General features: G+C 46.0%; 53 protein-coding genes, 1 pseudogene and 2 riboswitches (2 of these 56 cut by a window edge). Of the genes and pseudogenes, 12 read left to right on the top strand and 42 right to left on the bottom strand.

Annotated elements, in window-relative coordinates:
• A protein-coding gene (locus G475_RS0110915) for a hemolysin family protein (RefSeq protein WP_026701332.1) crosses the window boundary here: on the top strand, nucleotides 1-691 show its 3' portion. It extends 620 nt beyond the left edge of the window; only the last 691 of its 1311 coding nucleotides appear in the window; the start codon falls outside the window, past its left edge; it ends in the stop codon at nucleotides 689-691.
• 281 nt (nucleotides 692-972) lie between these two features.
• Here G475_RS0110915 and G475_RS0110910 read toward each other — a convergent pair whose 3' ends face one another.
• The 5 genes from G475_RS0110910 to G475_RS0110890 form a co-directional block, all read right to left on the bottom strand.
• Nucleotides 973-1506, bottom strand: coding sequence for a GNAT family N-acetyltransferase (locus G475_RS0110910; protein ID WP_324603214.1), 534 nt, complete (start codon nucleotides 1504-1506; stop codon nucleotides 973-975).
• A 60-nt stretch (nucleotides 1507-1566) separates the two neighbouring features.
• Nucleotides 1567-2520 carry an ArsA family ATPase gene (locus G475_RS24795; RefSeq protein ID WP_035710898.1) on the bottom strand — a complete coding sequence of 318 codons (954 nt, stop codon included), beginning with the start codon at nucleotides 2518-2520 and terminating at the stop codon, nucleotides 1567-1569.
• A 12-nt stretch (nucleotides 2521-2532) separates the two neighbouring features.
• On the bottom strand, nucleotides 2533-2799 hold the full coding sequence (locus G475_RS0110900) for a cory-CC-star protein (RefSeq protein ID WP_407636200.1): 267 nt from the start codon (nucleotides 2797-2799) through the stop codon (nucleotides 2533-2535).
• Nucleotides 2800-2855: 56 nt separating this feature from the next.
• A complete protein-coding gene (locus G475_RS0110895; RefSeq protein ID WP_026701329.1) occupies nucleotides 2856-4598 on the bottom strand; it encodes a carbon starvation CstA family protein in 1743 nt (580 codons plus the stop codon).
• Nucleotides 4599-4761: 163 nt separating this feature from the next.
• Nucleotides 4762-5481 (bottom strand): hypothetical protein, encoded by a 720-nt coding sequence (locus G475_RS0110890; RefSeq protein ID WP_026701328.1) that lies wholly within the window; start codon nucleotides 5479-5481, stop codon nucleotides 4762-4764.
• 287 nt (nucleotides 5482-5768) lie between these two features.
• Between G475_RS0110890 and cobA the strand changes: the two genes are divergently transcribed.
• From cobA to nirD, 3 genes are read left to right on the top strand one after another with little or no spacing between them, the layout of a single operon-like run.
• Nucleotides 5769-6935 carry a uroporphyrinogen-III C-methyltransferase gene (gene cobA / locus G475_RS26790; protein WP_084414083.1) on the top strand — a complete coding sequence of 389 codons (1167 nt, stop codon included), beginning with the start codon at nucleotides 5769-5771 and terminating at the stop codon, nucleotides 6933-6935.
• A 35-nt stretch (nucleotides 6936-6970) separates the two neighbouring features.
• On the top strand, nucleotides 6971-9403 hold the full coding sequence (nirB, locus tag G475_RS0110880) for a nitrite reductase large subunit NirB (RefSeq protein WP_026701327.1): 2433 nt from the start codon (nucleotides 6971-6973) through the stop codon (nucleotides 9401-9403).
• Nucleotides 9404-9418: 15 nt separating this feature from the next.
• On the top strand, nucleotides 9419-9739 hold the full coding sequence (nirD, locus tag G475_RS0110875) for a nitrite reductase small subunit NirD (RefSeq protein ID WP_026701326.1): 321 nt from the start codon (nucleotides 9419-9421) through the stop codon (nucleotides 9737-9739).
• Between the two features lie 183 nt (nucleotides 9740-9922).
• On the opposite strand, the gene thiE is transcribed toward nirD, so the two are convergent.
• The 6 genes from thiE to coaW all read right to left on the bottom strand — a co-directional run bounded on the left by thiE (nucleotide 9923) and on the right by coaW (nucleotide 17592).
• A complete protein-coding gene (gene thiE / locus G475_RS0110870; RefSeq protein ID WP_026701325.1) occupies nucleotides 9923-10558 on the bottom strand; it encodes a thiamine phosphate synthase in 636 nt (211 codons plus the stop codon).
• Nucleotides 10551-11372 (bottom strand): hydroxyethylthiazole kinase, encoded by an 822-nt coding sequence (gene thiM, locus G475_RS24785; RefSeq protein ID WP_035710892.1) that lies wholly within the window; start codon nucleotides 11370-11372, stop codon nucleotides 10551-10553. The genes thiE and thiM overlap by 8 nt, the downstream gene beginning before the upstream one ends.
• A gap of 12 nt (nucleotides 11373-11384) precedes the next feature.
• Entirely contained in the window at nucleotides 11385-12200 is an 816-nt protein-coding gene (gene thiD / locus G475_RS0110860) for a bifunctional hydroxymethylpyrimidine kinase/phosphomethylpyrimidine kinase (RefSeq protein ID WP_026701324.1), read from the bottom strand.
• 73 nt (nucleotides 12201-12273) lie between these two features.
• Nucleotides 12274-12382, bottom strand: a riboswitch (TPP riboswitch).
• Between the two features lie 75 nt (nucleotides 12383-12457).
• Nucleotides 12458-15790 carry an efflux RND transporter permease subunit gene (locus G475_RS0110855; protein ID WP_026701323.1) on the bottom strand — a complete coding sequence of 1111 codons (3333 nt, stop codon included), beginning with the start codon at nucleotides 15788-15790 and terminating at the stop codon, nucleotides 12458-12460.
• Between the two features lie 472 nt (nucleotides 15791-16262).
• On the bottom strand, nucleotides 16263-16721 hold the full coding sequence (locus G475_RS0110845) for a MarR family transcriptional regulator (protein ID WP_026701322.1): 459 nt from the start codon (nucleotides 16719-16721) through the stop codon (nucleotides 16263-16265).
• Between the two features lie 28 nt (nucleotides 16722-16749).
• Nucleotides 16750-17592, bottom strand: coding sequence for a type II pantothenate kinase (gene coaW / locus G475_RS0110840; protein WP_026701321.1), 843 nt, complete (start codon nucleotides 17590-17592; stop codon nucleotides 16750-16752).
• Between the two features lie 224 nt (nucleotides 17593-17816).
• Here coaW and cls point away from each other — a divergent pair, with 224 nt between their 5' ends.
• Nucleotides 17817-19265 carry a cardiolipin synthase gene (gene cls, locus G475_RS0110835; protein WP_026701320.1) on the top strand — a complete coding sequence of 483 codons (1449 nt, stop codon included), beginning with the start codon at nucleotides 17817-17819 and terminating at the stop codon, nucleotides 19263-19265.
• A 103-nt stretch (nucleotides 19266-19368) separates the two neighbouring features.
• Here the strand turns inward: cls and G475_RS0110830 are convergent, their stop codons facing one another.
• From G475_RS0110830 to G475_RS0110770, 13 genes are all read right to left on the bottom strand, one after another.
• The gene (locus G475_RS0110830; RefSeq protein WP_026701319.1) at nucleotides 19369-20511 is read right to left on the bottom strand and encodes a glycerate kinase; all 1143 of its coding nucleotides are present in this window, start codon (nucleotides 20509-20511) and stop codon (nucleotides 19369-19371) included.
• A 31-nt stretch (nucleotides 20512-20542) separates the two neighbouring features.
• Nucleotides 20543-21010, bottom strand: coding sequence for a hypothetical protein (locus tag G475_RS0110825; protein WP_026701318.1), 468 nt, complete (start codon nucleotides 21008-21010; stop codon nucleotides 20543-20545).
• Nucleotides 21011-21341: 331 nt separating this feature from the next.
• Complete coding sequence (locus G475_RS0110820) at nucleotides 21342-21797, bottom strand: GtrA family protein (protein ID WP_026701317.1); 456 nt, start codon at nucleotides 21795-21797, stop codon at nucleotides 21342-21344.
• Nucleotides 21798-21837: 40 nt separating this feature from the next.
• The gene (locus tag G475_RS0110815) at nucleotides 21838-22980 is read right to left on the bottom strand and encodes a glycosyltransferase family 4 protein (protein WP_026701316.1); all 1143 of its coding nucleotides are present in this window, start codon (nucleotides 22978-22980) and stop codon (nucleotides 21838-21840) included.
• A 21-nt stretch (nucleotides 22981-23001) separates the two neighbouring features.
• Nucleotides 23002-24150 carry an NAD-dependent epimerase/dehydratase family protein gene (locus G475_RS0110810; protein ID WP_026701315.1) on the bottom strand — a complete coding sequence of 383 codons (1149 nt, stop codon included), beginning with the start codon at nucleotides 24148-24150 and terminating at the stop codon, nucleotides 23002-23004.
• A 396-nt stretch (nucleotides 24151-24546) separates the two neighbouring features.
• Nucleotides 24547-25560, bottom strand: coding sequence for a ThiF family adenylyltransferase (locus G475_RS0110805; RefSeq protein ID WP_026701314.1), 1014 nt, complete (start codon nucleotides 25558-25560; stop codon nucleotides 24547-24549).
• Nucleotides 25560-26327, bottom strand: coding sequence for a thiazole synthase (locus G475_RS0110800; protein WP_026701313.1), 768 nt, complete (start codon nucleotides 26325-26327; stop codon nucleotides 25560-25562). Before G475_RS0110800 ends, G475_RS0110805 begins: the two co-directional genes overlap by 1 nt.
• A gap of 5 nt (nucleotides 26328-26332) precedes the next feature.
• Entirely contained in the window at nucleotides 26333-26536 is a 204-nt protein-coding gene (gene thiS / locus G475_RS0110795) for a sulfur carrier protein ThiS (protein ID WP_026701312.1), read from the bottom strand.
• Nucleotides 26520-27668: a glycine oxidase ThiO gene (gene thiO / locus G475_RS0110790; protein ID WP_026701311.1), complete on the bottom strand. Its 1149-nt coding sequence runs from the start codon at nucleotides 27666-27668 to the stop codon at nucleotides 26520-26522. Before thiO ends, thiS begins: the two co-directional genes overlap by 17 nt.
• Nucleotides 27665-28261 carry a thiamine phosphate synthase gene (locus G475_RS0110785; protein ID WP_026701310.1) on the bottom strand — a complete coding sequence of 199 codons (597 nt, stop codon included), beginning with the start codon at nucleotides 28259-28261 and terminating at the stop codon, nucleotides 27665-27667. Before G475_RS0110785 ends, thiO begins: the two co-directional genes overlap by 4 nt.
• A 97-nt stretch (nucleotides 28262-28358) precedes the next feature.
• A riboswitch (TPP riboswitch) is annotated at nucleotides 28359-28467 on the bottom strand.
• A gap of 96 nt (nucleotides 28468-28563) precedes the next feature.
• Entirely contained in the window at nucleotides 28564-29319 is a 756-nt protein-coding gene (locus tag G475_RS0110780) for a FixH family protein (RefSeq protein WP_026701309.1), read from the bottom strand.
• Nucleotides 29320-29400: 81 nt separating this feature from the next.
• A complete protein-coding gene (locus G475_RS0110775; protein WP_026701308.1) occupies nucleotides 29401-30300 on the bottom strand; it encodes an AEC family transporter in 900 nt (299 codons plus the stop codon).
• Between the two features lie 43 nt (nucleotides 30301-30343).
• The gene (locus G475_RS0110770; protein ID WP_026701307.1) at nucleotides 30344-31810 is read right to left on the bottom strand and encodes a potassium/proton antiporter; all 1467 of its coding nucleotides are present in this window, start codon (nucleotides 31808-31810) and stop codon (nucleotides 30344-30346) included.
• Between the two features lie 89 nt (nucleotides 31811-31899).
• Between G475_RS0110770 and moaC the strand changes: the two genes are divergently transcribed.
• A complete protein-coding gene (gene moaC, locus G475_RS0110765) occupies nucleotides 31900-32388 on the top strand; it encodes a cyclic pyranopterin monophosphate synthase MoaC (RefSeq protein ID WP_026701306.1) in 489 nt (162 codons plus the stop codon).
• A gap of 37 nt (nucleotides 32389-32425) precedes the next feature.
• On the opposite strand, the gene G475_RS0110760 is transcribed toward moaC, so the two are convergent.
• From G475_RS0110760 to G475_RS0110750, 3 genes are all read right to left on the bottom strand, one after another.
• Complete coding sequence (locus G475_RS0110760) at nucleotides 32426-32758, bottom strand: DUF1516 family protein (RefSeq protein WP_026701305.1); 333 nt, start codon at nucleotides 32756-32758, stop codon at nucleotides 32426-32428.
• A 114-nt stretch (nucleotides 32759-32872) separates the two neighbouring features.
• Nucleotides 32873-33190 (bottom strand): DMT family transporter, encoded by a 318-nt coding sequence (locus G475_RS0110755; protein ID WP_026701304.1) that lies wholly within the window; start codon nucleotides 33188-33190, stop codon nucleotides 32873-32875.
• A complete protein-coding gene (locus G475_RS0110750; protein ID WP_026701303.1) occupies nucleotides 33190-33519 on the bottom strand; it encodes a DMT family transporter in 330 nt (109 codons plus the stop codon). The genes G475_RS0110755 and G475_RS0110750 overlap by 1 nt, the downstream gene beginning before the upstream one ends.
• A gap of 255 nt (nucleotides 33520-33774) precedes the next feature.
• On the opposite strand from G475_RS0110750, the gene G475_RS0110745 reads away from it, so the two are divergent.
• Nucleotides 33775-34287 carry a DUF3231 family protein gene (locus G475_RS0110745; RefSeq protein ID WP_026701302.1) on the top strand — a complete coding sequence of 171 codons (513 nt, stop codon included), beginning with the start codon at nucleotides 33775-33777 and terminating at the stop codon, nucleotides 34285-34287.
• A gap of 250 nt (nucleotides 34288-34537) precedes the next feature.
• On the opposite strand, the gene G475_RS0110735 is transcribed toward G475_RS0110745, so the two are convergent.
• Both G475_RS0110735 and G475_RS24780 read right to left on the bottom strand, forming a co-directional pair.
• A complete protein-coding gene (locus G475_RS0110735; protein ID WP_026701300.1) occupies nucleotides 34538-35218 on the bottom strand; it encodes an anti-sigma factor family protein in 681 nt (226 codons plus the stop codon).
• Nucleotides 35208-35777: an RNA polymerase sigma factor gene (locus tag G475_RS24780; protein WP_051302413.1), complete on the bottom strand. Its 570-nt coding sequence runs from the start codon at nucleotides 35775-35777 to the stop codon at nucleotides 35208-35210. The genes G475_RS0110735 and G475_RS24780 overlap by 11 nt, the downstream gene beginning before the upstream one ends.
• A gap of 148 nt (nucleotides 35778-35925) precedes the next feature.
• Between G475_RS24780 and G475_RS0110725 the strand changes: the two genes are divergently transcribed.
• Genes G475_RS0110725 through G475_RS0110715 form a run of 3 tightly spaced genes read left to right on the top strand, consistent with a single transcriptional unit; the run spans nucleotide 35926 to nucleotide 38980 of the window.
• Complete coding sequence (locus G475_RS0110725; protein ID WP_026701299.1) at nucleotides 35926-37083, top strand: COG1470 family protein; 1158 nt, start codon at nucleotides 35926-35928, stop codon at nucleotides 37081-37083.
• A 2-nt stretch (nucleotides 37084-37085) separates the two neighbouring features.
• A complete protein-coding gene (locus G475_RS0110720; RefSeq protein WP_026701298.1) occupies nucleotides 37086-38030 on the top strand; it encodes an ABC transporter ATP-binding protein in 945 nt (314 codons plus the stop codon).
• On the top strand, nucleotides 38027-38980 hold the full coding sequence (locus tag G475_RS0110715; protein WP_035710885.1) for an ABC transporter permease: 954 nt from the start codon (nucleotides 38027-38029) through the stop codon (nucleotides 38978-38980). The genes G475_RS0110720 and G475_RS0110715 overlap by 4 nt, the downstream gene beginning before the upstream one ends.
• A gap of 35 nt (nucleotides 38981-39015) precedes the next feature.
• Here the strand turns inward: G475_RS0110715 and G475_RS0110710 are convergent, their stop codons facing one another.
• Nucleotides 39016-41178: a type IA DNA topoisomerase gene (locus tag G475_RS0110710; RefSeq protein ID WP_026701296.1), complete on the bottom strand. Its 2163-nt coding sequence runs from the start codon at nucleotides 41176-41178 to the stop codon at nucleotides 39016-39018.
• Nucleotides 41179-41321: 143 nt separating this feature from the next.
• On the opposite strand from G475_RS0110710, the gene G475_RS24775 reads away from it, so the two are divergent.
• The gene (locus G475_RS24775; protein WP_051302411.1) at nucleotides 41322-42128 is read left to right on the top strand and encodes a 2OG-Fe dioxygenase family protein; all 807 of its coding nucleotides are present in this window, start codon (nucleotides 41322-41324) and stop codon (nucleotides 42126-42128) included.
• A gap of 125 nt (nucleotides 42129-42253) precedes the next feature.
• On the opposite strand, the gene G475_RS0110700 is transcribed toward G475_RS24775, so the two are convergent.
• From G475_RS0110700 to G475_RS0110680, 4 genes are all read right to left on the bottom strand, one after another.
• Nucleotides 42254-42496 carry a DUF2584 family protein gene (locus tag G475_RS0110700; RefSeq protein ID WP_026701295.1) on the bottom strand — a complete coding sequence of 81 codons (243 nt, stop codon included), beginning with the start codon at nucleotides 42494-42496 and terminating at the stop codon, nucleotides 42254-42256.
• A 62-nt stretch (nucleotides 42497-42558) separates the two neighbouring features.
• On the bottom strand, nucleotides 42559-43911 hold the full coding sequence (locus tag G475_RS0110695) for a hypothetical protein (protein ID WP_026701294.1): 1353 nt from the start codon (nucleotides 43909-43911) through the stop codon (nucleotides 42559-42561).
• A 248-nt stretch (nucleotides 43912-44159) separates the two neighbouring features.
• The gene (locus G475_RS0110685) at nucleotides 44160-44798 is read right to left on the bottom strand and encodes an SDR family oxidoreductase (RefSeq protein ID WP_026701293.1); all 639 of its coding nucleotides are present in this window, start codon (nucleotides 44796-44798) and stop codon (nucleotides 44160-44162) included.
• 60 nt (nucleotides 44799-44858) lie between these two features.
• Nucleotides 44859-45794, bottom strand: a complete 936-nt coding sequence (locus G475_RS0110680) for a DMT family transporter (RefSeq protein ID WP_026701292.1) — start codon at nucleotides 45792-45794, stop codon at nucleotides 44859-44861.
• Nucleotides 45795-46063: 269 nt separating this feature from the next.
• On the opposite strand from G475_RS0110680, the gene G475_RS0110675 reads away from it, so the two are divergent.
• A complete protein-coding gene (locus tag G475_RS0110675) occupies nucleotides 46064-47440 on the top strand; it encodes an MATE family efflux transporter (protein ID WP_026701291.1) in 1377 nt (458 codons plus the stop codon).
• Here the strand turns inward: G475_RS0110675 and G475_RS0110670 are convergent.
• The 8 genes and pseudogenes from G475_RS0110670 to G475_RS24770 all read right to left on the bottom strand — a co-directional run.
• Nucleotides 47373-49028, bottom strand: a complete 1656-nt coding sequence (locus G475_RS0110670; protein ID WP_026701290.1) for a YndJ family protein — start codon at nucleotides 49026-49028, stop codon at nucleotides 47373-47375. The genes G475_RS0110675 and G475_RS0110670 overlap by 68 nt on opposite strands.
• Nucleotides 49025-49513: a GNAT family N-acetyltransferase gene (locus tag G475_RS0110665; RefSeq protein ID WP_026701289.1), complete on the bottom strand. Its 489-nt coding sequence runs from the start codon at nucleotides 49511-49513 to the stop codon at nucleotides 49025-49027. The genes G475_RS0110670 and G475_RS0110665 overlap by 4 nt, the downstream gene beginning before the upstream one ends.
• A gap of 211 nt (nucleotides 49514-49724) precedes the next feature.
• A pseudogene (locus tag G475_RS28010) lies at nucleotides 49725-49910 on the bottom strand (Beta-galactosidase C-terminal domain); the annotation flags it as partial.
• Between the two features lie 135 nt (nucleotides 49911-50045).
• Nucleotides 50046-53150, bottom strand: coding sequence for a glycoside hydrolase family 2 TIM barrel-domain containing protein (locus tag G475_RS0110660; protein WP_026701288.1), 3105 nt, complete (start codon nucleotides 53148-53150; stop codon nucleotides 50046-50048).
• An 18-nt stretch (nucleotides 53151-53168) separates the two neighbouring features.
• On the bottom strand, nucleotides 53169-53996 hold the full coding sequence (locus G475_RS0110655; RefSeq protein ID WP_026701287.1) for a carbohydrate ABC transporter permease: 828 nt from the start codon (nucleotides 53994-53996) through the stop codon (nucleotides 53169-53171).
• Complete coding sequence (locus tag G475_RS0110650) at nucleotides 53993-54838, bottom strand: carbohydrate ABC transporter permease (protein WP_233275765.1); 846 nt, start codon at nucleotides 54836-54838, stop codon at nucleotides 53993-53995. The genes G475_RS0110655 and G475_RS0110650 overlap by 4 nt, the downstream gene beginning before the upstream one ends.
• Nucleotides 54839-55061: 223 nt before the next feature.
• Nucleotides 55062-56366 (bottom strand): ABC transporter substrate-binding protein, encoded by a 1305-nt coding sequence (locus G475_RS0110645; RefSeq protein WP_026701285.1) that lies wholly within the window; start codon nucleotides 56364-56366, stop codon nucleotides 55062-55064.
• A 106-nt stretch (nucleotides 56367-56472) separates the two neighbouring features.
• Nucleotides 56473-57671, bottom strand: the 3' portion of a protein-coding gene (locus G475_RS24770) for a sensor histidine kinase (protein WP_035710881.1). The gene runs 622 nt beyond the window's last position; the window shows 1199 of its 1821 coding nt (coding positions 623-1821); its start codon lies beyond the right edge, outside the window; it ends in the stop codon at nucleotides 56473-56475.

Here is a 57671-nt window from a genome sequence, read left to right as displayed (position 1 = left end):
TATTTTTGCATTTGACAACCGATCTGCCGGGGAAATCATGATTCCCCGCACAGAAATGGTCACTGTATCCCTGCAGGATTCTATGGAAGACATTATGCAGACGGTGTCCAATCAACGCTACACAAGGTATCCGGTCGTAATGGAAGATAAAGATCATATCGCCGGCATGATTCATGCCAAAGAAGTGCTTGGGGCACTGGCCTCGCATCCGGATAAAAACATTGACCTCTCCTCCTATCTCCGGCCGATGATTCAAGTCATTGAATCCACACCGCTGACAGAGCTGCTTGTCAAAATGCGCGCCGACCAAACGCATATGGCTGTGCTGCTCGATGAATACGGCGGAACAGCCGGTATCGTAACTGTCGAAGACATACTAGAGGAAATCGTGGGAGAAATGAGAGATGAGCTGGATAAAAACGAAAACCCATTTATCCAGCCGTTGAACGACGAGGACTCTCAATTTCTGCTGGACGGAAAGGTGCTTCTGGAAGATGTGAATGACAGGCTTTCGCTTGATATAGAAGAAGAACCCGTGGATACACTCGGCGGCTGGCTTCTCTCTGTAAAGCACAATATTAAGGAAGGCGACGCGGTCACCCATAATGGCTGGCAGTTTATACCCAGAGAATTGATTGGCAGGCAGATTAAATCGGTCGAAGCGATTCAAAAAGAAAGCCCCTCCTCCTAACGAAGCCACTCAAAAAATCCATATTTCAAAAAGTAGTATGCCTATAAATACAGGGACTATGATATCAACACGCAAGGTGTGACCGCAGAAGGCGACACTCCTGCGGGAACAGCAGACTGCAAGGCACTTGCAGGGAGGCGGAGGCCATGCCAACCGCAAAGAAGACACGGCGATCCGAAGGGCGCCAATGCCGTCCTTGTACCCTGGAGGTGAAAGGGAGCCAGCGACCTATATACATTGAAAATGATAAATAAACGATATATGGTTTTTCAGCGTCTTCCTCATAATGGGGCTTTCTTTTGTTTCTTCCATTCTTCTTCGAGCATACTCATCTCATACATAGACCAAAACTCTTCTTCAAATTTGCGAATATCCCGTTTTCGTCCTTCATGGATGAAACCTGCTTTTTCATAGCAGCGCACCGCCGCCTGATTAAAATCCCACACTCCTAGACTGACTCGATGCAGACCCATCTCATCAAAGGCAATCCCGCACATCTTCTCTATCATTTGGGAACCGGTGCCCCGGCCTCTAGCCCCGCTGTCACCTACGAGCACCTTTCCGATTCTGGCAGAGCGGTTCTCCCGATCGATCATTCCCAGGGAAATATGACCGATGACCGTGTCGTCTTCGACTACTTTATATACAAGCCGCTCCAAGTTGGGCTGATCTTCTCCCCCCACGTAACGATCGAGCTGTTCATCATCCAGTGGATAGGAAAACTGGGGTCCGGCCCACTGCAATAAAAAGGAGGCATCCGGAATCCAGGACTTTAATTGCTCATAATCTTCTTTTTGAAACGGAACAAATTTCATTATCGTTGCCACCATTTCTATTTGTTATAGAAATAGAATATAAGAAGGACGTCCGCAAGATCAAGTGTTTGATTTCAGTGCCTGAATAAGATTTTCTTTCATCGTTTCAAGGGTGGTTCTGGAAGAGATGTCCTCTTCCTGCAAAGGCAGGTATAGTTTACGCCGATCTGGAAACCGTTCCTCTATTTTTTTTCTGTAGACTTCTTCCTGCTTTCTTCTCTGAACAAAAAAATGACTGATTCCCGCCTCCTCGGGCATGCATTTATTAACGATAAGCGTAGTCACTTTCAGCTCCGTATGGTCAAGCAGCTGCAGGGCCCGCCCGGTTTCAACAATGGGAAGCTTTTCCGGAGTTAATACATACACATAACCGGTCTTCTTTTTATCCATTAAGGTATGCCGGGCTTTTGAAAACCGGTCTTTACGTTCCATCAGCGTTTGATAAATGGGGTCTGCCACCGGTTCTCCATCGTGAAGCCATTGGGAATAATTTTCGTTAACCGCCTGCCGCCTCTGCAGCATTCCCTCTATCCACGCTTCCATCAGTTCCGGCAGCGAGAGAAGACGGACAGTATGTCCCGTGGGCGCTGTATCAAAAACAATCAGATCATACTCCTTTTTTTCTTCCAGTACGATTTTCACCACCCGGTCAAACAAGGCCGCTTCTTCGGCCCCTGGGGAAACAGCAGCCATATCAATCTGCCGGTTTACTTCTTCAGCCATGTGAGATTTTACCAGACCTTTTAGATTGTCTTTTACGCCGTTGATATAACGTCTCGTTTCTTCTTCCGAACTTATTTCCACTCCCCATAAATTAGCAGAAAGCGATGTAGCATTATCGCCGATGGTCTTATCAAAAAGATCGCCTAAATTATGGGCTGGATCGGTGGAGACGAGCAGAGTCTTTTGTCCTTCATCTGCGGCAGCAAGAGCAAAAGCAGACGCAGAAGTGGATTTTCCAACGCCGCCCTTGCCGCCAAAAAATACAATCTCATGCTGAAACAGCTTGTCCATCCTTTCAACTCCTTAACAGCAGCGGATTCCAGTTAATGGGGATTTCTCCATCCCCATCCGTAAATGCCAGTCATGAAAACGCTCGATCATTTCTGGATACAATTCCAGCGTGTAATAGGAAACCGGGTTGGGAATGCCCAGCAGTTCGGAAAAGCAGAGTAGCAGAAAAAGGTCGTCTTCATCCCTGATTTCCCGTTTTATTTCCGCACGGTGGGGGAGGCTCAAGACTTCGTCATAAAGCTCTATCAGTTTTTTTAAGTTCCTCTCTTTATCTGCCAATGTCATTTCCTCCTTCCGAAAAGGCAGGGCCTGCCGCTCGCAGGCCCTGATAGCTGTTACTTTTGATCAGGCTTTGAATTTGGCGGTTCCTTCCGGAAAATCATCAGCGCTTCAAGCAGGATCCATACGGCAAACCCTAGAATAACCGCCCCAAAGATAAACAACACCATTTGTATACCTTCTTCTCCAAGCCAGGACCATTGGAAGACGACTTGGCTGACCATGGCCCACAGCGTCATAAATAACAAAAAGACCATTGGAATAAAGGTAAATATGAAATTTCGGCCTTTCCTGCGCAGCCAGATCGAAATCAGCAGCAGACTGATTGCCGCAAGCAGCTGGTTGGTCGTCCCAAACAAAGGCCATAACAAATAGCCGCCGGAACCAAAACCACGGTCGCCGGGGAGCAGCACAAGCAGCGCACTTGCTCCAACTGCAAGTCCTGTGGCCACGTGTTTCTTCGTTAAGGCCTGTGCTTTATATTCCTGCCCGAGTTCTGAAATAATATAGCGCATTAAGCGGACCGATGTATCCAGTGTCGTTGCCGCAAAGCTTACTACAATCACCGCCACAATTGTTTCCGCTATTCCTTCTGTTAGACCGATTGCTGTCGCCAGCTGGCCGGCCCCGCTGACAAAATAGGTGAGACCGTTCGCATTGGCCATATCAAAGTTTTCATAACTGGAGAGAAAATCTCCCTGCGTGGCAAAAAAAGTCGTCACGGCCAGAATCGTAATCAGCGCAAGCGACCCTTCTCCTACCGCTCCTAAATAACCGACCAGCCTGGCATCCGTTTCTTTATTTAACTGTTTCGAAGAGGTCCCGGAAGCCACCAGCCCATGAAAGCCGGAAATCGCTCCGCAGGCTATCGTGATAAACAGCAGCGGAAACCAGGATACATCCGCCACGTCCCGCGTTGCCGGAGCAGTAACTTCTGCAGCCGGCCATGTAAACAAAAGTCCCAGATACAAGATAGCCAGTCCTACTACCAACTGATGGGAATTAATATAATCACGGGGCTGCAGTAATTTCCAGACCGGTAGAATGGAAGCAATGTAGACATAAACCATCAGGATAACGATCCAAATCAGAAATGCAAGAGCGACCGCGTCAAGTCCAAACGCTCCATCAGCACCTTCCCCGCCGAAATAGGAAACCAGATCGATCTGTAAAGCAGGAATAGCGTTCGCCAGCACCGCGGTCATATACATGACGGCGAGCGCAATCAGCGACGGCACCAGCATTCTTTTTCCCTTTTTATTAATGGTATACCCTATCCAGACCGCAAGCGGGATCTGAATAAAGACAGCCAATACACTCGCCGGAAACGAAATAAATAAGTTGGAAATAACCCAGGCAAACACAGCGTTAACCATCAATACTAAGATTAAGATGATGAATAAAAACAGCAGCTTGGCCCGTCGGCCGATAATATTTTCTGCAAGTGTCCCAATGGATTGCCCTTTGTTCCGGACGGACAAAACAAGGGTCCCAAAATCATGAACTCCGGCCGCAAATACGGTTCCAAGGACCACCCACAAAAACGCAGGAAGCCATCCCCAGTATACTGCGATGGCAGGGCCTACAATAGGCGCAGCACCAGCTACCGACGTAAAATGGTGCCCCCAGACCACCCATTTATTCGTTGGTACAAAATCCACTCCATCCCTGAACTGATGAGCCGGGGTTTGAAAATCCGGGTCCAGGCGGTAAATACGTTCTGCGATAAATGTAGAATAATAGCGGTATCCCATCGCAAATATAAACAGACCTAATAATGCTAAAATAATAGCAGGCATGCCGTGCCAATCCCCTTTCGATTATTTTTGTTACCGCTTCCAAAAACCTCCTTTGAAATCATATATATGAGTCCGTGCACCTTCATTATATAAAAAACCACGGCGTCATACGAATAAAAATTCAAAAATCATACACATGTCCCAGAATCAAACACCTGTGCTTTTACCAGTTGAAAAAAAGTTTTAGGGCAATCGTCAAAATCGTATAACCAAGTGCTCCCCCTAAAAAGGTTCGGAAATGAGCATTTTCTTCAGAGGGCAGCTCTTTTTTTAGCACGTTCATCATCATGGCGCCGGAGATGAACGCAAACACCACAGCGAGCATATAAGACGGCATCGGAGCAAAGGCACCAATAAACCAGCCTGCGAAAATACCGGCTGCCAGGAGATAGCGCCCAAGCTTTTCATACCTGGCAGTGTCTTCGCGCCACATATCATGAGAGACAGCCATAAAGTGCAAACCAACAGCTATACCGTAAAATACCGCCTCTATTCCCTCCACATCGGAAGCAATGATGTTATAAGCAATCAGCATATTATAAACAGCAAAAAAAGAAATTTGTATCCAGAAAAAGCTTCCTTCCCCTTTTTCATGCTTCCTCGCTGCTCTTTCCGCTGCTTTGTGTACTCCGTAGAATATTAATAGGCCGATAAGCCCGAGAATATATAATTCCGAATCCATTGTCAGGCCGCCGGACTGGGAAAAAGAATCCTGTTCTTCATGAAGGGATGGCAGCACATACACGAATACATACGAAACAGCCACCCCACCGGAAAAGGAAAGCCATTTAAAACGACCGATGGTACTGGAAGAAATTATTTTATTTGCGAATAATTGCACACTTAAATATAGAATTCCTAAAATTATCGTATCTACCGTCACCTGTATGTCTCCTTTTATGTTTATAACACGCAGCAAAAATGAGTTTCCCTCATCCGTTCTCCCGCAAACCTCCGTTTTAGATGGGCAACATGTGCAAATAATATGCACCCCTCATACACAATAACCGCTCTCATCACCCATTTCACAAGAAACTTCGAAGAACAAAACAACTAAAAAGTATGTTAGATTTCCTTTCGTCATTTAACAAAAAGCAGCGCAGATACTATACACTCAAAATACATATTAAAGAAATAAAACCTACGCACGGAAAGGGGAACTCCATCCCTATGAAAAACTCGTACGGCACAGTCTATATTGTAGGAGCGGGACCGGGTTCTCCGGAATTGATTACTCTCCGCGGTGCGGAGTGCCTGCGCCGGGCAGATGTTGTCCTGTACGACCGGCTCGCCCATCCGGCGCTATTATTACACGCTTCTGAGCATGCTAAACTTATTTACTGCGGCAAAAAGCCGTGTGCTCATACACTGCGGCAGGAAGATATCCAGCATGAGATGATCGTGCAGGCCAAACACGGAAAAAAGGTGGTCCGATTAAAAGGGGGAGATCCAAGCATATTCGGCAGAATGGCCGAAGAAATGGAGGAACTGTCCGCACGCCGTATACCATATGAGATTGTGCCGGGCATCACAGCCGGCAGTGCTGCTGCTTCTTACGCCGGCGTCTCCCTCACTCACCGTCATCATGCACATGGGTACCGTGTATTAACTGGACATGGACAGGGAGCCTCACTAGAAACTGTTTCTGATTGGGAAAATCTTGCCGCCACTACTGACACCATCATTTGGTATATGGGCATGAAACGTCTCCCCATTATTGCCAATCAATTAATAAAGCACGGAAAACCGCCGGAAACCAATGTCCTGGTGGTAGAATGGGCCTCCCATCGACAGCAGCGTACAGCGGACGGCACGTTGGATACGATTGTTTCGCTGATAGACGAAAAGAAGATGAACAACCCATCTATTATTATTATTGGAGAAGTTACTAAGCAGCACGAAGAGCTCCAGTGGTTCGCTCCTTTCAGTATAGGAGGCATCCTCGCCTTTCCACAAAACGAAGTCGAAAGACGGGCTTATGAACAGTTAAAAGCGCTGGGGCTGGAAGTATTTATTAACCCGGTTTTATCAGAAGATTGTTATTACTTTGAAAACACGTTTGAAATAATAGACCGCCTTCTTGACGAAGGCTTTATCCGCCACATTATTATGCCTCCCACAAAAGAAGGGAAACAATTTTATAATTCATGGCGGCAGAGAAACACCTATACGGAGCAGCCATTATCCTGTTGGATGGCAGGAGAAAAAAAGGGACCAGCCGTTCTTTCTTCTCTTCTGCCGATCCTCCCTTTAGAACGTGCAGACGAGTGGCCGGGATATTTTCTGGCAGAAGAAAACAGCCGGCACATCGATTTAAATGGAAAAGCATCGGGATAGACATTTTTTACTTTAACCAAGGAGGAATGCTTTTTATGCCTGACAACAAGGAACAGTTAGTAGTCATAGGAAACGGCATGGCTGGGGTAAGAACAGTAGAAGAGATACTGAAAAAAGATCCGGAGCGATACCAGGTCACCATCTTTGGAAAGGAACCTCATCCAAACTATAATCGTATCTCCCTTTCCTCTGTTCTTCAAGGGAACACAGAGGTGAATGACATCATTCTAAACACTTACGAGTGGTATGAAGAAAACAATATTACTCTTTATACCGGGGACCCGGTTGTTGCCATTGATACGGAGAAACAAACAGTCAGCAGTGAAAAAAATGTTACCGCCACTTACGACCGTTTGATTTTAGCTACCGGCTCCAATCCTTTTATGCTTCCTCTGCCGGGAGCAGACAAAGAAGGCGTGATTGCCTTCCGGGACATTGAAGACTGTGAAACAATGATTAACGCATCCTCGCAGTACAAAAGGGCTGCCGTAATCGGAGGAGGCCTGCTTGGACTGGAAGCCGCCCGCGGACTGCTTAATCTAAACATGGAAACCGAAGTGATTCATCTCGAAAATTCTCTTATGGAACGTCAGCTGGACAGCACAGCCGGCGCCATGCTTCAGGAAGAATTGGAAAAACAGGGCATGCGGTTCCATATGGAAAAGCAGACCGAGCAGATTGTCGGAAAAGACCGGGTTGAAGGGCTTTACTTTAAGGACGGGACCAAATTGTATGCCGATCTTGTCGTTATGGCTGTCGGCATCAAACCGAATATCGATCTGGCGCAGCAGGCCGGCATTGAAACCAACCGTGCTGTTGTCGTGAACGATTATATGGAAGCAAATGTTCCAAACGTTTATGCTGTGGGTGAATGCGCTGAACATAACGGCATCGCTTATGGATTGGTGGCTCCATTGTATGAACAGGCGAAAGTTCTGGCCGATCGTCTCTGTAATGAGGCTTCCAATGCCAGTTATACCGGTTCGCTCCTGTATACCCAGCTTAAGGTCTCCGGGGTGGATGTGTTTTCTTCCGGGGATTTCATGGAAGGGGAAGGGAAAAAGGCTGTTCGTGTTCATGATGAATTCGAAGGGGTCTACAAAAAAGTCATGGTGAAGGACGACAAAGTCGTCGGTTCCGTATTATTTGGGGATACTTCTGATTCGCCGCGACTTCTCGATATGATGAGAAAAGAGGAAGATATCAGCTCCATGAGTAAAGCGGTACTGCTTCCCTCCGAAGGAGCAGATAGTACCGAAAGTCCTGTCCTTTCTATGGCTCCGGACGAAACGATTTGTGGATGCAACGGGGTCTCGAAAGAAGCCATTGTCCAGGCGATCGAGCAGGACGGCTTAAGCTCGGTAGAAGAAATTAAAAAGCATACCAACGCTTCTCGTTCCTGCGGAGGCTGTAAGCCACTTGTCTCCGATCTGCTCCAGGCCGTTCTCGGAGAGGAAGTAACCGAAACGCAGGTAGAACCATTATGCGGCTGCACAGCAATGTCCCATGAACAAGTGCAGGAAGAGATCCGGAACAGGCAGCTCACCCATCCACGAGAAGTCATGAATGTTCTTGGCTGGGAACACGAAGAAGGATGCACCAAATGCCGGCCGGCTATCAACTATTATCTCGGTGTGGTTCATCCGCAAACCTACGAGGATGATGACCGCTCCCGGTTTGTGAACGAACGGATGCATGCCAATATTCAGAACGACGGAACCTATTCCGTTGTACCGAGAATGTACGGCGGTGTGACCGATTCAGAACAGCTTCGGAAAATCGCCAATGTGGCGGATAAGTATGAAGTCCCCATGTTAAAGCTTACCGGCGGGCAGCGCATTGATATGCTTGGCGTGAATAAGGAAGATCTGCCGGATATTTGGTCTGATCTGGATATGCCGTCCGGCCACGCCTATGGAAAAGCAATCCGGACCGTCAAAACATGTGTCGGGGAAGATTTCTGCCGCTTCGGAACCCAGGATTCCATCGGAATGGGAATCGCCATCGAGAAAAAATTTGAACGTCTCAACACTCCCCATAAAGTAAAAATGGCCGTCTCCGCGTGCCCGAGAAACTGTGCTGAATCCGGCATTAAAGATATCGGTATCGTCGGGGTAGAAGGGGCCTGGGAAATGTATGTCGGAGGAAATGGCGGGGTCGACTTAAGAGGCGGCGATATGCTCGTGAAAGTCGAATCAGGCGATGAGCTCCTCGACATCATGAGTGCGTTTCTCCAATATTACCGGGAGGATGCCCATTATCTGGAACGTACATCACACTGGGTAGAACGCGTGGGACTGGATCCTATCCGTGAGACAATTATTCATGATCTGGACACCCGCCAGTTTTATAAAGAACGGATGGATCATGCCCTGGCAAACAAACCGGAAGATCCATGGTCAACTCTTACTCACAACGAAAACAAACGCAAAGAACTGTTCGAGCGTAAAGCGGTAGAACTTGTATAAGAAGGAGATGAGAAGATGGAAACGCTGCAGGGAAAGAAAATATACATCATGGATTATGATGAATTAGAGCCGCATTTGTCCAAAGAAGTGTTAGTAGGAGAACAGTCCATCGCCGTATTTTTGACAGAGGGTGAAGTCCATGCCATTGAAAATAACTGCCCTCATAAAGGGGGGCCCCTTTCTCAAGGGCTGGTCAGCGGAAAGTATGTCTTCTGCCCTTTACATGACTGGAAAATAGATGTCACAGACGGAGTGGTCCAGGGAGCTGACGAAGGCTGTGTTAAAACCTTTGAGACCACCGTGGAAGACGGAGCCGTTTACCTTATCTATTCATAAAAAAATGGCTCCAGGGAACTGGGACAAAATCATATAGGCCAGATAAAAATCCGAACGATTATCTACCATTCTACGTTAGAATTCGGCATCGTTCGGATTTTTGTACTGCCTCTGCCCTCTTAACATAACCAATGTACAATCACTGCGGCCGACCTATTATTCAGCGATGAGATTCTCCATTTTTCAACCGTGCACAGCTTTTTTCAGGGAAGCTGCCGCCTGGGTCCCATCGACAGCACGGCTTATCGCAGAAATTACGGACACCCCATCTGCGCCGGCTTCTATTACTTCTCCCGCATTGATTTCATCTATACCTCCAATTCCTACCATCGGAATGGTGATTCCTTCCTGGCGCAAATGACGAATCGCCTGAGGCCCTATCGGAGCTTCTGCATCTTCTTTCGTTGTAGTACCAAACATGGGCCCGACTCCCAGATAATCTGCTCCATCCTGGACGGCTTTTTCTGCTTCCTCCCTTGTTTTAGCGGACACACCGATGATCATCGTTCCGGGACAGCGTTTTTTTACTTCCGCGAGGGGAACGTCCTCCTGTCCTACATGTATACCATCAGCTTGAATATCCAACGCCAGATCTACATCATCATTCACGATAAAAGGAATACCACTTTTGTGGCAAAGCTTCTGCAGCTGCACAGCAAGTCTTTTTTTCTCTTCCCCGGTCCGTGCCCCTTCCCCTTTTTCACGGAACTGAAAACAGGTAATACCTCCCTGAACAGCCTCTTTCAGGACAGCCTCCGGGTCCTTATTCGTATTAGTACTGCCCATAATAAAATATAAACGCAACGATTGTTTATTCATGACCAGCATGCTCCCATCTGATTTCTACATTCTGCCGAAGATCCATTTCGCCCACCTGATACAATCCGTTCAACAGCTCCGCCTGGAACGTGCCGGGGCCCTGTCCGGCAGTAAAACCTTCCGCCCGTTCTGCTGCTATTCCGTAATACCCAAGGGCAGCTGCAGTGCCTTCCAATACATTATCTGCCTGGCTCAAAAAGGAAGCTGCCACGGCGCTTGCCAGACAGCCGGTCCCGGTTACCCGGGCCATGATAGAATGCCCGTTAAAGATGGTATACGTGCTGCTCCCATCCGAAACAGCATCTACCGGGCCCGTTACTGCTGTCGGGACATCTAATTTCCTTGCTGCATATTCCGCTATTCGTTTCGTATCTTTGTCTACCCCGGCGGAGTCCACCCCTTTCATCTCACTGTCAAGACCGGCAATCGTAGAAATTTCTCCGGCATTTCCCCGAAGCAGGGAGATATCCAGCAGCTGTAACAAGTCCTTGGCTGTATTTGTACGGTAAGGAGTGGCTCCTGCCCCGACAGGATCAAGCACAACAGGAATACCTTTTTGATTAGCTGCTTTCCCTGCACGTTTCATGCTTTCTACCTGGGCCCGATCCAGAGTGCCGATATTGAGGACAAGGGCATCCGCCGCCATTGCCATATCTTCTGCTTCTTCCACGGCGTTGGCCATTACAGGAGAAGCTCCCATAGAAAGGATTCCGTTGGCATTAAAATTGGCCACTACAATATTAGTGATGTTATAAATTAAAGGTTGATTCGTTCTTACTCTTTCCAGCAGTTCAGTTACTTCTTTTGCTTTCAACCTTCCTCCCCCTTATTCTCTTATGATTTCATCTCTGGAAAACCGTGATCCCCAGTGATTGACCGGGCCGTTTCCCCTGCCGATTCCAAGAGTATTGGAAATGGCATTTGTAATAAATGATTTACTTTCTGAAATGGCCTCCTTTATTTCCATCCCTCTTGCCAGGTTGGCTGCAATAGCAGCAGAAAATGTGCAACCTGTTCCATGGGTATGTTTCGTTTCCGTCCTCGGGGCGCTCACTATGTCGATCTCTCCATTATAGTAAACAACATCCTCGGCATCTCCTGTAAAATGTCCGCCTTTCACTACCGCTGCCGTGACACCCATCTCATCTACCAGGAGTTTGGCAGCCTTTTCGGCATCCTTCTGCGACTGAATGTCGATCCCCGTTAACAGCTTCGCCTCATCCATATTGGGAGTAACTACTTCGGCCAGTGGAAATAATCTATTTTTCATAATAGACGTTGATTCATCTTCCATCAACGTGTCGCCGCTGGTAGCTACCATGACTGGATCTATCACAAGCGGAATGTTTTTCCCCTCCAGTAGTTCGGCTGTTTTTTCAATCATTGCCGGGGTGGCAATCATTCCTGTCTTAATAACATGCGGCGGGATGTCTTCGAGTACCGCCTTTATCTGCTCTTCCAACGCTTCTACCGGAAGGTGCCATACATCGCGCACGCCTTCTGTATTTTGTGCTACAACAGATGTAACCACGGCCATCCCATAAGCCTTACACTCCTGAAATGTTTTTAAATCCGCATGGATGCCGGCGCCTCCTGTCGGATCTGTGCCGGCTATAGACAACACACTTGGTATTCCTCTCATTTCTTCCTCCTCCTTCATATAAAAAGCCGCTCTCCTTCAAGAAGAGCGGCTGCACGTTTATATCTTATACACCTGTGCCTTCGCTCCACTTTCCTCCGATGGTACTAGCCATATCAGGTTCTGAGGGACCGATGCCTGCATCCAGGCATCATCTCAGCTTATTAGCGCCCCTAGTGGAATTGCGTTAATATTTCTTGTTCTTTTATCGTACTCGAGATCGTCAAAGCCTGTCAAACTTTCTGCCCGTTCCATTCATTTTAGTCTTCTTCCTCCCGGTTATTTTTGTCCTGGTCCGGCTTGCTTTTTTCCTCGTCTTTGGAATGACGCAGAATCCGTTCAAGAAGATAAAGAATATCCTCTTTTGATAGTTGTTCTTCTTTTTCTGCCTGGCGGAACATATTCGATGCTTCGTTATCTTCTTCCTCTTTCTCCGGGAAGGAAGAATGCTGTCCATTTTCCGCCTCTTTTTCATAAGTGGAGTTTGTTTCTAACTCAGAAGAATAGATAACCCGTCCATCCGGAGTCACAAACCGTTTATTCATGTTTCTGGTTTCCTTGTCAATCAGACTGTAAATAACAGGCACAACAAACAATGTCAAGAATGTACTGCTTATCAGCCCTCCAATGACAGCAATCCCCATCGGCTGTTGAATTTCGGTTCCTTCTCCTATACCAAGCGCAAGCGGGAGAATACCAAGAATGGTTGTCACTGCCGTCATGAGAATCGGCCTGGTACGCTGTTTGACTCCTTCCACAATGGCATCTTGAGCCGCCATTCCTTTTTCTTTCAGCTGATTAATGTAATCGACCAGCACAATAGCATTGTTGACCACAATACCCGCCAGCACAATTAAACCTATAAATACTGTGACACTCAGCGGGGTCTGGGTCGCCGTTAAGGCAAGCATGACTCCAATCACAACCAAAGGAACACTGAACATGACAACAAATGGATACTTGAACGATTCAAATTGTCCGGCCATGACAAGGTAAATAAACAGTATCGCCAGACCAAAAGCAAACATCAGACTGTTCACAGCATCATTCAGCAGCTCCTGTTCCCCTGAAAAAGCGTAGCTTGTGCTATCAGCCACATCTGCCTCTTCAATGGTATCTTCGATCAGACCGGACATGTTATTCAAGCTGGTGTCTGTAGAGTAACTTACCGTGAATTCGACACTGTCTTCCTGATCGAGCCGGTTAATAACCGCCGGGCCTTCGCCTTCTTCGATCACAGCCAGGTCATCCAGGGCCACATAATCCCCCTGGTCATTTGATACCAGCAGATTCCGTAAGTCCTCTGTATTTTGGAGAGACTCCTCTGAATACTGTACGACTACATCATGCGTTTCATTGTTCTCTGTCTGAATAGAGGCCGCCGTTTCTCCGCGCGTAATATTGTCTACCGTACGGGCGATCTGAGCAGGAGCGAATCCGTTATCCCGGGCTGCGTCTTCATCGATGCGGACCTGCATTTCCGGGGCCCTTTCTTCATCAGACGTTTCCACGCCCCGCACATCAGATTCGTCCTCTAAATCTCCCTTGATTTCCTCCACTGCATTATCCAACGCTTCTGTATCGTCATCACTTAGCGTAAACTCGACGGTATTTGCTTCTCCACCTCCTACTGCGGCCTGGGTGGAAAGGGAAATGTCAGCATCCGGATTCACTCCTGTTATTTCACTCTCGATATCTTCGACAAAGTCCATTGTACTCTGGTTCCGGTTTTCCATCTCTTTCATCGTCACAAACATCTGTGCTTCATGAGATCCGGACGGGCCGCCCATACCGGCTGAATCTTCTGAAGTTCCGGCAGCCGTCATATAATCGGCTACATCAGGTTCATCATCCAGTATACTTTCTATTTCTTCCGTGACCTCTATCGTTCTGTCCAGGTTCGTACCATGGTCCATTTCCACATCTATTGTAAAGTAGCCCTGGTCTGTCGTCGGCAGGAAGTTCACACCCGTAACGGCAAGTCCTGCTCCTCCGGCTCCTAATAATAAAATGGTGATGAATAGTGTGATAAACCGATGACCCAGTGCCCATTTTACCGACCGTTCCAGTCCCTTAATAAAGGAAGAACGCTGACGCTTTGCTTCTTTATTTTCATCAGGCGGGGTCAGCACTCGGCTTGCCATCATCGGTACAACGGTTAGAGCAACCAGCAGAGAGGCGAGCAGACTGAAGGACACAGCCAGTGCAAACTCCGTGAAAATATTGCCGACAATCCCGCTGATAAATACAATCGGCAGGAACACGGAAACGGTTGTCAGCGTAGAAGCTGTGATGGCTCCTCCTACTTCTTTTGTTCCCTCTGAAGCAGCTTCACGCTGATTTTTTCCCATCGATAAATGCCGGTAAATGTTCTCTATCACGACAATGGCGTTATCGACCAGCATCCCAATCCCAAGCGCCAGGCCACCAAGAGTCATCAAGTTTAAACTGACATCCGTAAAATACAAAAAACCAAACGTGACAATGACCGAAAATGGTATCGCAACACCGATGATTAACGGAGTTTTCAGGTTTCTTAAGAAGAAGAAAAGGACAACCATAGCAAACACGCCGCCTAAAATCAGTGCCATCGAAACACTATTAATGGAGTCCTGAATGTATTCTCCCTCATCATACAGACTAATCGCGTTTAAATCATCATATTCTTCTTCTTCCAGCAGGTTGTCTATCTCTTCATTAAAATCAGCCGAGACCTGGGCTGTATTAGCATCGGAGGCTTTCATCGCAGAGAGCTGCATCGCCGGTTCCTGATTTGCCCTGGTTACAGCCTGCTGATCTGCTGTTGTAAATTGTACATCCGCCACATCCGACAGCACCAAGTCTTCTCCGCTTTCTGGATCTGTTCCAAGAACTAGATTATTTAAGTCCTCCTCCCCATTCAAATGATTCAGAACGCGGGTCGTCAATCTGCGGTCTCCGGTTTCAATCGTTCCTCCCGGCAGCGTGATTTCATGAGACTGTACCGCATTGACCACATCTTCCTGCGTCAATTGGTTGTTTTCCAGTTCTTCCTGATTCAGCCGGACGTCGAAATGTTCGGTGACACCACCTGAATAATCAACATTGGCTACTCCTTCAATTCTTTCCAGATCCGAACTGAAATCCCTCACATCATCCTGGAACGCTTCGATATCCTGATTATCCGAGGTAATGGCCATCTGATTCATACTCATCATCGAAGGATCAAACTTCAGAAAGTTCGGGTCGCCTGCATCATCCGGCATAGAGGCTTCGTTCATGGATGTAATAATATCCTGTTCCACCTCTTCAATCGAGGAATCCCAGGAAAACTCCAGCATCACAAGCGCCATTCCTTCTTCGGAAGTGGAGGTCATAGTGTCCAGACCGGATAATGTGGACAGTTCTTCTTCCAGGGGAATGGTAACTTTGTCCTCCACCTCTGCCGGACTGGCTCCTGGATAACTGGCAACGACTGCCCCCACGGGCGGATTGATTTCGGGAAACAACTTAAGCGGCAGATTCACCACGGACACAGCACCTAACAGTATGAATAAAACCATTGCAACAATGGTTAATTTCGGTCGTCTTATCGATACATTGGTAAGTTTCATGCAGCCGCCTCCCTGTTGTTTTTATTTTGCAGCATTTCTCTCGGAAACATTAAACTGTTAAGAAACTTAACTATTTACCAATTTAATAATAAAAGGAGGTACTGTCAATATGTCCCCCGTCCTATTCACTTATTCTTCATAATTTAAACCAGCTTTATGAAGGGAAAAACGAGAGTGGAGAAATCACGGCAGACCGCCTCACCAAACAGGCAGGAGCTTTTTCCCATAAGAGCAGCGTACCTTTCGGACATCTATTCCGCTAAATGGCATAATAAGCAGTCTGAGGCAGCTTTTTTGGACATTTGTTCCGCTATCCGGCCTCTGGACTGCTTCTTTTACACTGAAAAGAGGAAATAGCGGAATAAATGTCCCATCCGCCCTTATAAACAGGCAAAATGGAAGAAATAACGGAATAAATGTCCTCCCGCTGGACTTTCAAAGGCAAAAAAACGGGGAGGCTTTGCCCCCCCGTTCATTCGTTCCCATCCATTTCTCCTTTTTTTATGATCCCTTCAAGCTGCTGGACGACCTCCAGGCCGTGCTTTAAGTCCTCCAAGTTTAATTGGGTAAAATAGTCCTCGATAATGGATGCTTCAAACACTTCGAATTGTTCTTTTAATTTTTTTCCCGTTCCGCCGAGACTCATGGTCACTTCTCTTCTATTATTTTCATTAATGGAACGAATCAGCAGATCTTCTTTTTCCAGCTTGTTAATTGCCTGGGTTACCGCACTTTTAGAAATACCCAGCCGTTCAGACATTTCCCCTAACGTCATGCCTTCATGTCTAATAAACAAAATCATGATGGATTCCTGCCGGGAAGTTAGCTGCAGTTCCCCCAGTATTGGCAGTTTAGGCTGTAATAATGCCGCAATATTTTCTACAGAGTTTATGGCTTTCAAAAAAACTTTTCTATATTCCTCGGTGTTCATGAAACTCCTCTCACTTCCATTTTGAACTCTATAAAACAGCCTTTTTCAACCCGTTGTTAAGCAGCGCCCCAACCGCACCGCTGTATTCTCCATGAGGCAGAAAGTAGGCGTTTTTTCCTCTCAGCTCGGTGTAGCCTTTTATTATTTCTTTCAGTGTATCATGACCGGCGAATGTTGAACCAATATAAACAATGGCATCCGTATGAAGGCGTTCGGCCGCCTGTACACTCATTGTCGTGATCGTTTCCCCAATCATTCTCACGATGGCCGCTGTGTAATCCTCCCTTGAAAAGGAGGTATCCTTCATATTTGCCACGTTCCCAAAATTACTTGCTGTGAGGTCGCCGGCAATCGGCGGGGTCTCGTGGGAATAAATATCGGCTACTGTCACATTCAGGGAATCCCCATTTCCGCGCTGTCCCATTTCTAAAATGGTCTCATAATCGTCTTCCCCTGTCAGCAGGTAGGACAAGCCCAGAAGGGTGCCTCCTCCCATTCCGCTTCCTCCAATTCGTTCATAACTGTCCTTCTCTACATAATGAATGGACGTCCCCGTACCGACATTTGTCACCATAAACTGCTCCCCCACCTGGGAAGATAATTGATGCTGTTCCAAAAGCCAGCGTACTCCTTCACAGGTAGCTTCAAATTCGTTTACCTTTTTAACGGAATATGGGAATTCCTGTAACAAAACACCGGCTTTTCCGCCGGTAATATGTATATGAGGCTCGGTAAACCAGTTTACTATCCAATCCTGGATCTCCAGTACCCGGTTCGTGGGCATTTTTTTGTATCCCCAATTTTCCCCTTTGGCATATACTATTTTTGAAAGTGTACCTCCAGCGTCTATCCCAACATACTGCTTGGACATCTTACCGATAATCCCCTTTCTTTCTAAAAAACATCCTACGAATGATACCTTCGTTCATTTTATACCATATCGTACACCAAATGATAGAATTTATTACTAGGAGCACAGTTTACAAAGACGAACCCGGCATTTTTTGTTATACTGTGAAAATCGAGACCTTTAGACAGCTGTTCTTCGAGCCTGTTTAAAAGGGTGCTTTAATTGACAGATGGGCAGGGAAAACTATGGATATTTACTCAATATTAATCAGTCTTCTTTTTATCTTAAACTTTTTCTTCGCCGTTATCATCATTTTTCTGGAACAGAAAGATGCAACATCCACCTGGGCGTGGCTTATGGTATTATTTTTCATCCCTTTTCTTGGTTTTATTTTATATTTAATTTTTGGACAGAACATGAGCCGTAAACGCCTGTTTGACTGGGAAGATATTAAAAAAATCGGAATTGAAGGCCTGATCCAGGAACAGATCACTTCCCTCCGCGAACAGCGCTTTCATTTCTCTGATCCGGATTCCCGTGACTACAGGGACCTTATCTATATGCATCTTGTCAATAACGATGCTCTATTGACCGAGAATAATAAAGTGGACATATTTACCGACGGCAAAGAAAAATTTGACCAGTTGATTGAGGATATTGAAAATGCCACGGACCACATACATCTGCAGTACTACATTATCCGCCATGACCATTTAGGAGCCCGGCTGCTTTCAGCCTTAACCAAAAAAGCACGGGAAGGAATAAGGGTACGTGTTCTTTATGATGAAATGGGGTCAAGAAAGTTATCAAAAAATTTTTTTTCCAGCTTGAAGAAAGCCGGCGGGGAAGTCGAGATATTTTTTCCACGGCGTATCCCACTTATCAATCTGCGTCTGAATTACCGAAATCACCGGAAAATTGTTGTTATTGACGGGAAGACCGGCTATCTGGGGGGATTTAATGTCGGGGATGAATACCTTGGCTTGAATCCAAGATTCGGTTATTGGAGAGATACCCATCTGCGTATGAGCGGGCAGGTCGTGAAAGCTCTTCAAACCCGGTTTATCCTGGATTGGAACCAGGCCACCCACCACCATTACATTCATTATGAAGACCGCCTTTTTCCTGCGTTAGAAGCTGCCGGAGACATGGCAGCTCAAATTGTATCAAGCGGACCGGATTCGGAATGGGAGCAGATTAAAAACGGTTATATTAAAATGATTACCGGCGCAAAGGATTCCATTTATATTCAAACCCCTTACTTTATTCCGGATCAGAGTCTTATGGATGCCCTTCGGATTGCAGCGTTATCCGGAAAAGATGTACGTATCATGATTCCTGATAAACCGGATCATCCTTTTGTTTACTGGGCCACCTACTCTCACATCGGAGAATTGTTGAAGGCAGGAGCCAATGTTTATATTTATGAGAATGGGTTTATTCATGCCAAAACCATCGTAGTAGATGGCAAGGTCTGCTCTGTAGGAACCGCGAACATTGATGTAAGGAGTTTCCGCCTCAATTTTGAAGTAAATGCGTTTTTATACCACCGGCCGACAGCAGAGCGGATGGCATTAACCTTTCAAAACGATATGCAATATTCCCGTGAAATGACTCTGGATGACTATCGTAAGCGTTCGCTCTGGATTCGTTTTAAAGAATCGATCTCGCATTTATTATCCCCTATTCTTTAATACAAAAAAGAAAGAGAAAGCTTCCCATTCACGGGATATGCTTTCTCTTTCTTTGTAGACGGATCGATTCTAAAAAACATCGGCATTTACCAAAAATGTCCAGTCAATGTCTCGCTGCTTTCCATACGGCAGCAACATTTCTTGCCAGCTTTTCTATGTAGGCAACTCCATTTTCCATAGCAGTTTCCACACTTCCAGGTCCCGGCATAATACTGAAAACTGCTGTGATACGATGGGAATACACTTCTTCGTATCCCTCACCCAACTGACCGCAAAAAGCCAATACCGGTATACTTTTAACGCCGTTTGCAGCTTCAGCCACTCCCACCGGCGTTTTCCCATTGATGGTCTGATGATCTATTTTTCCTTCCCCGGTGATAACAAGATCAGCCTCTTGTATTCTTTCCCTGAAGTGTGTTTCTTTTAGTACAATGTCAATCCCCGGCTCTAAGGAAGCATTCAGAAAAGCTTTTAAACCGGCTCCAAGTCCCCCTGCCGCTCCGGCACCAGGTAGGTTATCCACGTTTTTTCCCAGCTGGGTTTCAATTATTTCAGCATAATGGGATAAAGCATGGTCCAGTGTTTTTGTCATGTCTTCATCAGCACCTTTTTGTGGACCATAAACTGCGCTTGCTCCGTTCCTGCCGGTAAGTGGGTTGTTCACGTCACAGGCTGTAATGATGTCTGTTTGTTGTAGACGCGGGTCCAACTGCGAAGCGTCAATATGCGTTAACCGGGCGAGGGCTTCCCCTCCCGGAGCAAGCTCTTCTCCGAAAGCGTCTATCAACCTGCCTCCCAACGCCTGAAACATTCCTGCTCCTCCATCATTGGTAGCACTGCCGCCTATGCCTAAGATAATCTTACCAGCGCCTTTATCCAATGCAGCTTGAATCAGTTCCCCGGTGCCATAAGAGGTTGCGTGTAAAGGATTTCTTTCCTCTTTGGGTATTAAAGCAAGACCGGAAGCTTCCGCCATTTCTATGACAGCCGTCTTGCCGTCCCCCATGAGGGCATACCCTGCCTTTACCGGTGTGCCATTTGGTCCTGTTACTGTTGTTTCGTACATCGTTCCATTCAGGGCGTCTGCCATAGACGTTGTTGTTCCTTCCCCACCATCTGCCATCGGAATAAGTTCGGCTTGAAGCTCGTTTCCAAAGCCCTGTCTAAATCCCCTTTCGATACTCTCTGCTGCCTGCATCGCTGTCATGCTCTCTTTAAAAGAATCCGGTGCAATGACTACTTTCATTATTTCCCCTCTCCTACTCGTATCATCTCTATTAATACAGCTCTCCTTTATGTCTATCTAATATTTCTTCAAATAAAAATTTCTTCTCTGGCAGAGGGAGCATGCAAAATTCGTCCTTTAACTCTTTGTTCCGCACAAGTCCAATGATGGACTGGCAGTACCCGCAATGACTGCTGTGATGAATAATAGGGTTCTCATCAGGAAACCAGTCCTGCTTCTGCTGAACAAAGTAACCATGCATGGAAAATTGCGTCCCATCTGTTAACTCGACTCGTACGTGAAGTATGCGTCCTGGTTTCCAGGTGCCCTTTTCAGCAAAGTCACGCACAATGGTTTCCTCCTCTATCTTCACTTGAGAATCCTTCACCTGTAAGAAAACGGGCAGTTCTTCCTCCCGCAGTTCTCTCCATCCAGGAGATTCCTGCCCTGTGTCCTGTAGATACTTAATGTGCTCCTGATACCTGGAAAGATATAAGTGAACGGGCTCTCGATCCGTCATGTCATCCCCCTTTTCAGTCTTCGCCTGCCTTTTTAATTCATAACAGTACATACTTCGATAAAACTCATCGATTTCCCTTTTATTTTATTATAATTAACAGTTTGTTGTGAAATTTCCCATCCTATTCATCATCCACCCATGCAATGTTGGCCCAACGTCCCGAACCGCTTTCAGCGGGATTAAATTTTCCCTGACGAAACCAAAGCGGGAGTAGGTAGAGAGTTATATTCAGACACGTGGGGCAGTGCTTTCTTCCTCCTTTTTTAGAAAGCAAAGCATACAAAACCCCCCTGCTATATAAAGAAGCAGGGGGGACAGGGAGTGAGTTACCTTATTTCCGAAAAAACTTTCGATCTGTATCTTTAAACACAAAATACTTTATCATGAAAAAACTGGATGTGAAGGATAAAAACATGGCACATCCTTTGGCAATATTGTAACGGAGCCACCTGTGCATTCCGACCCATTCAAACAGCTGGTTCGCTCCTAAGAACACTAAATTGTTCACCCCAAGGCTGACAATCCCCTGAAGAATAAACATCAATCTCTGACGGTTACTGCCTTCCGCTGAATTCCGAAACGTAATCAGAACATTCCAGAAGTAACTATTGGCCACAGCCAGAGAATAGGCGATCGTATTAAAAAGAGCAAGCAGCCCCCGTTCATCGGTTGGAAATAAGAGTAGTAAAAGATTTAATGTGCCGATATCGACCCCGGCGTTAGCAAGTCCGATGACACTAAACTGCATGAACTGAAACGGACCTTTGGTCTTTTCTTTCTTTGCCATGATACCCCTTCTATTTCGATTGCTGTGCTTCAGGGTGATACTACGTTAATTTCTGTTTTTTCTGGCTGCTCTCCTCTAATCCAACGGCTTCTTCATATAATGTAAGAAGCTGGCTTGCGGCTTCGGACCAGCCCAGCTCTCCTATATCTTTCCGCGCATTGGTAGCCAGGCGTTTGCGCAGGGTTTCATCTTCAAATCGACGCACGGTATTGACAAAATCTCCATCTTTCTGCGGATCATACAATAAACCTGTCCGTTCATCCTCAATCTGTTCACATGTCGGCCCGCTTTTGGCTGCGACGAGCGGGAGGCCGGAAGCCATCGCCTCGAGAATGACAAGACCCAGCGTTTCTGTTGTCGAAGGGAACACAAACACGTCCGAGGAAGCAAAAGCCCGAGCGAGTTCTTCCCCGTGCATAAACCCGGTAAATGCTGTTTTTGTGCCTTCAAAGTGTTTCTCAAGCGGACCTCGGTGCGGTCCGTCTCCCACAATCGCCAAAGAGAATTCTTCCGATTGTTCCAGCACAGATCTTAATTTTTCAATCTCCTTTTCCGGAGCCAGACGGCCAACGTAGAGAAGAAGTTTATCATCAGGGTTGCCGTTGGTGAGTTTTTCCCTCATTGCCATACTGTAACGGTCCGGGTGGAAGTTCTCTGTGTCGACTCCTCGTTTCCACACGTGCACGTTATAAAAATCACGGGAGGTCAATTCCTGCTGCACCGTCTGGGAGGTACAGATATTTAAGTCTGCTTTATTGTGAAGCTTTCTAAAGTACCACCATATCAATCCCTTGAAAGGAGACAAATGATAATAATCCAGATATTGGGCGACATTGGTGTGATAGGAGGCCACCAGGGGATAACCCATTTTATGAGCGTACGTCACGCCGGAATATCCAAGGATAGCGGGATTCACCACATGTACTACTTCCGGATCGTACTCTTCCAGATACTTTTTTACAATGGGATTCGGAAGGGCAAACTGTTTGGATCGGTAAAAAGGGAGAGTCCTTGCCGGAACTCCCTTAACCGGTGCTCCTTCAAAATCATAGACTCCCAGATCAGGAGCGATAATCATCACTTCGTGGCCCTGATTATGGAGCCAGCGGATACAGGCTGTCAGCCGTGTCACAATACCGTCGGTGGACGGTAAAAACGTTTCGGTCACAATCGCAATCTTCAAGGAGGACACTCCCTGTTCGTTTTATTTCCAGGATACACCCGGAAGAACATTTTCTTCGATGACCCGGTTTTTATGATTCATGACAGCTTTCAGAATATCACGAATCACCTCATCCGTCAGTAAGTGCGGTTCAAGCCCAAGTTCTCTCAGCTTTGTATTTTCCGCGTGGAAATAGTGTTCTTCCAGTTCAACGCGCGGGTTCTCCAAATGAGCGATATCTGTGTTAAATCCTTCTTCCTGCGCCACCTTTTTCACTTTGTTTGCAAGATCAAGCACAGAAAATTCTTCGGTAAACTGGTTGAAAACCCGGAATTCTCCTCTGTCCGCCGGGTGTTCTGCCGCTATTTCAATACAGCGGACCGTATCCCGGATATTCAGGAACCCTCGTGTCTGGCCTCCTTTGCCGTACACCGTCAGATCATGCCCAATGGTGGATTGAATAATGAATCGATTTAACGCTGTACCGAATACGCCATCATAATCGAGGCGGTTGGTTAACAGCGGATCCATCTTTGTTTCCTCCGTTTCCAGCCCGTAGACTACACCCTGGTTTAAATCAGTGGCACGAATTCCCCAGACTTTGCAGGTGAACATAATGTTATGGCTGTCATGTACCTTGGATAGATGGTAGAAAGACCCTGGTTGCTTTGGATAAGGAAGCGTGTCTTTTCGGCCTTTATGTTCAATTTCAATATACCCTTCCTCAATGGGAATATTGGGTGTCCCGTATTCTCCCATTGTACCCAATTTAATTAAATGACAGTCCGGTACAATTTCTTTAATGCCATAAAGGACATTCAGATTGCCGACCACATTGTTCACCTGGGTAAACACGGCATGCTCCCGGTCTATCATGGAGTAAGGTGCTGAGCGCTGTTCGGCAAAGTGTACAAATGCGTCCGGCTTTTCTTTCACCAGCACCTGCTTCAGGAAATCATAATGGTTCAGATCGCCTTCGTATGTACGAATTTCTCTGCCGGTCAATTCTTTCCACTTTTCCACACGGTCTTCAAGATCCGCAATTGGGGTAATGGAATTGGAATGCAGTTCCACATCCCACTTTCTCCGGGCCATGTTATCAATAATAGATACATCATGTCCTTGTTTTGACAGGTACAGGGCCGTCGGCCATCCGCAAAAACCGTCTCCTCCAGCTATGATAATATTCACGTCATAACCTCCACTCTCGTCTTAATAGTTATAGAATACCAATAATATATGAAACGCCATAACGGGATGGCGGAATCTTTCAGATGCTAATGTTACCAAAGAAAAGGTATCATGTTCGCCGGCTTTTAGCAAATGTTTTCCTTACCCATTTCTACCCCTTTTCAAACTTTCCTTTGACATTATAACATTTTCTAGTACATTGTATGTGTCAAAACAAAATGAATATTTGTTGACACCCAACCTTTATAAAAAATATAAAATCCTCCGCCCAGCCATTACTCATTTTTCAATAGAAGAAACCCTTCAAAATCGGCAAAATTAAAACGTTGATTTCTTCTAAAAAAGACTTCCCCGTATGAGTGGGAAAGTCCTTCTTTTAAAAATGTAAAAGTATGGTTAACCGCCTATATATTTTTGGTAGAGTGCCCTGGCTTTTGCTTTATTGTTCTCCCCATGAATGATAGTTCGGCCGTCCTGAAAAATGACAAATCGTTTATTCTCCAGCCCAAGCACCAGTAAATGGGGGTTTTCTTTTTTTACTTGATCCTGATACCGGTTTTTCAGATCAGGCAGGGATAAAAACTGTTTTGAACCGGGACGTACCTGGACAGCGTCCCGTCCGCACAGTACTTCCGTTTTGGCGCGATTTCTGTATTCAAGAAAAGGATATTGAGGTTGAGCCCCGCAGGAAGGGCAGTCTGCTTTTTGAAGGCGCTCTATGTCCAGCGAAGACCATTCGTTGTTCCACAAGTCAAAGGACAACAGCGTCCCTCTCCGCTTTTCATATTGACCGGTTAATAATTTTAAGGTTTCTGTCGTTTGATGAGAACTAACCATTTGCACAGCTGGAGCGATGATTCCCGCTGTATCGCATGTTTCTCCATCAAGTGGTATTTCTTCCATAAGGCAGTGCAGGCAGGGTGTCTGTCCCGGCACGATTGTGTACGTTAATCCGTAACTGCCCACGCAGGCCCCGTATATCCACGGGATATTATACTTCTGGGAAAAATCATTAAGAAGCATGCGTGTATCAAAGTTATCCAGGGCATCCAACAATAAATCAACAGGCTGGACCCTTTCCAAAAAAGCCAGGTCCGCTTCTCCTGTCACCGCATCGATCCTTATTTCTGAATTCACTGCTTCCAGCCTTGCTTTAGCTGCTTCTGCCTTTGGCATAGGAAGGTCGGCATCTTTTTCTGTATACAACTGCTGTCTGTTCAAGTTGCTGTATTCCACATAATCCCTGTCGATAATGGTAAGGTGTCCGACTCCCGCTCTTGCCAGGGTTTCCGCTCCTGCACTTCCGAGAGCCCCGGCCCCTACAATGAGAACGTGCTTTTCTGCAAGCAGCTGCTGCCCTTTTTCTCCAATACCGTGAAACTTCACCTGGCGGGAAAAGCGGTCTTCCATCACAGCCGACTCAACCCTTCCATGGGACTGCTGGCCTGAGCATAGTATTTTTTCTCCACACGCCCGGCTTCAAACCCCAGCCTTCCTGCTTCCATCGCATGTTTCATGGCCGCTGCCATTTTTACCGGGTGCTCTGCGCCGGAAACGGCTGTATTTAACAAAATGCCATCAGCACCGAGCTCCATTGCCTGCACGGCGTCTTTCGGACTCCCGATTCCAGCATCTACAATCACCGGCACATACGCCTGCTCGATGATATGAGATAAATTATACGGATTGATTATTCCCAATCCCGTTCCTATCGGAGACGCACCCGGCATAATAGCATGAACGCCGAGATCCTGGAGTCGTTTGGCCAGAACCACATCGTCTGACGTGTAAGGCAGTACTGTAAATCCTTCCTCCAGCAGAATTTCTGAAGCTCTTATTGTTTCCACGGGGTCAGGAAGGAGGGTTTTATCACAGCCAATCACCTCCACCTTAATCATGTCGCACATATCAGCGGCTGACGCGATCTTGGCAATGCGCACCGCTTCTTCCGCCGTTTTTGCCCCGGCCGTATTAGGCAGCAGACGAAACCCTTCCAGATTCATGCTCTCAAACGGATCAGGCTGACTTTCATCAAATAGATTCATTCTTCGAACGGCGAAAGTGAGGACTTCTGTTTCTGATTCTCTCACAGCTTCTTTCTGGGTCTCTGCATCTTCATATTTTCCCGTTCCTAAAAACAAACGGGACTGAAACGTATAAGGACCGATCTTTAACATTCCCATTATCCTCCTCCAACAAAATGAACAATTTCCAGGCTGTCGCCTTCTTTGACGGGCTCCTGTTCCTGTTCTTCCTTTTTTATAATCATACCGTTTCTTTCCACGACCGCTTTTTTATTTCCCAGCTGCAGATGGTCGAGTAATTTATGAATTGTTGTTGTCTCTTCTGGCATTTCTTTTTTGATACCATTAATCGTTAATACCAACGATTGGTTCCTCCTTCTCAGATAGATTCCGCTGCGGGGAAAAGGCAGCCAGCCATTCCGAGTCAGCAGCCTTTCCTTCTATTAAATCTGCCATCCATTTTCCAGTTAACGCAGACAATAAAATACCATTTCTATAATGTCCGGCCGCCAGCCATAATCCGTTTATATGAGTTTGGCCGAGATAAGGTCTGCCGTCTAACGTCTGGGGTCTCACTCCGGCCCAGGCGGTTTCCCAGGACGCGTCCCGCAGCTTTGGAACGAGAGAAAACCCTTTGGATAACAGGTGCTCTACAGCAGAGGCGCTCACCTCTTTTCCCATTTCCCCTTCTCGTTCTGTAGCGCCGATAATAACAGAGCCGCCTGGCTTTGGCACAATATAAAAGTCCGAGGCATGAACTGTCTTTTCCAGAACCGGGGCGGACACACGCAGCGATACACATTCCCCTTTTACCGGTACAAGCTCCGGAAACTGCTCTCCGAGTGATGGAATCATGCGGGACCAGGCTCCTCCTGCCAGAATAACTTGATCTGCATAGAACGAGCCTCCCGGCGTTTCCACCCCGATGACGCTGCCGTTTTTCTGAATAAGCTGCAGTACCGGCGTATATTCATAAAAATCGGCGCCTTCTACAGCTGCGGCTCTGGCGTACGCTTTTGTCAATTCCGGCGCCTTCACCTGACCATCCCCGCGGATATACAGGGCTCCGAAATGTTCTCCCTGAATGGAGGGATCTACCTGCTCTACTTGTTCAGAAGACAGCCATTCCACCTGCTCGCCTTCCTTTTTTTGAAAACGGTACATTTCCTCCAGATGCTCTTTTTCTGCCATTGTGTCAGCTATTTTTAGCATCCCATTCTGGACAAAGGAAACCGAAACTCCTGATTTTTCTTCCAGTTCCGGGATGAGGTCCGGAAACATATCTCTGCTTGATTTGGCAAAATCAAAAAAAGGGCTGTTCTCCTTAATTTCAGACTGAGCCCCGAGCATTCCGGCAGCAGCACTGGAAGCTTCTGCCCCAACTTTCGTTTTTTCCAGGACAGCGACCTGTTTCTTTCGTTTGGCTAATTGATAAGCGGTGGAACAGCCGTTAATTCCGCCGCCGATTACAAGTACATCATAGTTTTTATTCATGTCATGCCTCCTTTCAGCAAAGCGGAACGAAACGACTGAACGGCTTTCGCTGGCTCCGGTGCATCGTAAATGCCGGACATTACCGCAGCCCCAGCCGCTCCGTAGTCCAGACATAACGGAACCCTCTCCGGCATAATGCCTCCAATAGCCAGGACCGGAATAGATACAGCGTCTGTGATTTCCTGAAGCTGTTTCAGTCCACGGCCCGGAAGGCCTGGTTTGCTTGGGGTGTCGAATATGTGGCCGAAAAATAAATAGTCCGCTCCTTCGTTTTCTTTTTGTACGGCCATTGTTTTACTGTGGACGGAACTGCCTTTTATAAAGGGTGCTTCATTAGAAAAAACGAGCGTATTGGATTCAGGGAAGTGAACTCCTGCCAGGTTCCAGCTCCGTACCAGTTCCGGTCCTTTATTCACAATAATTTTTGAGGGCGGAACAGCCGCGGCTAAAAGTTCCTGCACCGCCCTCTCCAGCTGCCGGGCACTCCAGGTTTTTTCACGTATGTGCACAAAATCAGCTTCCTGATGAATTTGTTTTGTTACCTCGAGCCATTGCTCAAACGATTGTTTTCCTGTTGAAATGGCATGGAGCATAGAATCCGAAAGCTCCCTTCCCTTATCTAAATTCGTGTGCCTAAAAGCTAAATAAAAACCGCTTCCCCGGAGAAGGAAAGCGGTCTGTTAGGTTTAGTATCCTGACATCCCACTTTCCTCCGCTGGAATCATCCAGTTCAGGTTCCAAGAGTTTTAAAGGCACACTTTAATCTCAGCCCCTCTATGAGGCACCCCTAGTGGTTTTTCATTTTTCATTTTTCATCCAATAACGACCCAGATTTAGTTAAATCATAAAATACTTCTATTCTACTTGTCAAATCAGAAATTATCCTGCCGTCTGTCTATTCTTCTACCTCAATAGTCTCCTGTTGATGTTCATGCAGGTCTTCCTCGTTTTCTACGTGAACTGTTAATCTATATTCCCCGGCTGCCTCAAAAATATGGGTGCCGGTGTATACTCCATCGTCTGTTTCTTCGGCATCGACCCAGCTTTGCGTTTCTGCATCAGATTTTTGAATCTCGTAGCGTACTCTTGCGTCCGTTAACGGCTCTTCTTCATAATTCACCTCAAATGTAATGTCCGAAGGTTCTCCTACCGCGATATTCTCAGACTGCAGGTTCGTTTCAAGCGCAGAACCTTCTTCTTCGTGACCAGCGCTTTCATGCTCTTCATTCTTCTCTGTTTCCGGGTCCCCGATTATGATTTCTTTGGTCGGCATGTTATGCATATCCCTGGCCGTAACATGAGCAGTAACATGGTATACTCCATCTTCTTCAAAGGTTTTCGATATGGAATACCGATTGTTTTCTCTGTCTTCTGCCATTATTTCTTCACTGCTCTCTTTTGCTCCTTCTTTCCAGATTTCAAAACGGACTTCATTCGCATCTGTAACTTGATCGTTCCCCTGCGTCACGGAAGCCGCAATTTCTATTTCTGTTTCCGGCTCCTGGTTTTCCGGCATGTCTATCTCTACATCAATTGCTTCCATCGACGCACCTTCTCCACTCGTGGAATTCTCCTCTTCCTGTGCCTGGCCGCAGGCACTCAGCAGCAGCATAACTATAGATACAGCGGCTACCGTATACAATGACTTCATGTCATCACCCTCATTTCCTTCTTTGTATTCTATTATACATAAGAGCAAGCCAATGTTCTGCCGTTTCCAATGACAATTCTTTTACACCCCGAACAGCGTTAATAAAATCCATAAGGATGGTACACTACACAATGTCGTCACTAGGGTAATACTTGATACCAGATTAGGACTGGAATTAAACTGGACGGCGATCATTGCTATGGTTGCAGCTGTCGGCATTGCAGCTGATACAATAAGCACTGCGCTTAACGTCGGGTCTGTCTGTAAAAGTAATGTAAGAAGATAAGCCGCTGCCGGAGAAATAACAAGCCGAATTGCCGTACCAATACTCACCAGTTTCCAATCGAGCGAAGAAACGGAAATCTTCGCCAGCTGCATTCCTAAAACGATCATAACTACAGGGATAGCTGCATCGGCAAGCATATTCACCGCGTCCATATAGGACTCTGTAATATTCAATTGTACAGCCTGACACAGCACCCCGACAATCAAAGCATGAAACACCGGCATTTTCAGCACAACCCGAAACGCATCGGCGGCAGCCAGACTGCTGCGGTTGGCAATATAAACTCCTACCGTGCTCATAAGCAGCGCCTGGATCACCATGAAAATAATAGAATAAGAGAAAGCTGTCTCTCCAAACGCAAAAAGCACCAGAGGAGCACCATAATTACCAGAATTCATAAACGTAGTAGCCAGCGTCATTCCACTCGTCTTTTCCTGATCCCACTTCATTAGGATACCCATCAGCTTATTGAGAAGCAACATCAAAAGCAGAAACAACATGGTAAAAGCCACAATACGAAAAAGATCTGCATCCGGCTCCGTCGTATAAAACGTGCGGAAAACAAGAGCCGGATTTAATATGTATAACGCAACCGCCGATACAGAACCTACTTCAAGCAGCTGCTTTTTCTGCAGAAAAAAACCTGAAGCAAATATGAGAACAATCGGTACCAATACATTTAAAAAAACAGACATACGAAGGACCACCTTTATACAGCAAAAAACATTAAATTACGCTTTACGCTTTTAACATGCGGCGCAGCTTATTTTTTTGTTTTCTTGAAACAAGAATATAGAGAAAATCTTCTTTTTGAATCTCGGTTTCCCCATACGGGGTAATTAATTGATCATCACGGACAATAGCACTGACCAGCGCTGACTCTGGAAAATCAATATCCTGAAGTTTTTCGCCAACGATAGAGGTCTTTTCATCGGTTTGAAACTCTATAATTTCGGCATTTGCTTTCCCTATTGAAATTAATTCCAGAGAGTGGGTAGGAGTTTCTTTCTTCGGACCGGATAATTTCAATTTATTAGCTAAATAAGAAATCGTGGAACCCTGAATTAAAGCGGAGGTTAATACAATAAAGAAAACAACATTAAAAATCATGGCTCCGTTTTCGACTTCCGCTACGATGGCAAACGTAGCCAATACAATGGGAACCGCCCCGCGTAGTCCCGCCCATGAAAGAAATATCTTTTCCTTCACATTATATTTCATCCCCATCAAGGATAAAAAGGCAGCAGCCGGCCGTGCGGCGAGAATAAGTACGGCGGACAGCAGGAGCCCGTTTCCAATGACTTCCGGAGCAAGAATCTGTTCTGGAAAAGCGAGAAGGCCGAGGATAATAAACATGAGAATCTGAGCCATCCAGGCAAATCCTTCATTGAAGCGGAAAATCGAATGCCGGTATGTAAGTTCCGAGTTTCCAATAATAAGCGCCGCCACATACACAGCCAAAAAACCACTGGCGTGAGACAAGGAGGCAATACTATAGGTCAGCAAAGCGAAAGACAATGCAAAAATGGGATACAGTCCGCTGGAATCCAGATTAATCCGGTTTATCGATTCCGATGCCACTTTCCCAAGAACTAGACCTATGATAAGGCCTATCCCCATCTGCCAAAAAAAAGAACCAAATAATAGCCAGTAATTTGGCTGGTCGATAAGTATAAGTTCAATAAAAATAAGGGTTAAAAACACGGCCATTGGGTCGTTTGTCCCCGATTCCGCTTCCATCGTTGCCGATATCTTTGTCTTAATATTCCGTTCTTTCAGCGAAGCAAATACCGCTGCCGCATCTGTAGAACCTACAATGGCCCCAAGCAGTAATGATTCCAGCCAGGTGAGATCTACAACAAATTTGGCTGCGATACCTACAATAAAAGAAGTGATCAGCACTCCAAATGTAGCCAGGCTTAACGAAGGCCAGATGACAGGGCGGATAACAGACCATTTTGTCTGGCTCCCCCCTTCAAACAAAATGATTACCAGGGCTACAATCCCAACAAGCTGCGCCTGTTCGGCATCATCAAAATAAATAATACCCAGGCCGTCGCTGCCGATAATCATTCCTACGAGGATAAACAAGATCAACGAAGGCATGCCAAGCCTGGATGAAAATTTAGTGACCGTCACCCCTGTAATTAACAAAAGGGCTGCCAGCATTACAAATGAGTCTATGTCAAAACCCCCAACAAACATATGCTGTTTCTCCTCTCTAACGACTGGACCATGTTATTATAATGGTATCACATCTTTACTTACACTCTCACTTGAAAGGAGCTGTTACCATGGCTGAATTCACACATTTTAATCAGCAGGGACACGCCAAAATGGTTGATATCTCAGAAAAAAAGGACAGCACAAGAACTGCTGCGGCTCATTCCAGCGTCACCGTTTCCAAAGAGGTGTATGACCAAATAGAACAGGGGACAACGAAAAAAGGGGATGTTTTTGCCGTCTCCCAGGTGGCGGGGATTACAGGGGCGAAAAAAACATCCGACCTGATTCCAATGTGTCATCCCCTTGCTTTAAACGGAGTGGACATTCAATTTGAATGGAACCTTTCCGACGAAGGAATATACCAAATTCTTGTTACGTCCCAAGTGAAAGTGAAAGGAAACACCGGAGTAGAAATGGAAGCGTTGACTGCAGCTTCCGCTGCTGCCCTCTCTATTTATGATATGTGTAAAGCAGTGGATAAAAACATGACCATCGGCCCCACTTACCTTTTGGAGAAAACAGGAGGTACCAGCGGAGATTACAAAAGAAATAAATAAAAGCCGGCGATAGGACTCCTATCAAGCCGGCTTCTCTTTATCCTATTATTCCATAGCCAATAAGAACGATAATGACTAATAACAGCAGTAAGACTGCAAACAATACTCCCTGGGGTTCGCCCCGTTTTTTCCTGGCCGTGGTTATTTCCATCAAGGCAATGGCGATTATGGCAAGCGCCCCTTTTAAAATATACAACAGCGGAAAACCATAAGACATTAACATACCAATACCCGAGATAATCATAATAACCGCGAATAAACGCATCAACATCAGGGTGATTTTCTGTTTTGGAATGAAATAACTGATGAGAAAGAAAAGCACGAGGAGAAACCACGAACCTTCATGGGCACCTTGAAACATACTCAGCATAATTACTTTCGTCTCCTTTGTACGTAATGACTAGGGGGCGACCCTAATCCTCTTCTCTTCCCAATATATAGAACATAACCAAATACCGCAACCTTTTTGCCAATTCTTCAACAATCATTCAGAAATCAGCTTTAATCCTGCAACTGCAGCGATAATGATAAAAATACAGCTGATGCGGAACAAGTTTTTGCGCTCGCCGTACCAAATCATTCCAAGGACCGCTCCACCGGAAGCACCAATTCCCGTCCAGACGGCATAAGCCGTTCCCATCGGCAGAGTCTCCATCGCAAGTGCTAAAAAGATAAAACTGAGCCCAAAACCAAGAATCATACCTGTAAACGCTGTTTTACTATGATCACGATGCAGTTTATTAATCAAAGTTACGCCACTTATTTCAAACAAACCAGCGGCGATTAAATAAAGCCAGGCCATCAGCTTTCCCTCTTTTCTGGGTGATCTTCTGCCATCTTTAATCCAACAATCCCGAGAAGAAGAACTGCAATCAGTACGATTTTCAACGGCTGAAAAGGAGCGCCGAATATCAGGCTTTCACTTAACACCGTGCCTGCTGTTCCAATCCCGGCAAACACCGCATACACCGTGCCCACCGGCAGGGTTTTCCCAGCCATGACCAGGAAGTAAAAACTTATATAGATACAAATCCCTGTCATTCCCCATTCCCATGGAGAAGCAGCATGTTTCAGGCCGATCACCCAGCCGATTTCAAATAAACCGGCCACTATTACTTTCAGCCATTGCATTATTTTTCCTCCAAAAAACCCGGAAGACCTACTAAACCCAGAGGCCGGACAAACGGATTCCAGTTATTATCGCTTTCCTTATTTTAATCAATATCTTCCCCATTGTCTAAACAGTTGATGCTGCTGCGATGATTTACAATTTTGCCCATAAATAATCACGGCTTTTCTCCACATTCTAAGTATTGTCGGTCTGTTGCTTTATACAGCTGGGAAACCAAAAGGAGCTTAAAAATGAAAAAATGGGGGAGAATAATTATGGGGATATTAGGCGGCCATCCACACAATGAACCGATGCATTACGGAGAAGTTTTTGGAGCTTGGTCTTATTTAAATGGGCTGAAAGGAACGATTTCCGGTTACCAAACTTGGATGAACCATACCGGAGATACGGAATTATTCAAGCTGATGGAAAACATGGTTGATGAAGCCAAAAGAGAAGAAATGGAAATTGAACAGCTGTTAAAAGAAAATGGAGTTGGACTGCCTCCTTCTCCTCCCGAACGAGCTTATTCGGATATGGAGACCATTCCGGTCGGAGCGCGTTTTAATGACGCGGAAATCTCCGCTTCCATTACAAGAGATATAACGAATGGTCTCATGGCCTGCAGTCAGATTATAGGCCAGTCTACCCGGGAAGATATCGCTATGATGTTTGACCGGTATCATACCGCTAAAGTACAGGCCGGAGCGAGATTGCTTCAGTTAAACAAGGATAAGGGATGGCTGGTACTTCCTCCGCTGCAAACAGAAGGATACGTGACAGTTTAAACTGTTTGACTATCCCAAAAGTGGAAGTGTCCAAAAAGCGTTAGCTGCAAGTGGGTGCCAGTTCGAAGGTGACAAAAACGCAGCCGCTATTGCTCTCATTCTGGGTGAATCTTCAGCGGCAGCTCTTTGCGTTGGGCTTTCTACTCCTGGTTTCGTATTTTTATCTGCTGTAAAAGATAGGGGGCTGTCCTTTTTTGGCCAGCCCCGTTTTTCATCTCTCCCATCTGTTTTCGCCGTAAAAATCTCTACTTTACTCATTGAAAAAGAATTGGAGAGAATAAATTCTAACGTCTTGATGTTTCCTTGATTTCACTACCAGATATTTCGGTTTATCAGCTATTGCCTGTTGCCTGTATACGTGGCCAGCGTGTTCTTCTGCCTCCATGCTCCCTACGTTGACGATATTTTCTTTCTGAGTATGAAGTTCAGCTTCAGGCTCATCATTATGAATCCCATCCACGAATATATACAACTCCCCTGTCCGATTGTTAATCCATACATACCCTTCTGTATCCGAATAAACCGGAGAAGTTGCTGTATATAAAGTCGTTTCTGGTTCATGGATAAAGGAAGGGGATGCCGTTTCAGGCTCGCTTCCCTGCTGGTTCACTTGGAATAATGGGAGAAGCAACAATACAAAAGCTAAAACGGCTGCCGCCCCCGCCGCTGCTCCTTTATTTTGGAAAATAGGTGTTTTTGTATGTCTCTTGTCCTGCCGAACGGTCCGCTCCATTATTCTTTCCTTCGTCTCTGCGGAAGGAAGCTGGAACGAAGCCCCGGACTGATCTAATAGTGAATTCCATTCCTCCACCCGTTTGCGGCACTCCCGGCAAGAAGAGATATGGTCCTGCAGGGCCGGCTTTTCTCTTTCCGGAAGTTCTCCGAGAACGTAATCTGCCAGCTCCTGATCATTATATCGATCACAAGTCATATTTGTCTTGATCCTCCCTTTTTGCGCCCTCTTCAGACCACTGTTTTTGGAGGGAACGAAGCCCCTGCCGCACCCAGGATTTCACGGTACCCAGGGGTTTTTTCATCGCTGCCGCCAGCTGGGCGTGGGACTGCTCATATAAATAATTACCGATTAGGGCATTCTTTTGTTTTTCCGGCAGCCGGGCCAGGAAGGTTTTTGTTTTTTCCCATTCCATTTGTTTTACCACTTCGTCTTCCAGCCGCTCCTTTGATTCAATTTCAATATCTTCTTTTACCACTTCGGCTCTTTTGCGGAGCCGGTCCAAACAACGCGACCGTGTTTTCACCGCTATCCAAGAACGGACCGAACCCCGGGACGGATTGAATTGATGAGACTGCTGATAGACTTCAATAAATACTTCCTGGACCAGATCTTCCGCATCTTTTTCGTTTTTCAGCAGTTTCAGCGCAATCGTATTTACAAAAGGAGAATATGCCTCGTAAAAACGGGCAAAAGATTCTTCGTTTTTTTCTTGTCTGGTTAAGAATTCATCGGCTGATTCCAAGTCATGCCTCACGGTTGAACTCCTTTATTTTTGTATGTCGTTATGTACTTAGTTTTATCAGAAAATTTAAAGTGTGGCAAAAAAATTTTTAAAAAAACCTCATCCAATTTTCGGTTTGGCACGTACCGGTTATAGAACTCATTCAAGGAGGTATGTCCACATGTTTAAAAAATCTTTCCTTTCTTTCCTTGCTGTTATTGCTCTTCTTTTTACAGGAAACCTGCCCTCAGCTCAAGCCGTGGATGGCTTTGAACTGTTCAGCCCTTATTCCGGAATCTCTGTAACACCTGGAGAGACGATCAATTATGACATGCAGGCCATTAATGATACCGGGTCCATTCAGGATGCAGAGCTTTCCGTGAATGGTCTGCCTGAAGGCTGGGATTACAACCTTACGGCAGGCGGCTTTCAGGTAAGTCAGCTGACAGTTCAGCCAGGCTCCCCACAGTCGTTTGCGTTAGAACTTGACGTTCCATTAGAAGTAGAAAAAGGCACCTATGAATTTGAAGTGAACGCTACAAATCCAAATGGACCGAATGATTCCATTCCTCTTTCTGTGACTGTTCAAGAGGAAGGTATCTATCAAACGGAGTTCACCAGTGAACAGCCTAATTTAGAAGGGGATTCGGAAACGGAGTTCCGTTATCAGGCTACGCTTAGAAATCGGACCGCGGAAGAACAGGTATATGCCATGGAAGCTTCGACCCCGGAAGAATGGTCCGTTCAATATGAGTCTGAAGGCGAGAGCGTCTCTTCTGTGTCCGTTCCTTCTAACCAGGAAAAAACGGTGACGGTCATCGCAACACCGCCGAATCAAATTGAAGCAGGAGATTATTCTTTTGACGTGACCGCTTCCGCAGGAGGTACTTCTGCCGCCCAAACGTTTGAAGCCAGTGTGACAGGACAGTTTGGGCTGGAATTGTCCACCCCGTCCGGTCAATTAAATACAAACGTAAACATAGGAGGCAGCCGCGCCATCGATCTAGTGGTGAAAAACACCGGCACCATTCCTGTAAACGAACAGTCTTTGTCAGCACAGACGCCCCCAAACTGGGAGATATCTTTCGAACCGGCCTCCATCCCCGCAATTGAACCCGGCAGCCAGGAGACCGTGCAGGCTGAAATCAATGCAAGTGACAATGCCATCGCCGGGGATTATGTGTCTACCATCACCGTGGAAGGGGCGCAGGTCAGCGACAGCATCGATCTTCGCATGTCTGTCCAAAAAACAGGAATATGGGGATGGATCAGCTCAGCTATTATTCTTCTGGTGGGAGCCGGTATTTACGCCGTGATACGCCGTTATGGGAGGAGATAAACATGAGGGAAACCATTGTTCAAATCGAAGAGTTACATAAAAATTATGGAGAAACGACGGCCGTGAGAAATTTGAGCCTGGATATTAAACGGGGAGAAATTTTTGGCCTGCTGGGTCCGAACGGAGCGGGAAAATCCACTACTATCCTTTCCATGCTTGGATTAACAGACATCAATTCCGGAACCATCCAGGTGAGCGGATTTAACTCTCAAACCGAGCCCATACAGGTAAAAAGAATTACCGGTTATCTTCCAGACCAGGTCGGTTTTTATGAGGACATGAGCGGCCTCGAAAATTTACTGCTCACGGCAAGATTGAACAATATTCCCGAGAAGCGGGCGTTGGATCACGCAGATGATCTGCTTCAGCAGGTCTATCTGCATTACGCTAAAGATGATAACGTCCGGACTTATTCCCGAGGGATGAAGCAGAGACTGGGCCTTGCCGATATTTTAATAAAAGACCCGGAAATCATCATTATGGATGAACCAACCCTGGGGATTGATCCGAAAGGAGTGCAGGAATTATTAACGCTTATTAAACAGCTCCGGGAGCATAAACAATTAACAGTGCTTTTATCGTCCCACCACTTAGAACAGGTACAATCGATTTGTGACCGGGTCGGCCTTTTTATGAATGGGTCCTTATTTGCGGTCGGCACCGTGGAACAATTGAGGGAAGAATTATACCAGGATAAAGAAGTAAAGATGGACGTGGTATTTGAACAAGAGCTGACCCCTTCCCTCAAGCAGGAACTTCAAGATAGGACAGAACGCAACGTGGAATTCCTTTCTGACACTCATATCAGGTTGTTCAGTTCCTATGAAATTATCTTTTTTGAATGGGTGCACCACCGTTCGCTTTCGCTGCGGCAGCTGGTAAAACAGGGCTACGAACTTCAGGATATTTATGAACAATACTTTACCGAGGAGGGAGAAACGTTATGATAGAGCTGTGGAAAAACGAGCAGGATGAAAACAGATGGCATCCATTTTCCGTTCTCATAAAAAAAGAACTGGCAGACCACATCCGCAGTTTCCGGTTTATTATTTTGTTTGTGCTCGTCATGTTCATCTGTGTCGGCTCTTTGTATGTCGTTCTCTCCAACATCAGGGAAGCTGCTTCAGATGTCGATCCAGGGAGTGCCACCCTGTTTCTCAAAATCTTCACATTGTCTAATGGGGAGCTTCCTCCTTACTTCGCTTTGCTGGGATTAATCGGTCCGCTTGTAGGTATATCCCTTGGCTTCGATGCGATAAATGCTGAGATGAACAAACGAACACTCAGCCGCATTCTCGCCCAGCCGATTGCGCGGGATGCGGTCATCAACGCGAAATTTCTGGCAGCCGTTATTGCCGTTTCGATTATGATACTCTCCCTTGCCTTTTTAATGATCGGATTCGGTATCTGGTTTATCGGCATCCCGCCAACTTTTGAGGAATTTCTTCGTATAATGATTTTCACAGCTGTAACCATTATCTATATCGCGTTTTGGATCAATTTGTCCATCATTTTTTCCACTTTATTTAAACAGCCGGCAACTTCCGCACTGACCTGCATTGCCATCTGGCTGTTTTTCTCCGTATTTTTCAATATTTTAATACAGTTCCTTTCCGGATCAGAGATCGGGAGCGCGGGCAGAGGCTGGACGTATTATCTCAGTCAGCTCTCTCCTACTCAAATTTACAGTAACGTTACATCGGTGCTGTTAACGCCGGGAATACGTTCTACCGGTCCATTGTCGATGGGGCAGGTTGCCGGTTCGATCCCAACACCGCTTCCGCTCCAGCAAAGCCTGCTGGTCATCTGGCCCCATTTAACTACGTTGATCGCCGGAACATTTATCTGCTTCGGGATCGCCTATCTGCTTTTTATACGAACCGAAATCCGTTCTTAAGAAAAACCCGCCTAGAGCTGGGAGCCCGAGTTCCTCTACTTATCATGCGAAGCGGGAAATAGGAACTCGGTTTTCCCGTTCTTCCATACAAGGGCCGCATCGAAAGTTCGTTTTCCATTAAAACCTTTAAGGACGGGTGTCGTCCCTTTTTCGCATAAAGCACGGATATGCGCTTTAGTAATCGTTTTTCCTAAAATGGTTCGGTTAAATGTCTGCCGGCATCCGTTGTTATATTCGGTGCATCCGTAAAAGTTCTTTCGTAACACAATACTCCCTTTTTTACACGCGGGGCAGCGGACAATCGGTTCCGTGGATTTTTGGCTCCTTTTAGAACGTTTCGGCTCCGGCAGGCCTTCTGTCGAAATATCCAGTGGATGCACTTTCTCGTCAGCGGTATTTACTAGTTTTCTCGTGAAGGCAGCGGTGTTATCTATAAATGTTTTCTTCTCCGCTTCCCCTTCCCCGATTTTTCGTAAAAATAATTCCCATTTTGCCGTCATTTCCGGTTTTGATAGTAAGGAGCCTTCTACAGCCCGGCATAGAATTTCTCCTTTTTTCGTAACGTGAACGACGTTTTTCTGCACCTTTATATATTCCTGCCGAATCAGCGTCTTAATAATACTGCTGCGGGTGGCCTCGGTTCCCAGTCCTTCCACTTCTTTCAGCGCCCGTTTCGCTTCTTCATCATCTTCGACGGTCTGCCCGCAGGTTTTCATCATGTTTATCAGATTCCCTTCGGTATAGGGTTTGGGCGGCTTTGTCATTTCCCGGTTAATATACACGGAAGCCATTGCCGGCATATCCTCCGTTAAGGAGGGCAGCTGCGGCAGTTTTTGTTTCGAGTTGACATCTGTACTTTTAAACAGCGTTTTCCAGCCCTGCTGCTTGTCCACCTTTCCTTTACTAAAAAAAGACAAGCCTTTCACATTCGTGGTTACAACCGTTTCTTCATAGATATAATCCTGGTGAAACACAGCAAGTACACTTTTTACAATTTCCATATATATCTTGTTCTGTTCCGGACGCAGCTTTTGCAGCGCCGCTTCTGTCGGAATCTTTTTTGTCGGGATGATGGCATGATGTTCTTTCACTTTATTGTTATCGACAAACCGTTTTCTAGCACGCGGTTCTTCGGCTTGAAAAACGTCACTGGTCACCTGCTGGTACGCCTCCACATTTTGCTTCAAATAATGATATTCATTGTTCGTTATGTGCTGTGTATCTGTTCTGGGATACGTTACTAGTTTTAATGGTTCGTCATACAGGCTCTGTACTATTTCCATTGTTTTGGAGGGGCTGAATTTATATTTTTTGTTTGCCAGGGTCTGCAGGGTGGAAAGGGAATGGAGCATTGGCGGTTTTATACGTTTTTCCTTGACCTCAACGTCCTGCACAACGCCCTCCTCTTCGGTGCCGATTCCATGTTCCGCAAGGACGTTCCCAGCATTTTCATGCGTCCTGTACCTCTCCTTTGTTTTACCTTCGTAGCTCCCCGCTTCTGTTTGAAAATCAGCTTTGATTTCAAAGTAGGGTTCCGGGACAAAGGTTTCAATTTCCTGCTGACGGTCATAAATCAGTTTCAGGGTCGGTGTCTGCACCCTGCCGACACTGAAAACATGATTCAGCCCCTTCTTTTTGAGAAGCAGTGTGTACAAACGGCTCGCATTCATGCCAACAACCCAGTCTGAGATTTGACGGGCCTGGGCTTCTGCGTAAAGAGAGTGAAACGCTTCCCCCGGTTGAAGCCGTTCAAACCCTTTTCTTACTTCCTCCTGCTCCAGGCTGTTAATCCAAAGTCTTTGCTGGGGTTTATGCGACACACCTGCCTGCTGTATAATACTTTGCGCAATATTTTCACCTTCGCGGTCGCAGTCTGTAGCAATAATGATGGTCTCTGCCTGCTGCAGCAGACGGCGGACGATGTGAAATTGTTTTTTTGTTTTTTGTGAAGGCCGGAACTCAAACGTCTGCGGAAGCATAGGCAGCTGATTCAGACTCCAGCGTTTCCAGGACGTTTCATATTCAGCCGGAGACTTCAATTCTATTAAATGACCGACTCCCCACGTCAGCACTGCTCCTTCTGGAAAAGCGGGGCAGGAAGGAATCGTTAAATATCCTTCTTTTTTCTGCCCTTTGGGAAAAGCCGCAGCATACGCTTTGGCCTGGCTTGGTTTCTCTGCCAGGATAACAGGCATCATCGATAGCTCCTTCCTGATCAATCACGAATATACGTTCTTTTTAGTATAGAGCATTTTTGTCTGTTTCGAAATGCTTTCTCTTATCGCAGACGAAAAAAAATGATAGACTTTTATAGGAATTATCATAGATGGAGGTCATACCTGTGAGTCAGTTAAAAGAAGCAGGATTTGAATATTATCATATAAAAGAGAGGATACAATACGCGGGGATGGAAAAGGACCTGGTTCAGCTGCAGGAGGCGTTTGACTACCTGCCTTCCGACGAATACGCCCCTCATCTCCACCGGTTTCGGCGCTATGCGAGAGCACTTGTCATGCCTGGCACTCACGACGTAAAGTGGCTCCCGGAAACCCGGATAGACGGTCAGGCGTACTATGAATATTTTCAAGGCAGCTTCAATCCGGAATATATGGGAGAATACCGGCGTTTCCCCTCGCTTGATAAAAGGTCCATGAATAATAAGCTGCTCGAAGAAATAATCAAGTTCGACTTTAAGGAAACCTTTTGGATGAGAGAAGATGCGCTCATGCCTTTTCACGCTGGTGTTCATTTTGTGAAGCTGCAGGTGGAAAAAGAGGGGGACGTTGCCGTTTCCTCGCCAAATACTCTCCACCAGGACGGAGAACCATTTACATTTGCTCATTTGATACGGAGAAAAAATATCAGCGGGGCGGTAAATGCTATATCGATTCCGAAGCATCGGGGCAAAATGCCGGAGGATATACCGGAAGAAGATATCACAAGCTCGTTTTATCTGACAGAACCGCTTGAATCCTACAGTGTCTATGATCCGCTTGTGACCCATTTTGTAGGTGATGTCAAAAAAGGGCCGGAAGCGGGGCCGGGAGAACGTTCTGCTATTCTGATTGATTTTCAGCCGACCGTGATTGCGGATCCGGATCAGATCCGCAGCATGCGCGGACAAACAGAATCCATGATATATGTCTAAAGGGTGGTTTATTTGGGTTCAAAGGCTAAGTTCACAACGTCCTGCTGCACCGCCTTTGTGACCTGCATCGTGCAGGCCCGGTTCAAAAGCTGACTTCGCAATGTCGTGTTCCATGCCCTTCACAGCTAATTTACCGAGGTAAGAGAAACAAGTTCATAATACAGCGTCGTCCGTCCTGTGCCCCATTCCACTTTCGTGATAATAGCTGTTCCAAATGGTGCTTTATCTTCTTCTGTCTGAATGGCTATGGCCGTATCCAATGGATAGAGGTGATAGCCTTCCTTCACCAGGCGGAACGACCTTTCTCCAAGGCGTTCGGAATGTTTGTGTGTCACGATTTCCCAATTCATTTCAATGGAAAAACCCATTGCTTATCCCTTCCTTCATGTCTCTCTCCTATCAGTATTCGACAAAAATATAGAATCTCCTTCTACAACAAAAAATATCCAAGCATGACCCCCGTTCCGCCAAATATTAAAGCAAACGGAAGATTCCAGAAGGTCAGCTGATAAGGATTTCGTTTCATATACTGGGACATCATAGTTATCGGGACGTTGAAGGTCCCTGCTGCATCATTGGCCAGTGTTCCCGTAATCATAACAATCGCGATGCTCATCGGGTTTATTTCCTGTAAAAACGGCTCTACAAACAACCCCTGCATACTGATTGTAACCAGGGGGTGAACGCCGGCACAGGCTAGACCCAGCGCACTAACCTGAAGGACAAGCAGTAACAGCAAAGGTGTTTCTCCGATGAAAGCCAGCGGCTCCTGAAACTTAGCAAAGATATTCGTTTTTTTTACGATGTCATTAAAAAGACCAAGAACCAGGAACAGCAGCATAAAGTTCTGCATGGTTTTCATCTGCTGCGGCCAGGTGAGGACATTATACCGGAAAAACACCTTATGACGCTTAATCAGAAGAGCCCACAGGGTGGTATAAGGCAGGACTGAAATAATGACCGCCTCAAAAAAATCCAGACCCAGCCACAAGTGGAGAGAAGCAGCAGTTCCGATAAAAAGGACTAAAAATACTCCCATCAGCACCAGTTTCCGTATTTCTTTTTTGGTAAACATGGGTGCCGGCTGTTTCTCTTTCAAGGATATATGTTTGTAGGTGAAGGAGGCCAGCAGCCAGTCGAGCATAAGCATCGCGCCTGAAAAACCAAGCAGCCACGGGAGCAGATGCAGATAAGAAACACTTGTAATTCCGATAACCAGAGCAATATATACTTCAATCGGACTCCAGACATTGACACTTGCAAAAGAACGAAGCATCGACTGCACCGCAAACCGATGGAAAGTCTTATCTGAAAATCCGGTTAACCTCTGCTGCACAAAACGGTAAACCAGGGGAATCGCGGATAAAAATATGAACAGGCCGAGAACATAGTGGGTGAGAGAAGTGCGCCGGTAAAACTGGGCCAGATTGGTGGTTTTTGCCTGCAGCAGACGATACAGCGACCGTTCAAAGCGTCCGACGATCATAAAATGATTGATAAAAGGAATCATGTATAACAGGGAGAGAAGCAGCGCCATCGACGTGAAATAAACAGGAACTTCCCTCCAGGGCAGCTCATAAGCGAAAAACAGTCCCGCCGATACAGTAAAAAAGAAAACCGCCAGTATTTGGTACGTGCGGTTTGCTCCCGCGACAGAGAATAGCAGCGCTATCATCCCGATACAACCCAGGAGATAACTGAGAAACTCTGACGATATAAAAACATGAACAATATAGAGTGAAACATAACTTGAATAGGTAATAAAACGAAGCTCCTGCATCATTGAGAACCTTCCTTAATATTTTTCAAGTATTCAAAAAATCCATCTTTGCCGCTTCTCCTCCATAAGAAAAACGGGCGATAAGAAACCTTTTAGACGCTTCCCCTGCCCACGGGTGACTTCTCTTTTCCATAGAAAAGGAACTGTACCCTTTTATACAGCTCCTACTGTCTTATCATACTCAAATCTAATGTTATGAAATATATTCGACAACATTTCCCGGGAAATACAGAAAAACATACTGCCTGCCCTCATAATTTTTTTATTGCTTTTTCGATTGGTTCTTTCCCTGATAACAGTTCAAATGTTTTATATTTTACATTTTCTTCTGTTAAAGAAGCAATCATCACTCTTGCTGTATCCTCTCTTGAAATAGAACGGTGTTCCTGGTCATTGAATTTCTCTTTTATTTCTACCAGTCCCCTCCCTTTATCAAACGTAAGAGAACCGGTCCGTACTATCGTATAGGGGAGGCCGCTGCTCCGCAAATGAGCATCTGCCGCCCCTTTTGCTTCTAAATAATACTTGTCAGGTCCGTCTGGATTATCGGCTCCCATACTGCTCAGCATCACAAAGTGACGGACTCCCTGCACCCGGGAGGCATCAATTAGTTTTTTTGCCCCTACCTGATCCACAGCCAGCGTCTTTTCAGGTCCGGTTTTGGAACCTGATCCAGCCGCAAAAAGAACGGCGTCCATTCCTTTTGGTGATTTAGATACATTATTTTCCAGATCAGCGGTGATGATTTGCTGCGCACCTAATTGTTTCATTCTGCCGGCCTGTGTATAATCACGAACCATGGCGTAAACCTCGTGATTCGAATCATTGGCAAGCATTTCTACTAAGAGCTGCCCCGTATATCCGTGAGCGCCGGCCACCAAAACCTTCATCCCTGACCCCTCCTCGTTTTTTCTTTATCTATTTTCTCTTATTTTATCATAAACACAGCCTTACATGGCATCTCCATGATGATGAAAAGGCGGTTTTCCCCGCTTCCTTCGGCGGAATTTCATTTTTTTGGAAAACACCGAAAGAATAATGGAAGAAAAAATGAGAAGAATTCCAATCGTCTGCCACCCCGTCAGTTCATCGTGAAAGATCATCACTCCTACCATAATTCCTACAATCGGTTCAATCGTCGCTAATATTGCAGCATGACTCGACTCAATATATTTTAATCCGGCTGTATACAATACATACGCTAATATAGTCGATACGAGCACACTTCCGACAGCATATATCCATGCCATCGGCTCGGCAAACGGAGCAAGGTTGTTTTCAATTCCGCTTACCGGAAGCAGAAATACTCCGCCGCACAGCATTGAATACGCCGTAATCGTGATGGAGTGATATTTCCGACTGACAAATTTACCGATAATACTATAGAGAGCACAAAAGAATCCGGACGCTAAACCAAAGACCAGTACAGAAAATGTCAGATTCATAGAACCGAGCGGAAAAAAACCGGCTACTAAACTGCATCCGGCCATGGTTAATAGAATGGCTCCGATCTTATTCAAGGTCATGGGTTCCTGAAAGACAAAACGGGAAATCACTGCTACAAAAACAGGGCTGGTATAAAGCAGTACCACAGCCACGGACAAAGAGGATTGTTCCATCACCGTAAAATAGCACCAGTTAAACAGGGCAATACTTACGACTCCCAGCCCGATAAAATAGGGAAGATCTCTCAGATGTATTTTCAGCAGATAAGGGCGGATAAATCCTATGATACCGAACATGAGGATCATCGACAGGGACATTCTTATTGTGACTACTTCCAGCGGAGAAAAACCAAAGGCATATAGATTCTGTACAAACAGCCCGGTCAATCCCCAGAAGGAAGCCCCAAAAATTGTTATACCATATGCAGCAGCAGGTCTCATATTTTCCACCTTCTTTGCTTTCAAAATGATATAAAAGTGAAACGGAAAGGCGAGGAGGCATTTATTCCGTATAATGAAAAAAGCGTTTTATTGGATCTCGAGCATTCCTATCTTCTCACCTTAGCCGGGAAATTACCACACGTATTCAATATTATATTAGAATAGTTTTGACCTTATCTGACTAAAACAGTCTGCTCCTCTTGCCAAACCCAAAGGAAATTGCTATCATTATCCATCACGTAATGACCCAGGACACGGAGGAAATAATCATGTATCATGCCGAAACGATTCTGGAAAAATGCAGACTGTTTGCGATTATTTTATGGCCGATTCTAGTAACACAGTTAAGTTATTTTGGAATGAACGTGATCGATACGATCATGTCCGGGCAAGCGGGGACGTCTGACCTTGCCGGTGTTTCTATTGGGGCTGGGTTATGGCTTCCTGTTTTCACCGGAATGAATGGGATTCTGCTTGCCATTACGCCCATGGTCGGACAACTCTTGGGAAAAAAAGAACATCACAGCATTACTGCAATTATTACCCAGGGGTTTTATGTCGCTATCCTGTTCGGGGGGCTCATTCTTATAAGCAGTGCACTGCTGCTGGAACCAGTCTTGTCCTTGATGTCTCTTGATCCAGAGGTGCATCATACTGCCAAGCATTATTTGATCGGATTGTCCACCGGCATCATCCCTTTTTTTCTATCGATTGTGCTGCGTAATTTCTTCGATGCACAAGGGTACCCACGGATTACCATGACTATTATGCTGGGGGTCCTGCCTCTCAATTTTTTGTTTAATTATTCGTTGATTTTCGGGAAATTCGGCGCGCCGGCATTAGGAGGGATCGGAGCCGGTTATGCTACTGCTGCTTCTTATTTCATTATCTTTTTATTTAGTGTCGTGATGACGTTCAGGGTCGAGGTCATGCGCAGGTACCGCATTTTTGTACAGTGGTTTGCTCCTTCCTGGACGGCCTGGAAAAGGCAGCTGCGTATCGGCATACCACTTGGGCTGTCTCTCTTTTTTGAAGCGAGCATTTTTTCGGCCGTGACCTTACTGATGGCAGCCATGTTTGACACCATCACTATTGCTGCTCATCAAGCGGCGTTCAGTTTTACTTCTATTATTTTTATGATTCCCTTAAGCATGTCTCTTGCGTTGACCATCGTGGTTGCCTTCGAAGTCGGGGGACAAAGAATAGCGCATGCAAAACAATACACACGGATCGGTGTGCTCACCGCCATGTGTATTATGCTGATCTCGTCCTGCTTTATCTATTTTTTCCGGGAGCCGATCAGCTATATCTATACCGATAACCCGGAAGTCGTTGCCCTGGCCAAACGGTTTTTGATTTTTGCTATCTTCTACCAATTTTCCGACGCGGCCCAATCTACCCTGCAGGGGGTGCTGCAGGGGTACAAAGATGTGACCGTTCCCTTTCTTACTTCATTTATTTCGTATTGGCTCCTCGGGCTTCCGGCCGGATACCTTCTGGCTGCTCATACCAACCTTGGGCCGTTTGGGTGGTGGCTCGGCATTACAGTCGGTTTAACCTCTGCTGCAACAGGTTTTTTCATTCGCCTGAAAATCGTTCAACACCGGCATGCTTCGGTTCCCCAATCAATGGCAGGCGATACTTAATCGTGAGAAAACGGAGAGGGCCAACCATGAGGGAATGGCTGGCTTCCAGTCCTCCCCCTGCTTCCCAGACATGAAACACTTCCTGCAGCGGAGTTTTCCATGTCCATCCGCCAATAGTGATATAAATTCCTTCATCCCCCCGTTTATCCAGGGATTTGCGGCTTGTTAAAATCAGAGTTCCCTTCCTTCCGTGCACGGGACGTAGAATACCTGTCATAACTCCGGCCGGCAGAGGCAGGGCAATGTTAAAATACGTTACTCCTTTTTTTGTATGTCTCGAATAAACAGCAGTGAAAATCGGCTCTTCTGTTGAACGATTCTGTCTGATCCAAACATGCGGCTCCGGGCGGCCGTCCCGTTCCTCCGGGAGCCTGTAGATCGTGCCGCTCATTGCCGCCGGGCCGGAAGAGGGTATGTTTATTTGTTTCATTTTGTTCGTAAAAAAAGAGGAGACCGGGGACAGAAACGGGACGTCCCAGGTGATATCCGCCTCCATTCCAAACCGGGCAGTCTGGGTATAAAACGCTGCAACAAGCCGATCCAATGTTTCAGGAGAAAAATCCTCTCTTTTGTAGTTCTGCCATACCGTAAGCAGACCTTCCCCCGGCTCTGGAAGATGTTTAGCTGTAAACCTTTCCGCTATGTTTCTTCTTCCCCGCAGCCGGCTGATGGGAAATTGATTATATACAGCCCGGGGAGCAGGGAAGGCTGCATACCAGCCGATAAGAGCAAAAATCGAAAAAATGAAAGCATTCCAGGCACCGTGCCATGGTATCATTCCGGAAATGCCTATAAAGGAAATGCCTGCCGCCCGTCCTGCGCTGTATAGAATCGATAAAGTCATCGTTATTATAAGAACAGCAGAAGAAAGGAGCAGGCTCCCTTTTGCCAGGGGCGGCATGGACAAACCTGCCTTTATAGTCCATCCCGCCAACCAATATAGGAAAAACACATAGATTCCGACCAAGACTGCTTCAAGCGGCGGTCCCTGATCTACAGCAGCTGCTGTTAACAATGGACCGATCAGGACTCCAACTGTCAGGATCTGATAACCTCCCATGGAGTTGGAACCTTCGTTATAATAATGCCAACGCCCTAATAATCCTGTGAACACAGGCAGCAAAAAGGCTGCATAATGAAAATGTACAGCGGTTAAGTCAACAATCACGCTGGAGTACGGCAATAGCGAGGCAGCGCCGCCCTGCGCCAGAACAAACCAGCTTCCTCCTACAGGAAGGTACAGATATCCAATATCAATGGCCGTTTCCTCCAACGGAGCTATGCCGCGTGCCAACAGCCGGCGCAGGCCGCTCCAGCCGAGGATCAAAGTGAAAAAGAACCATATGCCTGCCAAAAGCAAGGGAAGAAATCGTGCTTCCATGTTCATGGAAAGAGTCCCGCACCAGCCAAACACAACGGAATACCGCCCTGTCCAATTAGGGAGAGAAACGACAGCGGTTGATAATACAATCGGAACGATGACAAAAAAGGATAATGCCAAGGCTGCTTCTATGATTTCCGGCTGATAAAATACGGCCCATATCCCAAAGCTGGAAAACCCAAGGAGGAGGTTAGTTCGTTTCGTCATCTCTGCTGCTCCACCAGCACAGTCTTTTTCATCGAAATCACCTTAAACGCCGGCCACTCTGGTTTGTCCACCGTATAAGTATCGAAAATATGATAGCCCAGCCGCTCGTACCGTTTCACATTCTGCGGTGTCGAGCCCCGCACCTTGCAATACACTGTTTGTTTTCCAAGCTGCACTGTTTTCTTTTCTGCCCAGCGGATGAGCGCCATTCCCACCCCGTGCCCTCTTTCTTCCGGAGGAACAGACAACCGGAAAAAATATAAAGAATCCTCCTCTTCTCTTACCCTCACGACACCTACTGCTCTCTCTTCCACATAACATACCGCCGCTGTCTCTTCCCTGCTGGCTATGGACGTTTGAATCAAATCCGTCGTTTCCTCCATTGCCCCCGAAGGCGGGCAGTCGTTATTGTATTCTTTAAAGGCCCGCTGCATCAGGAGGCGGACCGTTTCTGCTTCTGAAGAATTGACTTCTACTATCTTCATCGTTTTCTCTCCACCCATTCTAGTTTTCACCTATTCTTTTCTATCCTATCATCCTTCCCCTGCCATGTCATAAAAACAGCAAAATGGAAGAGAATTCAGCATATACTGCTGATACTGTCTTCCATTTCTGTTGATAATCCCAGCTCCTGGGAAAGCCGGATGAATTGCTCGATATCGCCCAGACGGGAATATGAAAGTTATCCTTCCTCGGTTAGTGATTATTAACAGAGGCTTTTTTTATAATCGAAAGACCACCAGGAGCCAAGTTAACGTTTCCGCGTGCCGGTATCCCTTTCATCAAATGAATAAAATCGCCACTCTGAACCTTTATGGTCTGTTGTTCTTCTCCAAAGTTCGTCAGGAAGATATAGTCATACTCACCGTCCGTCCTCTGCTGAGCCGATACTCCATGCGACCCGGTATCATTTTTCTAATCCTAACTTCTTCAATAAGAGCTCTGTAAAAGTCGTCCTTGTAGAAAGCTAAGGCCTCAGCAAAAGAACAGGTAGTCTCGATGCAGGTATCTACCGGATTAATGAAAGGCTGGCTTCATATCCAGTCCGAACTGAAAAGCGCCGCTGTTTAACCGGTACTTCTCAAGCACATCCGGCCCACAGCTTGCTGAGCCAAGGCCATGATGCTTGTGATCAATTAAAATGGTCAGAAAATCCTGTTTGACTAAATCATAAGTATGCTGCGCTTTTTCCAAATTTTCGATTGTATAGTACTGACAGTTAAAATTAAACACAGGCTTAGCTTGGAACTTAAGCCCGACTCCTATCCCGCTCGTTATCTCAGCCCAGCGAACGTCGTGCCGATTGCCGTTTTCCTGAGGATAAACATAAGGGGTAAAGAATTCTTCTGCATTCTTCTCCCAGACGCCAAATCGATTTGATAGATTGCTGTCGTGGTACGATTCACCAGGACCGCGGCCATACCATTTCACATGATTAAACGTCGACGGCACTTCCATCTTCAGCCCCAGGCGTGGAAAGGTATGCGGCAGTTCACCATAAGGATCGCCTTTCACCTCAATACCGATCCTTCCGCTCGGATCAATTGTATACGTATAAGTCATATTCAATCCCCAGTTTAAAATCGGCGGAGCGAGCCGGGCAGACACTATAATTTCGACTTGATGTTCTCCATGGGTATGACAGCTGACGGAATGGATTCGCTGCTGCAGGGTATGAAGACCGTGTCTCTTCCAATTAGTAATGGAAGGTGTATCCTTCCAGTGAGCCTGGGCCCACAGGTCATTATCAATAGGGGCTCGCCATAAATTCAGGACGGGGCCTGTTTTAATTAAATCAATTCCCTGTTGCTTCCATTCACTCAGGCTTCCGAACACTTTATTGAAACGGACAATAAAATCCTCACCTTGAACAGTCAGCTCGTGCTTTGACTCTTTCACTGATAAAGGCTGCCGGGCCGAGCCGGTTTCTGTAGGACCGGCCTTATGAACAGGGAGCTCGTACTGTGCCCAGGCCACCTGATGTCCAGTTTTTGCCCAGTTCGTGTCTCGGGCAAGTGTAAATTCAACGTTCAACCAATAGTCCTCTTCCGCTCCATGGTACTGCTCAATGGTATAAGGCAATATCACCTGGTCACTGGACCCTGCCTCTATTCCATCACATAAGATAGTACCGCCCGTAACGATTTCTTCCCCAGTAGTAATGGACCACGCTGCATGCAGATGATCGAGGGAAATAAAGTCATGCCGGTTCGTTATCTTCACTGTGCCTTTTTCTAAATCAACCGATTCTATGACGACGGGTTCGATCACTTTTTTATATTCCTTAAGAGCTGGAGAAGGGGTATGGTCAGCCATAACGAGACCGTCTATTACAAAATTCGAATCGTGCACAGCTTCCCCGAAATCCCCTCCATACGCAAAGTATTCCTCCCCGTCTTTAGATACCCTGCGGATGCCATGATCAAGCCACTCCCAGACAAAACCGCCTTGAAGCCGGTCGTATTTATAAAACGTCTCCCAATATTCCTTCAACCCGCCCGGACCATTCCCCATCGCATGGGCATATTCACACAAAATGTGCGGCTTGCCTAAATCGTCCCTTGCTCCTAAAGCTTCCATTACTTCAACAGCTGTGTACATTGTCGTAAACACATCCGAAGTCTCCGGGTCTCTTTGAGGATCATAGGAACTTTCAGATCTCGTGATCGCCCGGCATTCTCCTTCATAATGAATGAGCCTGGTAGCATCAAATTTTTTCGCCCAGTCTGCCATCGCCTCATGATTTCTGCCAAATCCTGACTCATTCCCAAGCGACCACATGATGACGGAAGGGTGATTTTTATCCCTTACAACCATCCGCTTCATCCGATCAAGATAAGCGTCTTCCCAATCGGGATCATCGCTGAGCTGGTCCCAATTGCCGATCAGGTCAAACCCGTGCGTTTCCAAATCTGCCTCATCAATAACGTATAAACCGTACCGGTTACATAGGTCATAAAACCTCGGATCATTCGGATAATGAGCCGTCCGCACCGCGTTAATATTGTGCTGCTTCATCAGCTTGACGTCTTGCTCCATCCACGCTAAAGGCACAGCCCTGCCGAAGTCGGGATGGTGATCGTGACGGTTGACTCCTTTCAGCTTAATCGCCGTACCATTCACTAAGAACAAGCCATCCTTCCTCTCCACCGTACGAAAACCGACATGGACTGGAATCACCTCGGCTGCTTGCTCTCTTTTTAATGAAAGCAGCAGCTTATACAAATACGGATCTTCTGCCGACCATTTGTTAGGACACCGGAGGGAAAATACGCGGTCTGCCGTTTTTGTGCCGGCCGCCGCAATGGAAACAGTTTCTTCTTCATTCACCACGACCTCTCCGGACGCATCAAGTAAATGATACTCCAGCGTATAATGAGAAACATCGTTATCGCTGCTATTTTCAATCACAGTCTCCACACGCAGTGTGCCATTTTCATAGTTCTCATCAAAACTTGTTTTTACAAAGTAATCTTCGATATGCACTTTAGGGACAGCCAATAAATAAACATCACGAAAAATTCCACTCAGCCACCACATGTCCTGATCTTCAATGTAGGATCCCTCCGACCATTGATAGACCTGAACGGCCAGCCAATTTTTTCCTTTCTTTAGATAGGGAGAAAGGTCAAATTCGGAGGGGAGCCGGCTCCCCTGGCTGTAGCCGGCCTGCCTGCCATTCACCCAGACGTAAAAAGCACTGTCCACTCCTTCAAATCGTAAGGTCACATGCTGATCAAGCCACTCCTCCGTCAACCAGAAATCACGCACGTAAGACCCTGTTGGATTCTGAGCAGGGACCAGCGGGGGATCGACTGGAAAGGGATAGGCAACATTCGTATAAGCCGGCTTGCCATAACCGTGCATCTGCCAGGAGGATGGTACATACAATTCGTTCCAATCCTCCGTGTCATAGTCTTCTTTGTAAAACTGTTCCGGTGCCAGCTCCGGATTTTCGGCGTATTGAAACTTCCATAATCCATTTAATTGTTTAAAAGAGGGCGACTTCTCCCTCTGGAACGTTAACGCACTTGCTTTGTCCGTAAATGGAATAAAGTGAGCCCGCTCCTTCCTGCGGTTTCGCTGCAATACCTGAATGTTTTCCCAATCATTTAATGACATGTTTACAACCTCCTCAAGTTATCCTTTCATCGATCCCATCATGCCCTCTACGAAATGTCTCTGCATGATGAAGAACACCAGTGCCGTTGGCAGCGTCGCGATAACAATAGCCGTCATGATAACTCCATAATCAGGGGAATACCCAGCTCCAAGATTCGAGATTAATAATGGAATCGTTTGATTTTCAGGAGACTGCAGCACGACCAGCGGCCATAAATAGTTGTTCCAGCTGTTCATGAAAGCAATAATCGCTGCAGCTGCATACGTTGTCTTCATCGTCGGCAGGTACACACGGAAAAAGATCCCCAGTTCACTTAAGCCGTCAATCCTGCCCGCTTCTACCAATTCCTTCGCAAACATCTTCGTATTCTGACGGAAGAAAAAAATAAAAAACGCCGTGATCACCGTAGGCAGAATGGCCGCAGCCAGCGTATCAATCCCTAAGAAGGGAATAGTTCCAGAGACGCCACCAAACATACGATAGAGAGGAATCATAATAGCGGCGAACGGAATCATCATCGACAACAGAAGAATATTAAAGATACGATCCTTGCCCGGTGTCCGGTATATTTCAAACCCATAGCCGGCAAGAGACCCGATCAATAGCGTTAAAAAGGTAGTGATTAGAGCAATAATGGTCGAATTGACTAATGCTGTCACCATATTAACTGAATCAAACAGAACTGTTAGATTTTCAAACAAATACGATCCCGGCAGCAGCCGGCCCTGCGTTACATCGACGGATTTGTTGGTCATGCTGACAATCATCCATAAGAATGGAAAAATAGATACCAGCGAAGCAATACTTAAAAAGATATACACTCCGATTCTTTTTAACTTTCTCATTTATCATCACCTGCCACTTTAAACTGAATCAGCGATAATATGACGATTAAAATAACAATGACATATGATACCGTAGCGGCATAGCCGAAATCCGGACTGTATTCAAACGAAAGGTTATAAATGTACATCGAAATCGACAGCGTTGCATTTCCCGGCCCGCCATTTGTAATATTCATAATCTCATCAAAGATCTGCAGCGTGCCGATCGTGGAAATAATTGAAGTAAATAAGATAATCGGCTTCAGCATAGGTACAGTAATATAGAAAAATCGCTGAAAAGATGTCGCTCCATCAATCTTGGACGCTTCATACATCGAACGATCGATATTCTGTAGGGCAGATAAATAGAAAATCATGTTGTAGCCTGTCCATCGCCACGTAATTGCGGCAATAATCGTAATTTTGGCCAGGACTGGATCAGACAGCCAGTTGAGCGGCTCAGATATCAATGACAGCTCAAGCAGAAACTGATTAATTAAACCATCAACGCCGAATAAATATTTAAAAATAACCGCGTAGGCTACAAGCGAGGTTACACACGGCAGAAAGATCGCCGTCCGGAAGAATCCTTTAAATTTCAACGTTGCATCATTCAGCAGTACAGAAAAGAATAAGGCCAAAATAATCATTACGGGAACTTGAACGAGCAGATAAATAAATGTATTCGTCAAGGCCGCGATAAAGGTAGGATCACTGAATAGACGTATATAGTTATCTAAACCAGCATATTCGAGGTTCGACCCCATTCCTGACTGAAAGGAAAGCAGCAGGGCTCTGAGCATTGGATAGAAATAAAATAACCCAATGCCCACCACAGCTAGCAGGATAAACAGCCATCCCATGTAATTCTTTTTAAACCCGGGACCGGCTGATTTTTTGCTGCTGCCGGTATAGGGGGCACTTGCCTTGTCTATCGCTTTACTCATGTTTTGTACTCCTCCTTACGCCATGACAAGCCAGGTTTGAAAGAAAGGGATTCTTTGAAAGTCCAAGCAATCTTTCGCAGAATCCCTTATGAAACGAATCGCTTCCCAATTTAACCTGTAATTTAATATTGGGTTGAAGTTACTTCAATTGAGCTTCCGCCTGCGCCTGCGCATCAGCTAATGCGTCATCCAGACTCTTTCCTTTTAAATAGTTCTGCATTTCAGCTGCTAAAATATCTTCAATCGAATACGTATGCATGCCATAGTTTACACTCGGAATATCTTCCACCCATGTAGAGAAATCGGAAATAAGAGACTGACCGCCAAAGAAGTCATTTCCTGCCTGGTACGCTTCTCCGTCAGAGGCTGGTGTGTACGTGCCAAGAGCCCCAACATCATTTACAAGCTCCTGATAGAACTCTTCATTTTCGCCAAATGTTTTACCAAGAAACTCAGCTGCCTTTTCCTTTCCAGGTATGTTTAATACGTAGAAAGAACTTCCGCCCTGGTTCGATGCGTTTACCGCACCTTCCATATCCAGCCTGGGAATCGGCGCTACAGCCCAGTCTCCTGCTTGGGATTCTTCAGCCTCGATACTGGCACCAATCCAGTTCCCGCTTGGAACAGTTGCCACATCGCCGCTGTTAAAGGCCGAGATAAATTGACTCCAATCAGAATTGGCTTTAACGAAATCAGCTTCCATCATCGCTTTATAATTTTCAAACGCTTTTCTTAACGGTTCATTCCCTTCAATATTGACCGTTGTTCCGTCTTCATCAACGTACCATTCGCCTGCACTTTGAATCATGACACGAAGGATCCCTAAATCATTTGGATCAAGGGAAATCATATCCTTCCCTGTCGTTTCATTTACGTCTCTTCCAATTTCGATATATTCCTCCCATGTAATATCCGTTAAGTCTTCCATCGAGTAGCCCGCTTCCTCCAGGTAGTCTGTACGGAAGAACAAGCCTGTCACCCCGGTGTCAAACGGAAGCCCATACTGCTTATCGTCTAGACTTGTCGGGGCCAGCTTGTACGCAGCAAAGTCGTCCGGATTAATGTAATCATCAATCGGGAAAAACGCATCCGGGTAAGACTGAAGGAAGCTTTGCGCCCGCTGGTCTTCGATTAATACAATGTTCGGCATCCCCTTCATCGTACCGGAGCTGAGACCTGTATTTAATTTCGAAACAATATCATCCTGTGCATTTTCAATGATTTCAAAGTCAATATCTTCGTCGTAAGATTCCTCAGCAATCTCAAGTGCCGCAATGTTAAAGTTCGGATCCCACGCCCAGGCTGTAATTGTATCCGGGTCCTCCTCTGGATCTCCCTCCCCTGAAGCTCCGCTCTCTTCATCAGAAGAACAAGCTGCCAAAACGATAAGCGTTAGTAAAGCAAAAGCAAACAGCCGGCTCTTCTTCCATTGAAACTCCTTCATAACGTATACCCCCTCTTTTGTAAGCGCTGCCATAACGCTTAATTAAAGCATATCATCGAAAAAAAAAGACCGTTAGAACGATCTTTAGAAAATTATTTAATTATTTTTAGAAGTTTCCTTCGTCGAGATATTGACTTTTGGTACTATTTTTAGATTTGGTATTATCTTTAGAATCTCCATCCAACAGAGGAAGAATAATTTTTACTTCGGTTCCTTTCTTCCGTTCACTCGATATTTCCACCCCATACTCCTCCCCAAACAATAATTGAATTCGCTCGTGAACATTACGGACGCCAATCCCGCTGAACAGCTGCCTCTTCCCTTCTTTGCTTTCGATCCTGTCAATTCTCATGCCATCTCCCGTGTCAATCACTTCACACACAAGTTTATCGTTTCGCTGCGCAATCATGATTTGAATAAAGCCCTGCTTTTTATCCGTAAAAGCGTGGAAAAAGGCGTTTTCAATGAATGGCTGAATAACAAGCTTCGGCAAATGAAAATGAAGACAATCGGGAGAGATGAGCGAATTTACTTTAATACGATCTCCATATCTCGTTTGGTTGATCAATACATAGCTCTTAATATTCTCTACTTCCTGCTCTACTGTAATTGTCTCGTCCACATTTCCTAACGCATTCTGAAGAAGCGGGATTAACGCATCAATCGTCTCAAAAGCGGCCTCATTTTTCCCATCCTTCACAAGTAGTTTCACAGAAGTTAATGTGTTATATAGAAAATGCGGATTAATCTGATGCTGCAGGGCCTCAAGCTCCGATTTGCGTTGCTTCCGCTGCGATTTCATCAGTACGTCAACATGCTCCTGTAATTCATTAAGCATATAGTTAAAGGCATTCGCGATCTTTCTCGCCTCATAGCCCCCGTTCACTTTCACGGGTTTACTGAAATCATATTTGGCCATGTTGGAAATCTGTTTAACGAGTCGGCTGATTGAATTCGTTACCCTCCTGGAGATAATAAATACGACGACTAAGGCCAGCAGCACAATCACTGTACTGATTAAGACAATCTCTTTAGTATTTACAAGGTTATGAATGACGAGCTCCTGATCCACGAGATTGACGATATACAAATCGAGCGCCGGTAAAGCCGAGGTCAACACCAGCTGGTCTTTTCCAAAAACGTTGGCTTCCTGATACTCCAGACTTTGTTCTTCGGTTTCTTCCGCAAGTTTAAGGAGATCAGGCGAATCCTGACCGATTAATTCCTCATCGTCACTCGAGATGATTTTCCCGCTGCCATTCACTAACATCACGCTGTTTCCATGACTCGTGTAGTCGTCATAGA

Source organism: Salibacterium aidingense DSM 18341, from assembly GCF_000429685.1.
GTDB classification, from domain to species: domain Bacteria; phylum Bacillota; class Bacilli; order Bacillales; family Marinococcaceae; genus Salibacterium; species Salibacterium aidingense.
This window is presented reverse-complemented; position numbering and strand designations above follow the sequence as displayed.

Bases quoted from the DNA above. Each gene is read 5' to 3' on its own strand.
- G475_RS0110910 (WP_324603214.1), bottom strand. From the start codon at position 1,506: ATGAAATTTGTTCCGTTTCAAAAAGAAGATTATGAGCAATTAAAGTCC.
- G475_RS24795 (WP_035710898.1), bottom strand. From the start codon at position 2,520: ATGGACAAGCTGTTTCAGCATGAGATTGTATTTTTTGGCGGCAAGGGC.
- G475_RS0110895 (WP_026701329.1), bottom strand. From the start codon at position 4,598: ATGCCTGCTATTATTTTAGCATTATTAGGTCTGTTTATATTTGCGATG.
- cobA (WP_084414083.1), top strand. From the start codon at position 5,769: ATGAAAAACTCGTACGGCACAGTCTATATTGTAGGAGCGGGACCGGGT.
- nirB (WP_026701327.1), top strand. From the start codon at position 6,971: ATGCCTGACAACAAGGAACAGTTAGTAGTCATAGGAAACGGCATGGCT.
- nirD (WP_026701326.1), top strand. From the start codon at position 9,419: ATGGAAACGCTGCAGGGAAAGAAAATATACATCATGGATTATGATGAA.
- thiE (WP_026701325.1), bottom strand. From the start codon at position 10,558: ATGAATAAACAATCGTTGCGTTTATATTTTATTATGGGCAGTACTAAT.
- thiD (WP_026701324.1), bottom strand. From the start codon at position 12,200: ATGAGAGGAATACCAAGTGTGTTGTCTATAGCCGGCACAGATCCGACA.
- G475_RS0110855 (WP_026701323.1), bottom strand. From the start codon at position 15,790: ATGAAACTTACCAATGTATCGATAAGACGACCGAAATTAACCATTGTT.
- G475_RS0110845 (WP_026701322.1), bottom strand. From the start codon at position 16,721: ATGAACACCGAGGAATATAGAAAAGTTTTTTTGAAAGCCATAAACTCT.
- coaW (WP_026701321.1), bottom strand. From the start codon at position 17,592: ATGTCCAAGCAGTATGTTGGGATAGACGCTGGAGGTACACTTTCAAAA.
- cls (WP_026701320.1), top strand. From the start codon at position 17,817: ATGGATATTTACTCAATATTAATCAGTCTTCTTTTTATCTTAAACTTT.
- G475_RS0110830 (WP_026701319.1), bottom strand. From the start codon at position 20,511: ATGAAAGTAGTCATTGCACCGGATTCTTTTAAAGAGAGCATGACAGCG.
- G475_RS0110825 (WP_026701318.1), bottom strand. From the start codon at position 21,010: ATGACGGATCGAGAGCCCGTTCACTTATATCTTTCCAGGTATCAGGAG.
- G475_RS0110820 (WP_026701317.1), bottom strand. From the start codon at position 21,797: ATGGCAAAGAAAGAAAAGACCAAAGGTCCGTTTCAGTTCATGCAGTTT.
- G475_RS0110805 (WP_026701314.1), bottom strand. From the start codon at position 25,560: ATGGAAGACCGCTTTTCCCGCCAGGTGAAGTTTCACGGTATTGGAGAA.
- G475_RS0110800 (WP_026701313.1), bottom strand. From the start codon at position 26,327: ATGTTAAAGATCGGTCCTTATACGTTTCAGTCCCGTTTGTTTTTAGGA.
- thiO (WP_026701311.1), bottom strand. From the start codon at position 27,668: ATGAATAAAAACTATGATGTACTTGTAATCGGCGGCGGAATTAACGGC.
- G475_RS0110785 (WP_026701310.1), bottom strand. From the start codon at position 28,261: ATGCTCCATGCCATTTCAACAGGAAAACAATCGTTTGAGCAATGGCTC.
- G475_RS0110780 (WP_026701309.1), bottom strand. From the start codon at position 29,319: ATGAAGTCATTGTATACGGTAGCCGCTGTATCTATAGTTATGCTGCTG.
- G475_RS0110775 (WP_026701308.1), bottom strand. From the start codon at position 30,300: ATGTCTGTTTTTTTAAATGTATTGGTACCGATTGTTCTCATATTTGCT.
- G475_RS0110770 (WP_026701307.1), bottom strand. From the start codon at position 31,810: ATGTTTGTTGGGGGTTTTGACATAGACTCATTTGTAATGCTGGCAGCC.
- moaC (WP_026701306.1), top strand. From the start codon at position 31,900: ATGGCTGAATTCACACATTTTAATCAGCAGGGACACGCCAAAATGGTT.
- G475_RS0110760 (WP_026701305.1), bottom strand. From the start codon at position 32,758: ATGCTGAGTATGTTTCAAGGTGCCCATGAAGGTTCGTGGTTTCTCCTC.
- G475_RS0110755 (WP_026701304.1), bottom strand. From the start codon at position 33,190: ATGGCCTGGCTTTATTTAATCGCCGCTGGTTTGTTTGAAATAAGTGGC.
- G475_RS0110750 (WP_026701303.1), bottom strand. From the start codon at position 33,519: ATGCAATGGCTGAAAGTAATAGTGGCCGGTTTATTTGAAATCGGCTGG.
- G475_RS0110745 (WP_026701302.1), top strand. From the start codon at position 33,775: ATGGGGATATTAGGCGGCCATCCACACAATGAACCGATGCATTACGGA.
- G475_RS0110735 (WP_026701300.1), bottom strand. From the start codon at position 35,218: ATGACTTGTGATCGATATAATGATCAGGAGCTGGCAGATTACGTTCTC.
- G475_RS0110725 (WP_026701299.1), top strand. From the start codon at position 35,926: ATGTTTAAAAAATCTTTCCTTTCTTTCCTTGCTGTTATTGCTCTTCTT.
- G475_RS0110720 (WP_026701298.1), top strand. From the start codon at position 37,086: ATGAGGGAAACCATTGTTCAAATCGAAGAGTTACATAAAAATTATGGA.
- G475_RS0110715 (WP_035710885.1), top strand. From the start codon at position 38,027: ATGATAGAGCTGTGGAAAAACGAGCAGGATGAAAACAGATGGCATCCA.
- G475_RS0110710 (WP_026701296.1), bottom strand. From the start codon at position 41,178: ATGATGCCTGTTATCCTGGCAGAGAAACCAAGCCAGGCCAAAGCGTAT.
- G475_RS0110700 (WP_026701295.1), bottom strand. From the start codon at position 42,496: ATGGGTTTTTCCATTGAAATGAATTGGGAAATCGTGACACACAAACAT.
- G475_RS0110695 (WP_026701294.1), bottom strand. From the start codon at position 43,911: ATGATGCAGGAGCTTCGTTTTATTACCTATTCAAGTTATGTTTCACTC.
- G475_RS0110685 (WP_026701293.1), bottom strand. From the start codon at position 44,798: ATGAAGGTTTTGGTGGCCGGCGCTCACGGATATACGGGGCAGCTCTTA.
- G475_RS0110680 (WP_026701292.1), bottom strand. From the start codon at position 45,794: ATGAGACCTGCTGCTGCATATGGTATAACAATTTTTGGGGCTTCCTTC.
- G475_RS0110675 (WP_026701291.1), top strand. From the start codon at position 46,064: ATGTATCATGCCGAAACGATTCTGGAAAAATGCAGACTGTTTGCGATT.
- G475_RS0110670 (WP_026701290.1), bottom strand. From the start codon at position 49,028: ATGACGAAACGAACTAACCTCCTCCTTGGGTTTTCCAGCTTTGGGATA.
- G475_RS0110665 (WP_026701289.1), bottom strand. From the start codon at position 49,513: ATGAAGATAGTAGAAGTCAATTCTTCAGAAGCAGAAACGGTCCGCCTC.
- G475_RS0110660 (WP_026701288.1), bottom strand. From the start codon at position 53,150: ATGTCATTAAATGATTGGGAAAACATTCAGGTATTGCAGCGAAACCGC.
- G475_RS0110655 (WP_026701287.1), bottom strand. From the start codon at position 53,996: ATGAGAAAGTTAAAAAGAATCGGAGTGTATATCTTTTTAAGTATTGCT.
- G475_RS0110650 (WP_233275765.1), bottom strand. From the start codon at position 54,838: ATGGGATGGCTGTTTATCCTGCTAGCTGTGGTGGGCATTGGGTTATTT.
- G475_RS0110645 (WP_026701285.1), bottom strand. From the start codon at position 56,366: ATGAAGGAGTTTCAATGGAAGAAGAGCCGGCTGTTTGCTTTTGCTTTA.